Raw genomic sequence first — 45,084 nt, forward strand, 5'->3', positions numbered from 1 at the left:
GCTGGTGGTTGCAGCGCCACGGCCTGCTGCCCGGGGTCGGCCACGACCTGGCCACCGGCACCGCGCAGCGCCGACCGTTCCTGCTGCAGGACGGCAGCCGGGTGTTGCTCAATGCGCAAAGCCGGGTCGACCTGGCGTTCAGCCCACAGCAGCGCACGCTGATTCTGCGTGAAGGCGCGCTGAACATTCAGGTGGCACCGGACCCGAGCCGGCCACTGGTGATCCGCACCCCGTTCGGCGAGGCGCGTGCCCTGGGCACCCGTTTCAGCGTGATCCTGAGTGAGCGCGACGCACAGGTCTGGGTCCAGGAATCGCGGGTGCAACTCACGGTCCCCGGCCACCGCTCGCTGACCCTCGGCGCCGACCAGGGCGCGCTGCTCGAGCCACGGGGCATCCGCCCTCTGGACCCGCGCCAGGCCACGGCCAATGCCTGGGAAACCGGGCAACTGGTGGTCCACGATCAAGCCCTGGGCGAGGTGCTCGACGCCTTGCGCGCCTATCACCGCGGCTGGTTGCGCATCAGCCCGTCGGCCGCGGCGCTGCGGGTGACGGGGGTGTTCGCCCTGGACGACAGCGAGCAGGCCCTGCGCTCGTTGCAGGAGGTGCTGCCGATCAAGGTCGAGCAACACCTGGGCTGGTGGACTCAGGTCAGCCTGCGATAAATATTTTTCCCTGCCCCTTAATAATCCGGCTGCTCGCGTCACATAGCTGGCATCGACCATCCCACGGGAACGCTGCCATGCACCGTCCATATCGCTTGACCCTGACGCCCCTGGCGTTCGCCCTGTCCCTGACCGCCCTGCACAGCGTCGCCGACCCCGCCCCCACCAGCGATGTCCGCCAGCACCTAGTGGACTTCGACCTGCCGGCCGGCCCCCTGGACCAGACCCTGACCGCCATTGCCCGCCTGAGCGGACGCGGAATCGTCCTCAGCGCGCCCCTGAGCCGTGGCCTGAATGCCCCAGCCCTGAAGGGCCGCTACAGCGCCGAACAGGCCTTGCAGCAGGTGCTGCTGGGCTCGCCGCTGCAACCGGCGGTGACCGCCAGCGGCAGCCTCAGCGTCGAACCGCGCAGCGACGCCGCGCTGGAACTGTCGACCATCGACGTCACCGGCCTGGCCTACGCCCAGGATGCCTGGGGCCCGGCCCACAGCCGGGTGGCGCAACGCAGCGCGACCATGAGCAAGACCGACACCCCGATCAGTGAAATCCCCCAGGCGATCTCGGTGGTCACCCGTGAAGAGTTCACCGCCCGCCAGCACGACAGCCTCGCCGACGTCCTCAACTACACCGCCGGCGTGGTCAGCCAGCCCAATGGCTACAGCCGGGTGGCCGACGACTACCGGCTGCGTGGCTTCGATATCGGCCCGCGCACCGGCAGCGTGCTGCGCGACGGCATGAAAATGCAGAGCACCCAGTTTGAAGGCGGCCAGGAACCCTATGGCCTGGAACGGGTGGAAGTGCTCAAGGGCGCGTCTTCGGTGCTCTATGGGCAACTGGCCCCCGGCGGCCTGATCAACAGCGTCAGCAAGCGGCCGACCCTGGAGCCCCTGCACCAGTTGAACCTGGAGTACGGCAATCACCAGCGCCGGCAACTGGCCACCGACCACAGTGGTGCCCTCGATGACGAGGGCCGCTTCAGCTACCGGCTCACGGCGCTGTATCGCAACAGTGGCACCCAGTACTCGGGAATCGACGACGACAAGCAGTACATCGCCCCGGCCCTGGCCTGGCAGATCGACGAAGACACCCGCCTGACCCTGCTCGCCAGCCATCAGCGCACCCAGACCAGCCTGACCCCGCCGATCAACTACAACCTGACCACCTACAGCGCCACCCCCGGCTACAAGGTGCCCTACGATCTGTTCGCCGGCGAGCCGGGCTTCGACGACTACGATGGCACCCTGCAGACCTTCGGCTATCTGCTGGAGCGCCGCCTGGGCGAGCAACTGCAAGTGCGTCACGCCCTGCGTTACTTCGAGTCGCGCAGTGACTACGACTACATCACCCTCAACAGCAGCCGGGTCAGCGGGCCGAACCTGTCGAGCCTGTCGCGCAGCTACAACTCCCGGGAAGACATCGCCACCGGCTGGACCAGCGACAGCAGCCTGCAATGGGACTTCAGCAGCGGACGCTGGCAGCACACGCTATTGAGCGGGGTCGACTACTACCGCAAGACCTACGACAGCCACCGTTTCAGCGGCGCCGCCCCGGCCCTGGACCTGGCCAACCCGGTGTTCGGCAACCTGCCCCAGGTCAACCGCAGCATCGACCGTGGCTCGGACCTGCACAGCCAGCAGGTGGGCCTGTATGTGCAGGAACAGGCCAAGTTCGACGAGCGCTGGGTGGTGATGGCCGGCCTGCGCCATGACTGGGCCGAGAACGACACCCGGACCTTCCGCGACGGCGTCCACAGCCGCACCGACGACCGCAAGACCACCGGCCGCATCGGCCTGGTGTACTTGGCGGACAATGGCGTGGCGCCCTACATCAGCTACAGCCAGTCGTTCCTCCCGGCCGCCGGCACCGACAGCGCCGGCCAGGCGTTCGCGCCCACCGAGGGCGAACAGTACGAAATCGGCCTGCGCTACCAGCCTCCGGGCCAGGAACTGATGATCAGCGCCGCGCTGTACCAACTGACTCAGAAAAACGTCCTGAGCTCGATCCCCGGCAGTGACTTCGACGAGCAGACCGGCAAGGAACGCAGCACCGGTTTCGAACTGGAAGCCAAGGCCCAGTTGACTCCGCTGCTGGCCCTCAATGCCTCCTACGCCTACACCGACGCGCACATCATCGCCGACAACGATACGTTGCTCGAAGGCTCGCGCATCGAAGGCACGCCCTATCACTCCGCCGCGCTGTGGCTCGACTATCGCCTGACCGCCCTCGGCCTGCCGCGCATGACCCTGGGCAGCGGCGTGCGCTACAACGGCACCACTCACACCCAGCCCAGCATCAGCGACCGCAAGATCCCGGCCTACGCCCTGTTCGATGCGCGCCTGAGCTATGCCCTGGATGAGCACTGGGAACTGAGCGCCCGCGCGCAAAACCTCAGCAACCAACGCTACCTGTATTGCGCCAACGCCTGCCGTTACGGCGACGAGCGCAACCTGGTGGGGGCCATCAGTTACAACTGGTAGGGCCTTGGACCAAACGCCCTGGGTGATACCGACAGCACCGCGACGGGTGCAGTCGCGTTGCCGTCTGCGCAAAGGCTGCTTTACTCAGTCAACCCGACGCTGTGCCCGTCGTCCCTGGTGCGTGAAGGCAACCAGGGGCCGGCGGGCGATTCATGAGGAAACCCCGATGGAACGCCTGACTGCGCAAGACTTCAGCCCCGAACTGCTGGAACTCTACGACTACTACGCCCACGGCAAGATCAATCGCCGCCAGTTTCTCGACCGGGCAGCGGCCTTTACCCTGATGGGCATGACTGCCAGCGCAACCCTGGTCGCCTTGAGCCCCAACTATGCGCTGGCCGAGCAAGTGGCCTTTACCGACCCGGACATCGTTGCCCAATACATCACCTACCCCTCGCCCAAGGGCCATGGCCAGGTGCGGGCCTACCGGGTGCACCCGGCCAAGGCCAGCGGCAAGGTGCCGACGGTGGTGGTGGTGCACGAAAACCGTGGCCTCAACCCCTATATCGAGGATGTGGCGCGGCGGCTGGCCAAGGCCGGCTACATCGCCCTGGCCCCGGACGGCCTGAGTTCGGTAGGCGGTTACCCGGGCAATGACGACCAGGGCCGCGAACTGCAAGCCAAGATCGATCCGCAAAAGCTGATGAATGATTTTTTCGCCGCCGTCGAGTGGCTGATGAAGGACCCGGCCGGTACCGGCAAAGTCGGGATCACCGGCTTCTGCTATGGCGGCGGCGTGGCCAATGCCGCAGCGGTGGCCTACCCCGAGCTGGCGGCCGCCGTGCCGTTTTACGGACGCCAGCCCAAGACCGAAGACGTGGCGCGGATCAAGGCGCCGCTGCTGCTCCACTACGCCGAACTCGACAGCGGAATCAACGAAGGCTGGCCCGCCTACGAAAAAGCCCTGAAAGCCGGCGGCAAGACCTATGAGGCCTACGTTTACCCGGGGGTCAACCATGGCTTTCACAACGACTCCACGCCGCGCTACGACGAAGCCGCCGCCAACCTGGCCTGGGAGCGAACCCTGGCCTGGTTCAAACGTTATCTCGCCTAATCCCACCTGCAGCCGCTGCCGAGGCACGCGGCTGCGCTGACCATCACGGGCTGCGGCGGCGGTAGAAGCTGGCGGCCAATACCAGGAATATCAGGCTGCCGGTGGCGACCTGCTGCCAGTAGAAGTTCCAGCCGATCAGCAGCAAGCCATTGGCAATCACATTGATAAACAGCACCCCCAACAAGGTGCCCAGTACATTCGGCCGGCCCTGGCGGCTGAGGGTGGTGCCCATGAACACCGCGCCGATGGCGTTGATCAAAAAGGCATTACCCGACATCGGCACATAGGCATTGACCGTGGAGCTGAGCAGAATCCCCGCCACCGCGCAGGCCAGCGCGCTGCCGACAAATACCCGGGCCAGGATCCGCCGGGGCGACAGGCCCGAGTAATACGCCAGCTGCGGCTGCGCGCCCACCGCCTGGATCTCGCGACCCAGCCTGCCCCGTGCCAGCACCAACCCATAACCACCGGCCAGCGCCGCCACCAGGTACAGCGGCAGCGGGATGCCCAGCAGCAACAGGCTGCTGATGCCGGGCAACACGTCCTTGGCGATGTAGATCGGCTGGCCGCCATCCGACAGCAACTGCTGGACGCTGGTGCCGATAAACAGCGTGCCCAGGGTCGCCAGGAACGGCGTGATCCGCAGCCCGGCAATCAGCAGCGCATTGAACAGCCCGGCGCCGGCTCCTGCCGCCAGGGCCACCAGAATCGCCAGGCCCAGGCCAAGCCCGGCATTCAGGCTGACCACAAAACCCAGGCTGGCAAAGTCCAGCGCGGTGCCCACCGACAGGTCGATGCCACCGGCGGCCACGGCCCAGGTCATGCCGATGGCGACCACCGCCAGCAACACAAAGTTATTGAGCACCAGGCTCGACAGGTTGCCCACGCTGAGAAAGCCCGGGGCGCTCAACGCGAAAAACAGCACAATGCCCAGCACCAGCAACGGCAGGATCGCCGGCAGCAGGCGCTCGAGCAGGGCCACGGCACGCGGGCGCGGGTTCAGGGTCAGGCCGCTCATGGGTGGCCCTCCTGCTTGGCCACGGCGGCGGAAAACGCCACCACCAGCAAAATCAGCACGCCCTGCACGCCATTGACCCAGAAGCTGGAGATGTTCAGCAGTTGAAAGCCGTTGATCAAAAAGCCCAGGAGCAAGGTGGCGAGCAGGGTCCCGGGAATATTCGCCGTCAGGCGCCGGGAAAACACCACACCGAGGAAGGTGATGGCCACCACCGACAGCAGCATCTCGCCCGAACCGGTGGTGCTGCCGCTGAAAAACGCCGCCGAACACAGGGCCGCGACCGCCGCGCAGGCGCCGGCGATCAGGTAACTGGAAAACACATAGCGCTTGAGCCCCAGGCCCGCCGCCCGCGCCGCCTCGGGGTATTCGCCGACCGCGTACAGGCGCAGGCCGTAGGTGCTGTGCTGAATCAACAGGGTCAGCAGCGCCGCCACCGCCAACAGCACCCAGGCCAGGGCTGGCACCCCGAGCCAGTCACCAAAGGCCAGCGACTCCAGCAGCGCGGACTCGGTGGGCAGCACGCTGTTCTGGGTCAGCACCAGTTCCAGGCCGGCCACCAGGTTCATGCTGGCCAGGGTCGCGAGCAGCGGCGGCAGGCCCAGCAGCAATACCGCCAGGCCATTGAAAGCTCCCACCAGCACCCCGCAGGCCAAGGTCAGGGACAGCGCCTGCCAGGCCTCGCAGCCTTGATTGTTCAGGCTGCTGTAGACCGCCGCGCACAGCCCCAGGTTGGCGGCCAGCGACAGGTCGAGGCCGCCGGAGACCACGTGATTGCCACCGCCGATCACCACGCAGGTCAGGCCAAAGGCAAGAATCCCGAGGATCGCCGACTGGGCGAAGACATTGGCGATATTGCCGGCGCTGATAAAGTTTGGCGCGGTCAAGGCAAACACCAGCAGGATCAGGCCGAACACCAGCAACGAACCGCGCTGCGCCAGCCTGGGCAACAGGAGGTTCGCCGGTTCGGCAGCCGGTCGGGCAAGGGCTTCAAGACGGGACATCGGCAGTTTCCTTTTTCACTACAGGCAGGTGCGCCGGAGCCTGGGCCGGCCGCTCGCCAGAGCCGGTGGCACATCTGAGCAATTGCTCGCTGTCGGTGGCACGCGCGTCGAATTCGCCGGCGATGCGGCCACGGTGCATCACCAGGATCCGATGACTGATGCCAATCAACTCCGGCAAGTCCGAAGACAGCACCAGCACCGCCGCACCGCTCTCGGCCAGGCGCGCGATCAGGCGGTAGATTTCCACCTTGGCCCCGATATCGATGCCCACGCTCGGCTCGTCCAGCAGGTACAACGACGAGTGCCGGCTCAGCCACTTGGCCAGCGCCACCTTTTGTTGATTGCCACCGCTGAGCTGCTGCACCGGCGCATCGGGGCCAGTGGTCTTGATCGCCAACTCGTCGATCAGGCGCCGGCTTTCCCGGGCCTGCGCCCCTCGGTCCAGCAGCCCCCAGCGGCTGAAGGTGCCGAGGCTGGCCAGGGTGATGTTTTCCAGCACCGACAACAGCGGCGCCACCCCATGGCTGCGGCGCTCTTCGGGCACCAGGGCGATGCCGTGGCGCACCGCATCCGCTGGCGACTGCAAGCGCAGGGGCTGGCCGTGCAGGCGCATTTCGCCGCGCTCGGGGAGGCCCAGGCCGAACAGGCTTTTCAACAGTTCCTTGGCCCCGGAGCCCACCAGGCCGGTCAAGCCCAGCACTTCGCCGCGGTGCACCCGGAGGTCGATGGCGTCATAGGCGTGCCCTGCCCCGAGCTGGTTGAGCTGCAACACCGGAGCGCCCGGCACCGCACGGGTACGCGGGTACATGTCAGCGACGTCGCGGTTGACCATCAGCCGCGCGATCTGCGCGGTGCTGGTGCTGGCCGGGTCCACCACGGCCACGTCGCGGCCGTTGCGCAGCACCGTGACCTGATCGCACAGCGCTTCGATTTCCTGCAAGTAATGGGAGATGTAGAGGATCGACAGGCCCTGGCTGCGCAGGCGACGGATGATGCCCAGCAACTGATCCACCTCACGCTTGACCAGGGACACGCTGGGCTCGTCGAACACCAGTATTTTCGGCTTGGCGAGCAAGGCTCGGGTGATTTGCAGCACCTGGCGCTGGGCGCTGTCGAGGTCGCGGACCAGGGCCCCGGCCGGGAACTGCAGATCAAAATAATCGCGCAGCAAACGCGCCGCCTCGCGCTCCTGGGCGCGGCGATCGACAAAGGGCCCACGGCGGATTTCATGCCCGAAAAACAGCGCTTCGCCGACGCTGAAGCTGGCCGGCAGCAGCCGTTCCTGATGAATAAAGTGCACGCCCAGGGCCTCGACCTGACGCGGCGTCGGCGCCTGCAAGGCGTGGCCGTCGATGCTCAGGCTGCCGGCGTCCGCGCGGTGGATGCCGGCCAGGACCTTGATCAGGGTCGACTTGCCGGCCCCGTTTTCCCCTACCAGCCCATGCACCGTGCCGCGCTCCACGCGCAGGCTCGCACCGTCCAGGGCCTGGGTGGCCCCGAAGCGCTTGTACAGGTCCTTCAGGTGCAGGGCTGGGGTCACTGATCGCCCCTCAGTTGCAGCACCTCAGGCAGGTTGGCGGCAGTGGTGAGCAGGGTCGCGACCTGGGTTTCCTTCGGCAGGTCGCGCTGCCCGGCCAGGTAGCGGGCCACGTTTTGCACCGCTGTCTTGCCAATCAGCGTCGGCTGTTGCGCGACCACCGCGCCGATCGGCGAATGCTCGCGCTTGAGCAGGTCGAGCACCTCCGGCGTACCGTCCACACCGTAGGTCTTGATCTCGGTGCGGCCGGCATCCACCAGGGCCTTGCTCGCGCCCAGCTGCGGAATATCCCAGGCCGACCAGATCGCGGTCACGCTGCCCTTGGGGTACTTGTTGAGCAGCGCCGAGACTTGCGAATAGGCGTCCTGCACGGTGTTGGGGATCACGTCCCGCAGCTCGGGCTCGATGATTTTCAGGTTCGGCTGATCCTTGAGCGCCAGCTTCAACTGGTCGTAGCGGATGGCGCACACCGGCACCCCGTAGAAACCGTTGAACACCAGGATATTGCCCTGGCCCGAGGCGTCCTTGATCAACTGCTCGGCCAGGGCCTTGCCCGTGGCGACGTTGTCGGACGTGGTGTTGTTCAGGCTGTACTGCGACGGTGCGTCGATGGTGAACAGCGGGATACCGGCCTTGCTGATGCGCTTGAGCCAGGGGTCGATCACGCTCAGGGTGCCGAGGGTCTGGATCACCGCATCGGGCTTTTGCGTGACCACGGTCTGCAACTGATTGACCAGGTTCTTATCGTTGCGCCCGGCGTCCAGGGTGATCGGCGTGCCGCCCAGGCGCTTGACCTCGTCGACCTGGGCCTGGAAGGCCTTGATGTCGAAGTAGTGACTGGTGCCGGTCATGCTGATCGCGATGCGCTTGCCGGCCAGCGAAGGGACATCGCTGTCGTCGGCGTGGGCGGTCGTGGCCAGGCTGGCGGCCACCAGGGCACACGCCAGCAGGCGCCATGAGGCAGTCAGGCGCGACCGCGAAAAAACAGAAACGGCGTCAGGCATCCAGGTAGCTCCAATGATTGCGGGGGAATGATCCTCGGCAAGCCATTGCACAGGCCATGCCCAAACCCTGGCAGTCGTTGTTGCTGCGCCCCCAGGCCACGGCAGCGGCCGCTCTGCGCCGGGCTCGCGCTACCGATAATCAACACCCCGTGGCGGCAGGCACGGGGCGTGGACGGGCAAATTGCCGAATCGCTGTTGCCAGGCCAACAGTTGCCCCGGGGAGCTGCGCGCCCTACTCGATCAGCGGCACCTTGGCTGCACGCCGGTAAGGACCGTATTCCACCGGCACCCACTGGAACTGCTTGCCCTGGGCGGTGATGTGGCCGATGCCGGGGAACGGCAGGTGCGCCGCGCTGACCCAGGTCTTGCTCGCGGCGGCGGCACTGAAGACCTTGGCCCGGCTCTGGATCGCCTGCTGGCCGTCGACGTCGAAACCGATGGAGACCTCGGGATGCTCGAACTGCACCGCCAGGTTATGCACCAGGTCGCCCATGAACAGGATGCTCTGGCCCTGGGAAGTGAAGCGGTAAGTGGTGCTGCCCGGGGTGTGCCCGGGTTCCAGCACGGCGTCGACACCGGGCACCGGCGACTGGCCGGGGGCGAAGGTCTTGAAGCGGCCGGCGGCCACATAAGGCGCGGTGGAGTCCTGGGCGATCTTGAAGTAGGCCTTGGCGCCTTCGGGGGCTTTGGCCAGGGCCTGGGGATCGAGCCAGTAGGCGGCCTCGGCCTGGGCCGCGAACACCGTCGCCTTGGCGAAAACCGGCTGCTGCCCGGCGTCGACCAGGCCGCACACGTGATCCAGATGCAGGTGGGTCAGCAGGATGCTGTCGACCTGGGATGGGTCATAGCCGGCAGCCTTGATATTGGCCGAGAGCATGCCGGCGGTGGCGCCGATGCACTGGCCGGCGCCGGTGTCCACCAGGATCAACTGCTTGCCGGTGTTGATCAGGAACGCATTGAACGCGGTCTGCACCCCCGGGGTTTCTATGGAGCGCCGGGCCAATAGCGCGCGGATCTTGCTCTGGCTCAGGCCCTTGAGCAAGGTCGGCGACAGGTCGTTATAGCCGTCGAACAGCGCCGTCACCTCGTAATCCCCCACCGCCAGGCGGAAGTAACCCGGCACCTGGGTGCCGACCTGGGCCGGGGCCTCGGCCAGGGAGATACCGGACGCCAATGCCAGCGTCAGGCCGAGCGTGCCCACCAGAGATTTTTTCATGCCGTTACCCTTGATCGAGTGGAAACAGGCAGCCCGCCTTCGGACCGCCCCATGCCCTCGATCTTGCGCCCTGGGGCAATGAGTTAATTGCAGCGATGTGCTGACTTGTTGCCCCCTACCCGCCGGCCTCGCCAAACACCGCGACGATGTCTTCGATCACTGCCCGCACCCTTGCCGTGTGGCGCAAGTCGGCGTGGGTCACCAGCCATACGTCATAGGGCGTAGCGCGATTGCGCTCCGGCCATAGCCGCACCAGGCCGTCGCGCTGGCCCATGGGCACCGGGATCTCCCCCAGGCCGAGACCGGCACCAATCGAGCGCCGCACCAGCAGGCTGGAGCTGAGGCTGGCGACAATGCGCCCGCCGGTCATGGGCTCCGCGACCAGGGTCAGGTCCTTGTTGCCCTGCAGATAGGGTTGATACACCACCAGGTCATGCCCGGCGAACGCCGAACCCGGCTCGGGCACGCCGTGGGCCTCGACATACGCCCGGGAGGCAAACAGCCCCACCGGCCAGCGGGCGATGCGCCGGGCGATCAGGTCCGGGTTATCCGGCCGGGTGTTGCGCACCGCGATGTCGGCTTCGCGCTTGGCCAGGCTGAGGATCTGCGTCGAGGCGTCCAGTTGCACCCGCACCTCGGGGTGCCGCTGATGCAGGCGGGCCATCGCCGGGATCAGGAAATCAATGGCCAGAGAGTCGGTGGTGCTGACCCGCACACTGCCGGTCAGGCGATCGTCCAGGCCCTGGATCTGCCGCTCCAGCTCCAGGGCCGAATGCTCCATTTTCTCCACCGCCTGCAACGCCGCTTCCCCCACTGCGGTCAGGGCATAGCCGTCGGAGGTGCGCAGAAACAGGGTCGCGCTCAGGGATTTTTCCAGGGCCGTGACGCGCCGTCCGACCGTGGCCTGATCCACTCCCAGCACCCTTGCCGCACCGCGCAGCGTCGACTCGCGGCACACCGCCAGAAACACCCGAGCGTCATCCCAATTCATTGATTTGCTCCTAATGCGCTCTCAAGCGTGATGCATATACGCATCACAACCGCGCGAAATCGCAGCATTATTGCATCGTTCAGGGTGGTTATGCTGGGCGCCTGAATCAACCCACAGGACCTTTGTCATGCACAGCCCCTCTGCTGCCCCGGACGCCCGGCGCCAGGCCATCTGGCTGCCAATCTTCGCCGGCCTCTGCGCCAGCCTGGTCGGCATCGGCCTGGCACGGTTCGCCTACACCCCGTTGATCCCGGCATTGATCCAGGCCCAGTGGTTTTCCGCAGGCGATGTGGTGTATTTGGGCGCTGCCAACCTGGTGGGCTACCTGCTCGGTGCCTTGCTCGGCCGGCCCCTGGCCCGGCACACCTCCAACACCCACGCCCTGCGCCTGATGATGCTGGCGGTAACCCTGGCGTTTTTTGCCTGTGGTTTTCCGCTGTCGGTGGTCTGGTTCTTCGGCTGGCGCCTGCTGTCGGGGATTGCCGGTGGCGCGATCATGGTGCTGGTGGCCTCGACCGTGCTGCCCCATGTGCCGGCGGCGCGTCGGGGCCTGGCCAGCGGTGCGATCTTCCTCGGCATCGGTCTCGGCATTGCCGGCTCCGGGACCTTGGTGCCACCGCTGCTGAGCCTGGGCCTGCAACAAACCTGGTGGGGCCTGGGGCTGTTGTCGCTGCTGTTGAGCGCGGCCACCTGGTTCGCCTGGCCGACAGCGGACCAGCCCCCAGCAGCGCCTGTCGCAACCCCGGCGCCCGCGGCCAGCCACGACCCGAATGTCTACCTGCTGTTCGCTCAATACGCCTTTATGGCCGCCGGGCTGGTGCCGGCCATGGTGTTCCTGGTGGATTACGTGGCTCGCGGCCTGGGCGCCGGGCCGCACATTGGCGCGCTGATCTGGGTCCTGTACGGCCTGGGCGCGATCATCGGCCCGGTGAGTTACGGCTTTCTGGCCGACCAGTTGGGCGCCCGGCTGAGCATGCGCCTGGTGCTGGTGGTGCAGGCGATTGCCATGGGCCTGCTGGCGGTGTCCAGTTCCTTCAGCCTGCTGGCGGTGCTGGCGCTGATTCTCGGCTCGTTTCCGCCGGGCATCGTGCCGTTGGCCCTGGCCCGGGTGCATGAGCTGATCCCCCGGCATCACCTGCAACAGATCGCCTGGAGCCGCGCCACGGTGTCGTTCGCCACCTTCCAGGCCATCGCCGGTTTCGCCTACTCGAGCCTCTTCAACGCCAGCGGCGGCCAGCATGCCCTGCTGTTTCTCATCGCCGCCGGCGCCCTGCTCATCGCCCTGTTGCTGGAACCGGCGCTGCGCCTGGTGCAACGCCGCGAGCGACTGGAGCCGGCATTGAACTGAATCACCGGGCCCCGACTGCGGTCCCACCCCTGAACCCTTTGCCACAAGGACATCGACATGCACCTGCCCCAGACCATGACCCTGATTGAAATCACCGAACCCGGCGGCCCCGACGTGCTGCAACCGCGCGAGGTTCCGCTGCCGGCGCCGGGCCCGGGTGACGTGCTGATTCGCGTGCACGCCGCCGGCGTCAACCGCCCCGATGTGCTGCAGCGCAGTGGCCATTACCCGATGAAACCCGGAATGAACCCGAACCCCGGGCTCGAGGTGGCGGGTGAAGTGGTGGCCCTGGGCACCGGCGTCAGCCAGTTCGCCCTCGGCGATCGGGTCTGCGCCCTGACCAATGGTGGCGGTTACGCCCAGTACTGCGCGGTGCCGGCCGGGCAGACCTTGCCGATCCCCGGTGACCTGTCGTGGATCCAGGCCGCAGCGATTCCGGAGACCTTCTTTACCGTGTGGGCCAACCTGTTCAGCATCGGCGGCGCCGACAAGGGCCAGCGGGTACTGATTCACGGTGGCACCAGCGGCATCGGCACCACCGCGCTGATGCTGTGCCAGGAGCTGGGCATCGAGGCCTTCGCCACCGCCGGCAGCGCCGACAAATGCGCGGTGATCCGCCAGTTGGGCGCCGAGCCGATCAACTACCGCGAGCAGGATTTTGCCCAGGTCATCGCAGAAAAAACCGCGGGCCAGGGGGTGAATGTGATTCTCGACATCATGGGCGGCTCCTACCTCAACAGTAACGTCGCGGCCCTGGCCCTCGAAGGGCGCCTGGTGATGCTGGGCTTTCTCGGCGGCGCCCGGGCCAAGGACATCGACCTGATGGCGATCATGGGCAAGCGCGCGGTGGTCACCGGTTCGCTGCTGCGCCCGCGCACCGGCGCCGAAAAAGCCGCCATCGCCGCGCACCTGCAGCAGCACGTATGGCCGGCGCTGGCGGCCGGCCGCTGCCTGCCGATGATCGACAAGGTCTATCCCTACAGCGAGGCGGCCCGGGCCCACGAACGCATGGAAGGCGGCGAGCATATCGGCAAGATCGTGTTGCAGGTGGCTTGAAGGTCGCCGGTGCGGGTGCCGCTCAGCCGGCCACCAGCAGCCGATCCTCGAGGACCACACTGATCCCGCCCTGGCGCCACAACTCGAAGTAGCGGGAAAAATCGATGTCCAGGGCAATCAGCGGCGCGGCGATGTACCAGGCCAGGTAATAGTCGGCCGCGATGCCATACAGCGCTTCGAGCAAGGCGTGCACCTGGGCCTCGGCGTCCTTCAAGTCGTCGATCAGCGCATCGGCGATATGCTCGAACACCCAGGCATTGGGCACATCGTGCTGCAATAACGGGTACAGCTCATCACGACTGACGCACTGCACCTGTGGCTGCCAGTCGGGCTGCTCCGGCCAGGGGCCGCCCGTGGCCAGGCAGAAACGCGCCTGCTCGTGCCACCACGCCAGCGCCGCGTCCTTGAGCCGGGCCTGATCGGTGCCCGGGGTCGGCAACAGATACAGGCTGCGCTCCAGGGATCCGGCCGCCAGCACCTGGCGCACCCGCTCCTGGATGGCCAGGGCCTGGGGAAAGCCGGACAGAATTCGGCTCACCTGCGAATCCTCCGGGTGCGCCTTGAACAGCCCGAGAAAATGCGACTTGTCGAAGTCAGCCCGACCCTGACGGTAGGCGAGCCAGTCATCCAGCAATGAGCTCATGGACAGGCGCCCGTCCGGAGTCCTGTGGCGGTCACTCAATGCACCGCCCGCGTCACCAGAAAACTCACCAACTGCGGGTCGTCATCCAGCTCGATGGCTTGCACCGGACGCGGCAGGTCGTCGAGCACCGCGCGCCAGAACGCCTGGGAGGCTTCGTCCTGGTCATAGAAACGCACCAGCCAATTGCTCTCGCCACTGGTCAGCACCTGAGTCGCCAGGGCGCGGCCGATGCCCTTGCGCCGGTAGCGTTTGAGAATAAACAGGTCCGCCAACTCCAGGGCGTTCAACCCCGGTAATTCACTGCCCTCGATCAACAGGAAACCGGCGATATAGCCGTCGACCAGCAGCAAGTTGGCGCTCCACTGCGGCTCTTGCCAGTAGCGGGCCAAGTGCTCCTCGTGGATGTAAAAACGCCCGTCCGGCTCCACGTCTTCCTGCTCCCAGTCTGAAGACTCGTAGGCATAGAACTGATAGAGGTTGCGGATCAGCTCGGCGTGCTCGGGCCCGGTCTGGATCAACTCGACAGTGGTATCGCTCATGACGTGGCCTCGTGCGTGAATCGACGAGGCAAACAGGTATCGGCAATCGACGGCATGCATATCTCGGTAACTGGACAAATGACAGGGGCGCTGACGGGCGCCCCCTTGAATGGGCCGCCATTGTTTACAAAACCGGGCGCCAACGCCATCGCAAACAATGAGGAAAGCTGCTGCGCGCATTTCTTCTTGAGCCAGCGGCCATAACCCTGACCTATTCAGCATAAACCTGGCTGCGGGCCATATCTGGCTTGCAGGGTCACTCTTGGCCTGATTTTTATTCCTTTATTTTCAATAGGTTGTCGACATTCGAGCCAGAACAGACCCGAAAAGCCGGCGATAAAAACACCTGGCGCCATTTGGCGAGTTTAAAGACCGTCAAAAGCGGCCAAATAAAAATCATAAGCCGTTGTTTTTAAATGACAAATACAAGAAAAAAGAAAGGCTGGCACAGCGTTTGCGATAAGGCTCGGGTCATCAGCGATGGCATCACGGCCCATCAAGCCTTACTCGTCAGCCTACAAGGAAGCAGCCAATGTCTACTCCCGCCTACATCAGTATCCAGGGCAAGACCCAGGGCAATATCACCCAGGGCGCCTTCACCGCCGACTCCGTCGGCAACGTTTACCAGGAAGGCCATGAAGACCAGATCCTGGTCCAGGAAATCGAACACCTGATCGCCACCCCGACCGACCCACAAAGCGGCCAGCCCTCCGGCCAGCGTGTACACAAGCCGTTTATCTTCACCGCGCCGCTGAACAAGGCCACCCCGCTGCTGTACCAGGCCCTGGCCTCCGGCGAGATGCTCCCGGAAGTGGAAGTGAAGTGGTACCGCACCTCCACCGAGGGCAAGCAGGAGCACTTCTTCACCACCAAGCTGGAAGACGCCACCATCGTCAACATCAACGCCGCCCTGCCCCACGCCCAGGACCCGAGCAAGGCCGGTTACACCCAGTTGATCAGGGTCGCCATGGCCTACCGCAAGATCACCTGGACCCACGCCATCGCCGGCACCGAAGCCTCGGACGACTGGCGCAAACCGCAGGAATCCTGACCCCAGCTAAAGGCACGACCGACGCCCAGTGCGCCGGCCGTGCCGACGCGGTGCTGATCGATGATCCGGGCATTGGCCCCGGTTGCAACGGAGCCTGTCATGCCTACCCAATCCGACCTGCGTTTTACGTTCAGCATTGGTAACGAGTCTTTTGACGTTGTTGAGTTCACGTTGCATGAAGCGTTGTCCGAGACCTTTCATCTTTGCGTCGAGCTGACTAGCGCCAACCCGGCCATCGACTTCGGGCAGGTGCTGGATCGACCGGCGTTGCTGACGCTTTGGCATGGTGAGACGCCAGTGCGTTACGTACATGGAGCGGTGTCCTCCTTTGTCCAGCACGACAGCGGCTTCAGGCGCACACGCTATTCAGCCGTGGTCGAGCCGCGTCTGGCGCGGTTGAAGCTCAGTTCCGACTGGCGCATCTTCCAGACTCTTACCGTTCCGCAGATTACCGAGGCGGTGCTCAAGGCCCATGGTCTGACTCAGGACTACGAGCAACGGGTCACTAACGAGCATTTATCCCGCGAGTACTGCGTGCAGGCGGGCGATACGGACTACCACTTTGTCGAGCGCATCATGCGCGAGGAAGGGTTCTTTTATTCCTTTCGGCACAGTGCCGAAGGTCATCAACTGGTTCACAGCGATCGACTGTTTATCCACGGTCGGGTGGGCGATGAGCCCGTGCAATACAACCCCACCCCTGGCGGCGACCAGCCGCAACCCGCGTTACGCCGTTTTGCCTACAGCGAAAACGTGCGCACGGCACGCCAGACCCAGCGCGATTACACCTTCCTCCATCCCCGCTACAGCCACCAGCACAGCCGTGATGGCGTCGATCTTGATCACCAAGGCCGCCAGTACGAGCGTTACGATTATCCGGCTCGGGCCAAGTTCGACGAGGCCGGCAAGCCCTTCGCCGAGAACCGTCTGCGTGGTCATCGGCGTGATGCACGCATGGCCCTGGTCGAGGGCGATGATCCGCGTCTACAACCTGGAATTTCCTTCACTCTCACGGGCCACCCACGCGACGACATGAACCGTGGCTGGCGTCCGATCAGCATCGTTCACCATGGCAAACAGCACACCAGCCAGGCTGAAGAAAGCGCCGAGGCGCAACTCGGAACCCACTACAGTTACCAAGCCGAATTGGTGCCGGACGACGCCGAATGGCGCGCCGAACCGCTGCCTAAACCACTGATCGACGGGCCGCAAAATGCGCTGGTGGTCGGGCCACCAGGGGAAGAAATCTATACCGACGAATACGGTCGGGTGAAGGTGCAATTCCCCTGGGATCGCGAGGGCAAGCAGGACGAATACAGCTCCTGCTGGATCCGCGTCTCGCAAAATATCTCCGGCACTACCTGGGGCCATATGGCCATTCCGCGTATCGGTCAGGAAGTCATCGTGGACCATTTTGACGGCGACCCGGACCAGCCGATCATCACCGGCCGCACTTATAACCGCTTGCAACTGCCGCCCTACGAACTCCCCCGGCACAAAACCCGGATGACGATCAAGAGCAAAACCCACAAGGGCGAAGGCTTCAACGAACTGCGTTTCGAGGATGAAAAGGACCAGGAGGAAATCTACGTCCACGCGCAGAAAGACCAGAACATCCATATCAACCACGACGAGACGACTTTCGTGGGTCACGACCGCAGCGAACAGGTCGAGCACGATGAAAGCGTTTCTATCGGCCACGACCGCAAGGAAACAGTCGGCAACCACGAACAAGTGAACATCGGCCAGGACCGTCGCCACGACATCGGCCAGGACGACTCCCTGACCATCGGCCGCAACCACAGCATCCGCACCGGCAAAGACCGCACCGAAGAAGTCGGCAACCACCGCCGCGACAAGACCACCGCCAATCACTGGGTCAGCATCGGCGGCCATCAGCAACACAGCGTGGAAGGTCGGTCCGAACTACAAGCGGGTCAGGCGATTCGACATCGCTCGCAGGTGATCGACCTGCAGGCCGGGGAAATCGTCCGTCTGCGCGGCCCCGGCGGCACCATCACCTTGCACGATGGCGGCATCACCCTGGATGGCGTTGCCATCAACATCAAAGGCCCGATGACTCAACAGGGGGGTGGCAAGGGCAACTCGATGTCGTTGTTGAGCGACGTGGCAACAGGTGAAGAAGCGGACGCTTCTTTCCTCCCCTCTTTCTCCGGCGATGCCTAAGGAAACGCAGCAGCCATGGCCACATTCAAGTTTCCGTTCAAGGACCAGGCAGGCAAAGAGGTACGCAACGCCGACGTCTACTACGACGCCCTCACCATGGCCTCGAGCGGCTACTACCCGCTGGGCCCGTCGGGCGTGCATTGCGGCATTCACTACGAGTCCGCCATGGCCAACACCTTGGCCCTCGGCGACGGAATAGGCGCCATTGCCAAAGGCGAAGTAGTGGCTTACAGGGTCAACCGCCGTTACCTCGACGTGCGTGGCCGGGCGACACCGCCCATGGCGGACAAGGTGCGCTACAGTTCGGGCTTCGTGCTGACCCGACACTCACTCGAGTACCCCGCTGGCAACACGCTGACCTACTTCTGCCTGGCCATGCACCTGCGGTCCTTTGAGGAATATGAGCGCCTGGGCGCGCAGACCAAGCGCCTGCCTTACTGGACGGCCAAGGTCTACCGCGTCTCGGAACAGGCCGATGACAAGCAAGACGCAACCGCGGGTTCTGCAGCAACCAGAATGACCGGACTGCGGGTGCGCGCCAAACCGTCAGCCGGCACCACACCCATCCTCGGCATTCTCCCGCACGGGGCCAGAATCATTGGCAGAGAGATCCGTGACAAGAAGTGGCTGCAGATCCAGGCGCTGATCGAAGGAGACATGGCTCCAGCAAAAACAGGCGATGCCGCGCCGGAAACCAGCGCAGCCGTTAACGGCTGGGTGTTTCTCAACAATCTGACAGCGCACGGTCAGGTGCCGGATGCCTTTGACGAAGTCGTCTTCCCCAATCCCCCGCTTAAAGTCAAAGCGGGAGCGCTGCTTGGGCACCTCGGTGAGTATCAACGAATAGCTGACCCCGGCTCTTCCCGACCCATGCTGCACCACGAAATCATCGTCGGCCCTGACTTGCCGGCCTATCTGCAAAAGAGCAGAACCGCCGCGAAATCGGCCAAATCGGAGCAAAAAACCCTACTGCGGATGGCACCCAGCGCCCAGCTACACAACGCCATACTGGCACCCGCCCAATCTGGCCTGCTCAGTGCAGGCACGGTCATCGAACTGGAGAGCGTCCCGCCGGACGACGCGGTCTATGTCAACGTCAAGCCCGCAGCCACCCTGCAATGGATCGATCGCACGGCGAAGCTGCCCACCGGGGCACGGGAAGCCAAGCTGTACCGCCACACCAACACCGGCGCCTATACCGCTGCCGACCTCATTGCCGAGGCAAGGCGTGGAACCGCTGGCCAAGCCGGCGCCACACGCTATCGCGGCATCTTTGTCGATGCCAGCGACCAGACATCGATCTGGATCGCCAAGAACAGCTATCGCGGCCTGCATGCCCTGGGCAAGCAGAAACTGCTGCTGGCGGACGTGGCGCAGGGCTGGAACAGCTACCCCCTGACCTTTGCCGCAAACGGCCACAAAAACGGTGCCTTTGCCCAGCACTTCGCCATTTCCACCCTGGAACAGGCACGCCCCGCCACGCCAGACCCTGCCAGCGAGCCCATCGGCTGTGCCCTGGATGAAGCGGGAAAACGCTGGTGGCAGGTGCAATTGAAAGACGCCACAACCTCCGCCACCGGCTGGCTCGGAGAAGAAAACCACCCCGGCATCAGCTTGCATTCGCCTCACGAATGGGTGGACTTCACCGTCATCGAATCCGAGTCCCAGACGCCAGCCTACGGCAGCTACTTCCTGACCCTGGCAGAGATGACAGCCTTCCAACGTGGTGAAAAAGCGCTGCAGAAAAACCAGTTGGATACCCCCCTGCAGGAAGTTTTTGACACCCTCGACAGCCACCCCGATGGCGCCCTGACCTTGGGCGAACTGCAAGCCGCACAACGCAGCCGCAGCACGCTGCAACGGTTGTCCCGAATCATCCTGCGCTACCCCACCGAGTGGAAAGCCGCCCCTCAGGCTTGGGTGCACTATGATGCCGAGATTCTTCCGTCAAATAGGGATGCTTGGGAAAGTGAAAAGCAGCGCATGGGGGAGTTGGTTTGGTGGGATGAGGTGTCGGGGAAGATAGCCAGGTTTCCAAAAGAAGATTCTATTTTTCATATTCATCCAGTGTCATTCATCAGCAATTTCGCATGTGAGGCGCAATTAGTTGCTTGGGGAAAAAAGGTAACATTAGAATTCAAGAAAAAGGTAATAGAAATATCTGAGCAACTGAACCTAAACCCTGACTATTTAATGTCTTGCATGGCATTTGAAACCGGCGAAACTTTCAGGGCCGACATAAAAAATGCCGCGGGTAGCGGGGCCACAGGCTTAATACAATTTATGCCAAGCACAGCTGCAAGTCTTGGAACAACAACAGATAAGCTCTCCAGGCTATCACCAGTGGATCAACTGGACTATGTCTATTTGTTTTTTTTGCCAAGCAAAGTAAATATGAACAACATAGAAGACGTATACATGCATATTTTCTATCAGAGAGCGGTAGGAAAGCCAGACACCTATACTATTGCAGAAAAATATGCCAAGGATAACAACAACAAGGAAAAACTTGACAGCAAAGGAAACAAAATAATAACCAAGATATATTCACAAAACAGCGGACTAGATGAAGACAATGATGGATTTATCACCAAACGTGAAGCTGCGGTAAAAGTACGCGAAAAATATAACAAGGGAATGAGCCCGGGGTATTTCGGATGAAATTTTTAGTTAACCGCTTACTGCTTAAACACTTTGTTCGCTCGATATTCTCGCCAAGACCGCTCCTATTAGCCCTCTTAACGACATCGTCAGCTTTCGGAGACGGTGCCTCCCTATCTAACTGGAGAGGCGAATACCTCTACAAGGAGAGTTTTTACGATGGGAAGCAATCAGTTATAACTGAAATAAAGCTTTCCATTTCAAATGACGGCAACTGCAGAATCACCTGGAATGGTTTCCAAACAAACAAAGACATCATTTGTACAGCATCAATTGGCGAGAGAAAAAACGAAATAAATATAGATTTTTTTAGGTTTTCCAGTGGAACGGTTGAAAATGAATACGGCATAAATCAATATTCCGAAAATGAAAGGCTCGTTACCCTGAAAAATGAACACCATCAAATAAGAGCAGTATGGGGAGTAGGCTTCAACCCTTTTAGCACCGATAATAAAAAACCATACTTTATAAAATTACAAACCCGAACAACCGCCCCATTCAATAAAGCTGATTTTAGCCAATAACACGCCACATGGGACCTGAGCAACTACAAACCTAAAAAGACATTTTTATAAGATATTATATGACTAGTAAAAGCCACCTTCTACGAGTCCCTTTCCTAGATTTTAAGAGCATCATCAAGATATTCTATATATTGCTCTTACCTTTATTCTTTTCGTCCACTGCGGTGGCCGAACTCTTTGCAACAGACCTGCTTGGAACGTGGGAGGTTTCTCACGCGCATACAAATTTAGAGTCAGGTAGAAAGCCCTATTACCAATGGAACAGCCCACTACTTAGATGGAGGATATTCACATTCTCTGAAAAGAAATAACAAGCGCCGAATTGAACACAACCACAAAATGCAACAACCCTAGCACCACCCAAAAGCGTGTTCACCTAGATAACTACTTGAAAAGCAATCTTGGCGGATATGGAGAAAAATCTCGCAACTCGCCAATTGACGACTACAAATTAAACCTCCCGAAAAACCATCAAGCCGACATCATCATAGTAAAGTGCGAAAATCAAATATGGAATGAATTGCTTGGTGCCTCGTATCCCTCTTCAAAAAAAGAGAACTCCGATGGTTCGTGGCTGCTGATTATCAATAAAAAACATATGCTAATACGCTGGCATGACGAAACTCTTTTGCGACTTTCCAAAATCCCTCCATCATCCAAACCGTCGCCTTCTTTTCCATGTGAGCAATCGAAACACATCACTGAAATTACAATCTGCAAATCATTTGAACTGTCCGGTCTAGATAAAAGCATTGCCTCGGCTTTTGATTTGCTTTTGAACCAGGCACTACGTGAATCAAATGATGTATTGGAGGTACGACAACAACAAAAGGCCTGGCTACGGCAGCGTAACGCATGCGGCGAGAATCAATCATGTCTCGAAAAGGCAATGACAATGAGACTGGAACAACTTTTAGCATTCGACTAGAAGCAACAACCAGGAAAAATCGACGATTGAGAGTAATCCGCACAATATTCTTTGCTACCAATCGAAACTTACCCCCATTACTTTCCTTTTAAAAGCAAGAAGCGCAGAGATATTTTTTCGGACAAATTATACTTATTCAAAGCGAAGTCAGTTCACTTACAGGGGAAACTATGAGGCTCATGAAAAATCTACCGACCATCTTCAAACGCCTTATAAGCCGACCACTTACTAAAATAAAATCCCAACTACAAAAAACAACTCTCTACATTCTGCTACTTATTACAGGCGCCGCATCTGCGGCACCTTCAGCAATCCCTGAGGAGTTGCTAGGCCAATGGGAAGTCCGTGAAGTCCACCTCGACACAAGTTCAGGGCGCACCTTTCATTACGGCTGGAACTCCCCATTACTTCAGTGGAGAATAATCAGCTTTGAAAAATCACACATTTCAAACAACACACCAGAAAAATCGATACCTTGCAATGCCCCCAGAGCGGAAGTCGAATTCAAAAATGTCAGCAAGATGCTGAATGCCCTTTTGGGTTATGGCAAGCATGCCGACCAATCAGCAGCTGAACATTACAAGCTAGACATCCCTAAAAACCTAAATGCAAAATTTATTAAAATCAACTGTTCAGACGGTGCTTGGAACGGAGCAATTTCTGCCGCAAAAAACACTAGCGAACGCTTTTCGAATGGGGCTTGGTTATTTCTTCTTAAAGAAGATGAAATTGCTCTCCGCTGGTACGATCAAACAATATTGATTCTCAAAAAAATACATCCAAACACTAAACCAACGCCCTCATTTCCTTGTGAGAAAGCAAGGTTGAATGCCGAAATAGCAATATGCAAATCTCACGAGCTTGCAGGCCTTGATAAGAGTGTGGCAGCAGCCTACAACACGCTTCTGAATTTCATGAAGAACGAGATCCCCAATGATGTGAGTCGTGTACGACACGAACAAAATAAATGGTTGAAAACGAGAAACTCATGCGGCGCCGATACTTCATGCTTGTCGAAATCAATGGAGCAACGCGTTAACGAAATGGACATGCCGCTCGACTAGCAGCCCTGTTTAGGAAAGCTTTGCCCCTTCTAAGCCGTTCCGAACTTAGACCTAATTAATACTTCAGAGCGGACCACGAAGCACTCGCCATACAACCAAAAACATACGGCCAACCCAAGGATTCCTTCAGGAGAGAAAAATAAGGTTACCCGCTAGATATGACTGTTTGAAAAGTGAAAGTTAACGCACGAAAGAGCTGGCTCTACCGGATGAAATAAAAGTGAAATCTCCTACAGAAAAAACCACTTCCCATACCCACCCTTAGACCTTGCGACGCGCATCCGACAGCACGTGAAAAGTACCAAAACTCGTCATGGCAATAGCTTGGTTAAAGGTGATGGCGACCGGTGTAGTAACCGGACGCCATACTCGTGCTACCTGATTTGAATCTCTCGGCCCAGGTGCGCCTGATGGGTCGTACGCACCTGGTTATCTCTACCCTGCTGCCCTGGCGCTTTTTAGGCGGCGCCAGCTTCGCTGCCTTTACCCGAGAGTGGCTCTGGCTGTAACCCGCTCTCCGCGCTCTTGCGCAATCCATCCTGCAGCAGCGTTTGCGGCAAGGAGAAGCCCTTGAATAGCGGCTGGGAAAAGGGGTTGTTCGCCTTTTCCGTGCTGATGCGGTAGCGCACGCCGCCATCCGGTGCGGCGAAGCTGATGTCGACGCTGGTGCTGGTGGCGCCGTGCAGGCGGGCCTGGCTCAGCAGGCGATAGAGCGACCAGGGGCCACGGTACACCAGGCCACTGCTGCTGCCGCCGGCGTTGACCAGCGTCATGCGGCTCTCGTTGCTGGGGGCCAGGGTGTTTGGCCAGATCAGCGCCGTGCTGGTGGTGGGGCCGTGGTTGTAGGTGACCAACTGCCCTTCCACGCTGAAGGAGCTGCTGCGTTTGTTCGGCGCCATGCCCAGTGGTTCGACGTAGAACTGCACACCCAGCGTGCCACGGTTGTTGAAGAAGGCATCGCGGATTTTTTCGGCCGCTTCCAGTTGGGTCAGTACGTCGGTGCGCACCAGGTAGCCACCCAGGCGCTCGGAATACAGGGCTTCCAGATTGTCCTCGATAAACAGGTTGAGGTACTTCTCGCGAAATTGTTGCAGGCGTCCCTGCGGGCCGAAGAACGCGGTGAAGTCATCCAGCGCCACTTCCTCGCGGCTGGCCGGGCTGAAGGGATAACGGCTGGCCAGGCGCTCACGGTAGAAGCGATAGACGTCCGTCTCCCAACGTCGCTCCAGTTCCCGCAGTGCCTCCACCAGGATGACCCGCGATGATTCATCAGCCAGTTTGCCTACCTGGCGGTTCAGCGGTTCGGGCAGGCCGGCGGCGATCCGCTGCAGGTTGCTGATGGGGTCGGGGCCTTTCAGGCCGAAGCGTTCCAGCACCACCGCCAGTGCCGCCTTGCCGCGGTCCGGGCCGTCGTGGACGGTTCGCACCTTGTCTTGCACGCTGCCAATGGCTTGCATGGTCTCGTCGAGGTAGGACGGACGCTCGCCCTTGGCCTCCAGTAATTGGCTCATGGGCGCGAATGCCCGGGCAATGCCAATGATGGGCGTGGCTTCTGCCTGTGTTGTATCACCCGCGAGCTTGTCTGCCATCGCCATGGCTTGGCCGGAGACAGCCTCCTTGTCGGACGCCACTGCGCTCAAGGCGCGGGCACCCAGTTCGCTGTTGTCGCGCACGGTTTCCACCAGGCGGCGCAGGGGCGCGGCCGGGCTGGTGACACTGGCCAGCACGTTGACCGCCTCGGCAATGTCCTGAAAATCACGCACCTCCAGTTGATTCAGGTTCTGTTGCCAGGTGTCGATGTAGTCACGGCTGTAGATGGCCCGGATTCGATCGGCCAGCGCACGCTTGTCGGCGTCGGAATAATCGATATTGCGGCGCTCGCCCAGGGCCCATTGATCGATCATTGCCAGCTCGGTGAGGTCTTCGCTGTGGGGGGCGAAGTAACTGCGGTAGCCCTTGGCCGTGAGCAACGCGTCGATACGACCATCGGCGGTGGCTTGCCCTTTCTTGCCCCTGCCGACTGTATCGGGCTTGTAGACCACATCGAACGCCGGACCGATTTCGTTGCGCAAATCCAGCGGCGCCCGCAGGGTTTCCCCGGCCTGACGGCGCATGGTCATGTACACCCGCTGCGGCAGCGGGATCTGCCGCAACTCGCGCTGCACCACGGAGACCCGTTCCTGATACTGGGGCAGCCGGGTATCGGCGTATTTCATCGCATAGTCCAGGTGCCGCATCAGTGCGCGCTGCACCTGGTCCTCACCGGGAAAGGCCCGCACCCACTGCTCGCCCATCCAGCGCTCGACCACAGGCGAGCGCCGATTTGCCCGATCCTCGATCATCCGGTAAACCCGCAGGGCAGCCAATTGCCCATCGCCGTCCACGGCCGGGCCGTCGAGTTGCTCCATCACACCACTGGCCAATGCGGGCAGGAAACGTTGCGACAGCAACGTAAGGTAGGCCTGGTCCACCTTGGGGCCGATTTTCCGACCCTGGTACAGGCCCAGGTCTGCGAGCACCGGCCAGGCATCTCGGTAGTCGCCATAAACGGCCACCGCATTGCTGATCTGGTCCAACGGTTGCAACAGGTTGCGTCCAGTGGGGTCCAGTTTGCCGTCGATGGTATGGGTGCTGTAGGCACGGCTGCGCTCAAGCACATTCATCGCCTTGTCGCGGTTCACCGAATAGTAGTGGTACCAGGCGCCAATCAGGACACTGCAGCCCAGGGAGGCGACACCGAAGCGCAAGGCCAGGGCTCGCTTTTTGTCGGCCAGGACCCGCGGGTTGTCTCCCGCCAGGCCTGATTCGGGGTAGATGACCCGCTGGAACAACTGCTGGGCGAAGTAGACCATGGCTCGCCCGCTGGGGTGCATGTTCGGCACCGGCTCGCGGATGTCGTAGTTCTGCGAGGCAGACGCGACAAAGGCGTTGGTCAGCACGCCCTGCTGATAGACCGAGGACAGGAAGACCCCGCGCGGCAACGCCGGGGTCATGTAGCGATCGCTGCCCAGGATGTCGCTCAAGAACTCCAGCAACAAGGGGCGCATGCCCGTCAGTTGCCGGACCAGGGAATAGAGCGCCTCCCGTTGCGCGAGTTCGCTGACATCGGCCAGGGCATCGAAGACCTGCTCGTTCAGGCGCTTGAGGAACTCGTCGTAGCGCGCGCCGAGCTCATCGAGCCAGGCGTCATAGCTATGCAGCGAATCGAGGGTGAATGTGAAACCGAAGATGTCTTCGCGCACGGATTTCGGCAGCCGCGCGAAGAGCGGCTCGAAACCCTCGAGCAAGTCGAACTTGCTCAGCACTACATACAACGGCGGACGAGTCCCCAGTTGCCGACTGAGTTCCACCAGCCGTGCACGCAGCAACGAGGCCAGCGCCTTGCGGTCGCTGGGCTGCTGGTTGAGCAAGGTCACCAGACTGACGATCAGGACCACGCCGTTGAGCGGGCGCCGGCTGCGGTTGCGCCCCAGCCAGGCCACGAAGCCGTCCCACAACCGCGGATGGATATCTTCCGGCAGCACCGAGCCAGCGGCTGGTTGCGCAGCGGCTTGCTGATCGCCCTCCTCGCAGGGTTGATCCGAATCCGCTGGCGCCGCCATACGCGGCTGGCTGATCAGCTCGCCGGGCGGATCGATAAGTACGCCCTGGTCACCGATCCACCAATCAATGCGGTAGAGCCTGTCGGGGTCTTCCTGCATCCGCCGACTGCTCGCCTTGACCTCTCCCGTCAGTGAAAAGCTCTGGCTGGAGCGGTTGACGAAACTGGTCTTGCCGGCGTTTTCCTGGCCCAGCACCAGATACCAGGGCAGTTGGTAGAGAGCGTTGCGGCCCTTGAGATTGGCCTGGAGGATACTCAAGCTGTTGTCCAGATCCCGTTCCTGGGCTTGCACATAGCGTAGACAGGGGTCCAGTTGCAGCGCCTGCTCCTGGTGGCTGTCGGCCTCCAGCGTGCGGTTGCGTTGGCGCAGGCGGCTGACCCAGACCAACAAGGGAAGGACCAGCAGCACCAGGGTCGCGAGGACACGCGCGGCGAGACCGGCCAGGGGCTGATGCTCGCCCCAGCTCCATTGCGGCCCCAGCCACCAGATGCCCGTCAGGGCCAGTACCAGAATCAGCAGCAATGCCAGCGGCATGCCCTGCTTGGCCATGCCCAGGAGAGGCCGGCCATAGCGCTTCAGGTTCGACCAGATATTAAACATGAGATTGCTCCTAATTCTTGCGTTCCGTTGCTAAGTGCAGATGCTGTTGAAGCTGCTCAAAAAGATCCGGCTCCCACTCCGATGCCGACACGCCCAGCATCAGTTGATGCGCACGCGCATACAGGCCGTCCGCGAGCCAGGCCAGCCCGCGCTCGCCCAGCAGTTCAGCGGTAATGGTCATGACATGGCAGCCATGACGAGGGTCTGTCGACGCGTGCTGGATGGCCTCAAGGCGCTGAAGCATGGATTCCACTCCAGCGGTCTCCAGCGCCTGGCGCAGCTCCTCGCGCAGAGCGGGGTATTGCTGCCCGGCGCCCGGTTTCGCGGCCGAGGCGTCGGCCCCACTGACCCAGGCCTGCGTCTCGCCATCCACGAACGGGCGACCGTCGGCAAACTGCAATTTGGCCAGGGCCGGTAACTTCGCCAAAAAACGCTCGGTGGCCTGCCTGATGGCTTCGGCCACGTTCTGCATCTCGAGGCGACGAGCCATACCGGCCGCCAGGTAGCTGCCGCGCAACCAGTAGGGAGAAGAGGTGACGCTTTTTTCGAGGCGCAGCAGCAACACGGGGTCAACCATATTGGCCTTGAGCGCTTCCCAGTAGCCGTCGGCAGTCTCGGCAGGCACGGCCATCAGCTCCGTACGCAGGGTGTCCTTGCGAGTCGTTGGCGCGGCGCTCAGGTGCGCCCACAGGGCAAACCGGCGCAGCAGATAGCCCGTCGGATCGTAGGCATCCTGTTGGTTGATGAGATCGGCCAGGCTGAGCAGCGAACGCCGCGTTTCACGTTCGTTGCCCGGGTCCGGGGCAAAGGGCGTGAAAAAGGCCTCGGTGACCGCCGTCGTGCGTGGCGACAATTCCAGTTGCGCCTGCGCCAACTCGGGCGCCCGCGTGGTCTCCGCCCTCTGCCGGAGCTGGCCTTCCAGCCGGGTCAGGACAGACGGATCGAGCCGGGTTTGGCCGACGCTGGCTTGCAGTGTGTCCAGCGCCTGCTGGCCCGCCTTGTAGTACTCCTCGGCAAAGCCCTTTTCATCAAGTTTTGCCAAGGCTTCGCCCAGGCGCTCCAACTGTTGCGCCATCAGGCGTCGCTTGGCGGTCAGGCCCGAGGCACCAGGCTTGGGGTAGCTGCTGTCCCAGTACTGGCTCAGCATGCCGGCCAGCAGAGCCGCGGCCTCCGCCCAACCGCGCCAGCCACCGATGCGCATGCGCGCCGTCGCCAGGTGCGCAGCGATACGCAGATGCTTGCAATGGGCCTGGAGATACTGGCGTGAAGCGTCATCCACATAGCGCCAGCTGATGCTCGCTTCCTGCAACCCGCCGAGCTTCATCATTTCGGTATCGATGCCCTGGTAGGCGTTGTCTTCTTCATCGAAGTCGCCGGCCGGCTGCAGGGCGGTTATCGGGGCCAGAACGGTGTCGAGGTCCAGCGCAGGCTGAATGTTCACCAACGGCAGGCCTCGCGTTGTTTCCCGATCATCTCGTGCAGCGCCGAGACGTCGAACACCAACCCGTCGAAGGGCCCATGGTCACTTTCCAGGCGTAGCTCCTGGGCGGGACGGGTCAAATGGCGGAGCTGTTCGATGGCTACCAGGCCGCGGCCGGCGTCCGTGACCGTGCCATCCTCCACCACCTGCCACGGGCGACTCGCAGAAATCGGCCGCCCGTCCAGCAGCATTCGGATGCTGACCCGGTTGACGTCGAGCGGTTGCGCGCTGAGCAGTTGCAGGCGGGAAATGTTCTGCAGGCAGCTTATCGCCAGCTTCAGCCGAGGCTCGGTGCCGCCCAGCGCGGGGGCTGAAATCACGACCTTGGTTTGCCCCGGCAGCGCATCTTCGACGCGCAGCAGCAACAACCCGGTTTGCTCGGCCTTGCGTCGAGACTCGTTGCGTTGCACCAGAGAAACGACGTCCGGCACAGCCACCGATGCAGGTTGCTCGACGGTCGGGATCGGGCTCGTTTCAGCCGCTACAGAAGTCGGCGGTGTTCCCGCTGCGGCATCGAAACAACCGAGACGCTCGAGCGCCGAAACGATGGTGGTGCAATCGCGGGCTGCAGCCACCACCTCCTTTCCCGCGCCGCATCCCACCAAGGCTGTGGCGACCAGGAGCAATGCCCCACACGTTTTCATCGTGACTCTTCTCCATTCAGATTCAGATCCAGGCACTTGCGCGCCAGGGTGCGTTTGGGGATGCCCAGGCTGATCGCTGCCAGCCGGCGCGACCCGGCAGCCTGGCGCAGGCGGTCGTCCAGCAGCAGACGTTCGAACGTCGCCAGGGCGGCGGGCAGGTTGTCGGTCTGCCATAAATGCTCCAGCGCCGCGTGTGCATTGCGCTGCGTCGCGGGCTGTGGCCCGTTGCTCTCAAGCTCGACCAATTGGTTGGTCTGGATGCGCTTGCCTCGGGGCGTGCGCTCTGCAGCAGCGAGCACCAGGCTGCGCAACTCCCGAACGTTCCCCGGGAAGCCGTAGCGCTGCAGGCTCGCGAGGGCATTGTCGGAGATACCCGCCACCCGGCCGGGCTGCTCTCGGTTGTGCTCCAGCAGGATGTGCGACACCAGCATCGGCACGTCTTCAAGGCGCTCGCGCAACGGCGGGATGTGCAACACCAACTGGCGGATGCGGAAATACAGGTCTTCACGAAACAGGCCACCGCGCACCAGTTCCGGCAAGGGCCGGTGGGTGGCGCAGATCAGGCGGAAGTCCGAGGACTGTTCACGGGTGGCGCCCACGGGGCGAAATTTCTTTTCATTGAGCAGACGTAGCAGCGTGCCCTGTAGCGCCAGCGGCATGTCGCCAATTTCGTCGAGGAACAGCGTGCCCTTATCGGCTTCCGCGACCAGGCCCGTGCGGGCCTGGGTTGCACCGGTGTAGGCACCGCGGGTGGCGCCAAACAGCTCAGCCTCGATGAGTTCCCTGGGGATCGCCGCACAGTTCACCGGCACAAACTTGCCCTTGCGTGAGGACGCCTGATGAATAAGCCAGGCCGCATGGTCCTTGCCGGCACCGGTTTCGCCAGTGACCAGCAGCGACAGCGAAGAGCCCGCCTGGCGCAGCATTTCTTCGCGCACTCGCCGCGCTGCCGCCCCTGCGCCGATAAAGCCGGCGGACAGCAGCCGCCGGCGCCCGCGCTCTTGATCCTGCTGCTGCAGAACGGCCTGCTGGGTCAACGCCAACTCGTCCGCGCCACTCCTGTTCAGGAGCCCACTCAGCACAACGTCGTAGAGTTTCCACAACTCCTGCCAGGCCGGGTCATCCAACCACGCCTGGAGGGCCTCCCCTGTCCCCGCCAGCAGCACCACCGCAGCAGGTTTGCGCTGCGCGTCGAACAGCGGCAACACCTGCCAGGCGTCGCTGCCCGCCAGCCGCTCGCCGAGTGCCTCGTACCCTCGCCCCACACCGATCAGCGTGTCGAGTTGGCTGATGTGACGCGCCTTGCCGCTCCTCAGGCAGTAGACCAGCGGGTTGTCCAACTCTTGCAGCGACAGCAGCGGAAGCTGTTCCAGAGCGGTAGCCTGGCTCGCGATGGGGCGCATGCCGTCATCAGCCGCTTCTCGCCAATAGCAGACCCCATAGCGTATTCCGGCCATGGTGCAGGCTGCTTTCAGGAAACGCGCCGCGAGGGGCGCAATGCCCTCGGCCTGAACCAGCATGCGTGCGAGCGCCGCAGCGTCCCTGGAGCTCAAGGGCATTGCGATCACTCCAGGTGAGCGGCGAAAGCGGTGCCGCTCCAGCTGACCCGAGAACGCTGGAAAGGTTGGGCGCTGGCGAGATGCTTCAGCACCGCCAGCGACAACGGCGGCAACATTTCCCCGTCAATGCTGGCATCCAGCAGGCGTGCACCGTTCTGATGACGCGCGCAGCGCGTGCGCAGCTCGGTCCTGGCGCAAGGTTCGAAGGTCAACTGCGCGGCATAACGTTGCTCGAACTGCCGCTGGAGGCGCTGCAATCGGCTGTCGACAATCTGCGCCAGCGTCGCCTCATCCAGGTAGCGGAACGGCACGATCTGCATCCGTGCCAGCAGGGCCGGCTTGAAGAACTGTGTGAGACGACCACGCAACGCCTCGCTGCCGAGGTCTGACAACGGCCCGTCATCCTGATCGAAGCCCAGGTTTGAGGTGAGGAAAAACAGAATGTTCTGGCAGTCGATCCGCCGCCCTTCGCCATCAGCGAGCTCGCCCTTGTCGAAGGCCTGGTAGAAAATATTCAGGACTTCCGGGTGGGCCTTCTCGACTTCATCCAGCAACACTACTGAATAAGGCTTTTTGCGGATGGCTTCGGTGAGCACGCCGCCCTCGCCATAGCCGACGTAGCCCGGTGGCGCACCGAGCAGGCGCGAGACTGTGTGTTTTTCCTGGTATTCCGACATGTTGATGACGGTCAGGAATTGCTCGCCGCCGAACAGTGCATCCGCCACCGCCAGCGCTGTTTCGGTCTTGCCCACTCCGCTCGGCCCTACCAGCAAAAAGGCCCCCATGGGCGTACCCGGGCGGCGCAGATCGGCCATGGCTGTCAATAGACGCCGGTGAACAGCCTCGATCGCGGCGTCCTGCCCCTTGACCCGCTCGCGCAGGGTAACGGGCAATTGATCAAGACGCTGAAACTGGTCGCTGTTGATGGTGGCTGCGGGAATCCCGGTCCAATCGGCAATGACCTGGGCGATCTCCTCGGCCCCCACATCCGCATGGAGCAAGGCACCATTGCGTTGCAGCTCGGCCAACAGTGCGACCTTGTCCTCCAGGAGCCGTGCCGTGTCGTCCTGATGTTCGCTGGCGCGCAGGGCAACGATTTCGTCGATCAATACCTTCTGTTGTTTCCAGGCAAGCTGCAGCTGCTCGATGTCGAGCTGTACCTGCTGCCGGGCGGCATCCAGTGCTTCCAGCCTGCCCAGTTCGGGCTTGCGTCCGGCGCGGGCATCACGCCACAACTGCTCTGACTCGGCATCGACCTGCCGCCGTTCATTTTCCAGTGCGCTGAGGCGTCGTGGTGGCTCAGCCAAGGCCGTGGCGACTCGCGCACACGCGGTGTCCAGCACATCGATGGCCTTGTCCGGCAGCTGGCGTCCCGAGAGATAGCGCGCAGAAAGAGCGGCGGCGGTTTTCAGGGCATCGTCGCCAATGTAGACCTGATGCGCCTGCTCATAGACCGCCCGCAGACCACGCAGAATATGCACCGCCTGCTCGACACTCGGCTCATCCAACTGCACCAATTGGAATCGCCGTGTCAGCGCCGCGTCCTTCTCGAAGTATTTTTTGTACTCGGACCAGGTGGTGGCCGCGATCGTCCGCAATTCTCCGCGAGCCAGCGCCGGTTTCAGCAGGTTGGCCGCATCACTGCCCCCAGCGGCATTGCCGGCCCCGATCAGCGTATGCGCCTCGTCGATAAAGAGAATGATGGGGTGTGGGGAGTGTTTGACCTCGTCGATGACCGCCTTCAGGCGCTTTTCAAACTCGCCCTTGACCGACGCCCCAGCCTGCAGCGCCCCGAGGTCCAGGCCCCAAAGGTGTACCGCCTGCAGCGGCTCGGGCACCCGTTTGTCGACGATGCGCTGTGCAAGCCCTTCAACGACAGCGCTTTTGCCGACACCGGCGTCGCCGACCACGATGGGGTTGTTCTTACGGCGACGCGAGAGAATGTCGATCATCAGATCGATTTCAGCATCCCGACACAGGACAGGATCGACGCCGCCGGCGCGTGCCTGTGCCGTAAAGTCATGTCCGTATTTCTGCAGGGTACTGTCGCCGGTATGGGGTGCCGCAGCCACGGCCTCAGCCGACGTCGAGACGGGCGCCTCGGATGATCGGGCGAGCAGTTCGGAGAAGCGCTTGCGCAAGGTTTCGCGATTGACGCATTCGAGACGCTTAATCACCGCCAGAGGCAGGTAGCGCGCCGGGTTCAGCAAGGTCGCCAGCAACAGGGCTCCACTTCGAATCTCGACCTGAGCCAACTCTACGCTGCTCAGCAGCCACGCATCCTGCAACGACTCCACCAACAACGGGGAAAATGATGGATACGCATGGCCATACCCGCCATCGCGCTCGGTGAACGCCGTGGCGAATGAATGGCGTATCTCGTCGAGATCCAGGCCGGCATCAGCCAGCACCAGGCGAACATCACACAGCGGTTGCTCAAGCAGTTTGTAGAGCAGATGCCCTACCGTCACTTCCGCACCACGCTGGCTGATGCAGAGGCTGCCCGCCTCCTCCAATGCGTGTCGGCAAACGGGGTGTAAACGCTCTAGAAGCGCCGCCAGATCAATCGTGATCATACTTGGACTCTCTCATCATCGATGAAACTTACATAGTGTTTGGCTGACGAAGCCAAATCGAAGCGTATTACTTAGTTAGTGGCGAGTTGTTTTAAAGGTAACGAAACGAGAATCAAAGACATCTGAGCGATGATATAAACACTGGACGATTGACTGCCAAACAAAACAAGCCGTTGAAAAGAACACAGGCAACAAGACTATATCCATAAGATATTTCCTGTATCGCCAAGGAATTTTCCTTATTTGCAATAATCACCTTTAACCGTGAATTGGATTATTCGCCATCATCTTTAAGAAACTTCCTATATACGGAACTAAAGTATTGACCGTAGCCTCACCCTCCAATGTCCAGCCTTTCGAGTTTCGCCGCTCTTCAAAAGTGAAAATCTCAGGCGCCAACCCCCAGCGACAGTGAACCTTGCCAGCCTCTGCAAGGGTTCTGTTGCGGACTCTCGGCCATGATCGGCATTAGCGGGCATCAACTAGCAAGTTAATTACAAGGAGTAGCCCATGGCTTCAAAGACTGGCTCAGTCGCCCCCAAGGAACGCATCAATATTCGCTACGTCCCGGCGACAGGCAATGAGCAAGAAGAAATAGAAATCCCTCTGAAGATGTTGGTACTTGGTGATTTCAAAGGGCATAGCGATGACACTCCGCTGGAAGATCGCCCAGCCGTTCAAATCAACAAGGATACTTTCAACGACGTCATGGCCGAAGCCGGCCTTAGTTTGAAAATTGAGGTGCCGGCAGTCCTGGAAGACGGCAACGACAGTGACACCCTCAACGTCAACCTGAAGTTCAAGAACATCAAGGATTTCTCTCCCGACTCCATCGCCCGACAGGTCCCTGAATTAAGCCGGTTGCTGGAACTGCGCGAAGCCTTGGTGGCACTCAAGGGGCCGATGGGCAACATCCCAGCGTTCCGCAAGCAGATCCAGGCGCTGCTGGGTGATGACAGCACACGCGGCAAATTGGCCCAGGAACTTGATCAGTTACTGGCGGCCTCCGAGGCCTGAAGCCTCGCCTCCAGCCCATCCTCATTTCTTCAGGTTTCAATAGGGACGCAAAGATGACGCAAGCTCAAAACGCCGAAGCCCGGAAACACGCTGACGGCCAGCCAGAGGGCGGTCTGCTGGCCCAGATCATGGCCCAGACCCGTCTTGAACCCAGCCAGGAAGGCTATGCAATCGCCGAACGCGGAGTCGCCGCGTTCATTTCAGAAATGCTCAAGTCCGATGCGCGCGAACAGCCGATCAATAAGCAACTGGTCGACCAGATGCTCACTGAAATCGATCGCAAGCTCAGTAAGCAGATGGATGCCGTCCTCCACCAGCCGGAGTTTCAGGAACTCGAATCGATCTGGCGCTCCCTATACGACTTCGTGCAGCGAACCGATTTCAGAGAAAACATCCAGGTTGTCTTCATCCCCGTCACCAAAGACGAGTTGCTGGAAGATCTGGAAAGCGCCGCCGACATCACCCGAAGCGGGCTCTACAAACATGTCTACACCGCGGGCTACGGCCAGTTTGGCGGCCAGCCGATTGGCTGCATGATCGGCAACTACACCTTTGGCCCCTCCGCCCCGGACATCAAGTTACTGGGTTATCTCGCCTCCATCGGAGCGATGTCCCATGCACCGTTTCTCGGTGCTGCCGGGCCGGAAATGCTCAACCTGGAGTCCTTCGAGGAGCTGCCCAACCTCAAGGAGGTCAAGGACATTTTCGAAGGCCCGCGCTTTGCGAAATGGCGCAGCCTGCGTGAGTCCGAAGACGCGCGCTACCTCGGGCTGACCATGCCCCGCTACCTCCTGCGCCAGCCTTACGATCCACTGGAGAACCCGGTTCGCAGCTTCACCTACGAGGAGACCATCGACGGCAACCACCACAACTACCTGTGGGGCAACACCGCCTTCCTGATGGGCAGTCGCGTTACCGACAGCTTCGCCAAATTCCGCTGGTGCCCGAACATCATCGGCCCGCAGTCCGGTGGTGCGGTAGAAGACCTGCCGATGCACCTTTATGAATCCCTCGGCCAGTTGCAGGCCAAGATCCCTACGGAAGTGCTGGTCTCCGACCGCAAGGAATTCGAACTCTCCAGCGAGGGCTTCATTCCGCTGACGATGCGCAAGGACAGCGACAACGCGGCGTTCTTCTCCGCCAACTCGGTGCAAAAGCCCAAGCTGTTCCAGAAAACACCTGAGGGCCAGGCGGCACAGACCAACTACATGCTGGGTACGCAGTTGCCTTACATGTTCATCATCAACCGCCTCGCGCACTACATCAAAGTGCTTCAGCGTGAGCAGATTGGCAGTTGGAAGGAACGCCAGGATCTGGAGCGCGAGCTCAACAACTGGCTTCGCCAGTACGTCGCGGACCAGGAAAGCCCGTCCAGCGATGTCCGCAGCCGCCGCCCCCTGAGGGCCGCCCAGGTCGTCGTGCAGGATGTCGCCGGCAATCCCGGCTGGTACCAGGTCGCGCTGTCGGTGCGTCCGCACTTCAAATACATGGGGGCCAACTTCGAGCTGTCGCTGGTCGGCCGCTTGGACAAGGACTGACAGGGAGCCTGAACCATGCCTCGGTCGCCGGGACAGGGAAGCCTGTTCGAACGTCTGGACCCGGACCTGCCGCTACGACGCAACCGCACGCGTCAAGACGTGGCGACCGAGCGTATCCGCGCCATCAAGCGCCAGTTGGAATGGATCCTCAACTCTCGCCACGGCAGCTCCCTGAGCAGCCCCGGACTGGGGCTCAGGGACTTGAATGACGCCGCAATCGGCACAGTGGATCTGCGCCAGCAGGTGTGCCTGGATATTCGTCACGCCGTTGCCCAATACGAACCTCGGGTTCGCATCATCGAGGTCAAGCCCCTGGGTAGCACGGCCTCATCACTCGATCTCGGCTTTCGGCTGGTCTGCCTGGTTCCTCTGAACCACAGCGAGCAGAAAGTGGAGATCGACCTGTTTCTTCACCATCAGGGCCGACAGGTCAACATCACGTAGCAAATAGCCCAGGAGGCTAGCTGGATGCCATTGAAGGGAAAATTCCGCGAGGAACTGGATTATCTGCGTCGCTTGCGCCGCGTGTTTGCTCGTAATAACCCGCAATTGGCCCCGTTTCTGGGTGAGGAAGCCACCGACCCTGATGTCGAGCGGCTACTGGAAGGCTTCGCCTTTCTGACCGCCAAACTGCGCCTGAAGATCGAAGACGATTTTCCGGAGCTGACCCACTCGTTACTGCAAATGCTCTGGCCGAACTACCTGCGCCCCTTGCCCAGCGCCACCATCATCCAGTTCGAGCCGGCGGACCACTCCATCACCGAGCGGCAAACCGTCCCCAAAGGCACCTATATCCAATCGCGACCCGTGGCTGGCATCCACTGCCAGTTCCGAACCTGCCAGGACGTGTGCGTGTACCCGTTCAATATCGCTGACATCAGCGATGGCCATTCCCTGGAAAAATCGATCGTACGCGTCGACTTGTCCACCTTGAGCCAGAGCCCGCCCAACACCTACGACTGCGACCGACTCGACTTCTACCTCAGCGGCAGCGACTACAACGCCCAGACGCTGTACCTCTGGCTGGCCAAGTATCTGAGTGAGATCCGCATGGAGGTGGACGGTGTGGTTCGGCATATTCCGCTCAACCAGATCGACTTCCCTGGCTTTGAGGCCGACGCCGCATTGCTGCCCTATCCGAAGAACGCCATGGACGGCTATCGCATCCTCCAGGAGTACTTCCTCTTTGCCCGGCGCTTCTACTTTTTCGGGCTGAACAATCTGCGCGCCTTCTGGCCGGATCAGCCGACCACAGGCATTCGCATCGAGTTCCACTTCACCCGCCCGATGCCGGTGGATGTCCGAGTGCGCAAGGACGACCTGGCCCTGTATTGCACGCCGGCGGTCAATCTGTTCGAGCATGATGCCGAACCCGTCCGCCTGACCGGCAAGGCCGCGGAGCATCGCCTGCAACCCGGTGGGCAGCGTCCGGATGCCTACGAGGTCTTCAGCATCGACAAGGTCGACGGCTGGAAGAATGAGGACAGCGGCCAGCCCGGAGAATGGCTGCGCACCTACCAGCCATTCGAGTCGCTGCGCCATCAGATTGAACACGAGCATGGCCGGACCACCCTGTACTATCGCGCGCGGCTGTCCCCTTCCCTGGTCGAGTCGGGAGTTGAGCATCGCATCGCCTTCGTCAGGGGTGATGACCACCATTACATCGGGCGGGAAGAAACGGTTTCACTCTCGCTGACCTGCACCAATCGCGACCTTCCCCTGGCCCTGGGCATTGGCGATATCTGCGAGGGCACCCGCAATACACCGGCCTTTGTTCGCTATCGGAACCTCACCGCGCCAACCCCTTCCTACCGTCCGATCCTCGACGGCGACCTGCATTGGAGCCTGATTTCCAACCTGTCACCGACCTACCTCTCACTGCTGTCGGTCGAGCCACTGAAAGCCATCATCGGCAACTATGACTTCTCGGCGCACCACGACATCCAGCGCGCCCGGGCGACGCAAAAGCGCCTGGACAGCCTTCAGGAAGTGGTCAGTACCCCGCTGGAGCAGATGTACAAGGGGCTGCCGATTCGCGGCACCCGGACCGTGATGAAGCTGGATCAGGAGGGGTTCTCCTGCGAGGGCGATCTCTATCTGTTTGGCACCGTGCTCAGTCGTTTCCTTGCGCTGTACGCCAGCATTTCGTCGTTCCATGTCCTGGAAGCGATCAACACCTCCAATCAGGAGCACTACGCATGGCCGATGCGCAGCGGTACGCAACCCCTGATCTGAGCGAAAAACTGTTAAGCGAAGCCAAAGGGCATGACTTCTTCCGCCTGTTGGAACGCCTGCACGCGCTGCATGAGGACGATCTCGAATCACCCGACAGCTATGAAGCCGAGCACCAGCGAATCCATCTGAGCAACCATGCCGGCCTGGGTTTCCCGGCCTCGGATGTCGCGTTTGCGGAACACCTCGAAGACGCAATTCCGCATCAGTATCGCGTGCAGGCGACCTTCTTCGGCATGCACGGCACCGACTCGCCCTTGCCCGGTTATTACCTGGACCGCCTGGCCTACGAGGCCGGACAGGGTGTCGGGATCCGTCCCGCTTTTTTCGATTTCTTCAACCACCGACTGCTGACACTGCTGCACCAGGCCTGGCGCAAATACCGCTACTACATTCGGTTTCGTCCTGGGGCCGACGACCAGTTTTCCCGGCGAATTTTCGCACTCATTGGCCTGAAACATGACGCCACCCGTGGCGACACACCGATCGCCTGGAGCCGCCTGCTGAGTTTTGCCGGCGCCGTCGTGTTGCGCAGTCGCTCACCCGGGATGCTGATCGGCCTTATCGCCCATTGCTTCGACCTGGAGGACGTGCAGATCCGCGACTTCGAGTTGCGCTACACGATGATCACCGAAAACGACCGGATTCGCCTTGGCCAAAACAACGGCCAACTGAGCGAGAGTTTCCAGATCGGCGACAGCGTCCGCACCCGGCACTGCAAATTCACCCTCGTCATTGCGAACCTGAGCCAGAAGCGCTTTCGCGAGTTTCTGCCACACGGCGAGAACTTCGAACGGTTGCAGCAACTGATGGTGTTCCTGTTGCGCGACCCGGTGCCTTGCGACCTCGAACTGGGCTTGCGCCTAGATGAAGTACCTCCCTTCAACCTGCGGCAGGCCGAGGGCACCCAACTGGGATGGACCAGCTTCCTGGAACAGCCAGCCTTGAGCAGACCGCCACCTGTCAGAGTTTCCTTGCGTACATGAACAGCACACTCTCCGCCCAACACCTGGCCCTGGTGGTCGACAACCCCCAGGCTCTGCATAAAGGCAGCCAGCCAAGGCACGTCTTCGATAAAGCCGGGGGCACCATCGGTGCCCGTGGTGCCGACTGGATCCTGCATGATCGCTCGGGCCGGGTTCGGTCCATCCATTGCGAAATCCGCCACGAGGACGGGCACTTCTTCGTCATCGACCGCAGTGGCCAAACCCGCGTCAATGACCAGGCAGATCCGCTCGGCGTACTGATGAGCGTCCAGCTGCGCAGCGCTGACAAGCTGCATGTCGGCCCCTATCGCCTCACCGTCAATGTGGATGAGGAGGCTCACACGCTACCCGACCCTTCCCGACATCTTGCGGAACATGAGGTCGGTGAACTGCTGGGCTCATCGATCGACTCTCTGGACAGCCTGCCCGCCGTCGGCGACGACTCGCCAGCGACAGGCTTCCAGCCTCGGCAAGAGCCTGGTTGGTCCGACTTCGAGTCACTGTCCGAGCCGACAGCGCCCCATGGCCAGCTCGATCCGCTGCAGGCCCTGGAAGCCGCTGCGGGTCAGCGCAGTACCGCAGGCTACGCCCTGGACACCCAGCACTATGGATCCTCGGTCCTGGCGGCCCAGGTCGATCTTTCCACCACCCGCTTCGAAGCCGTTTCCGGCGCCCCCAAGCACGCCTCTGGAGATTTCCCCATGTCGGGACAAAGCAGCTCTTCTACCTCGGCCAACCCATGGCTGGATGACCACTACACTCAGGGCGGGGACTCGGCCGGGCTCGTGGCCCCTTTTGTCGAGGGCCTGGGCGCACCCGTGGGCGCACTGGACCCGCATGCGGTGCATGAGCTGCTGTTCGAAGCCGGCAACACCCTCGCAGCGCTCATCCGTGGCTTGGGCAACTTGAGTCAGGCGCCATCAGGTCAACGGCTGGGGCTGGCGAACCGGACCTTGCAGCCCATCGAAGACAACCCCCTGCGCCTTGGCCAAAGCTACCCGGAGACGGTGCGCGCACTCTTTTCCAGTGAGCGCAGCCTGGTTCACCTGTCGCCTGCCGCAGCGGTCGAGGAATCCCTGGAACAGATTCTTCGGCAGCAGGGCGCGATGCTCAAGGCGGTTGCCGCCGGTTTGAGTGCGCTGCTCAAGGCGTTCGCCCCCGAACAACTGGAGCGCAGATTCGCCCGCTATCGATCCGGCCAGGACGGCCAGGCACTCCCTGGCGATCGGGCCTGGCAAATGTACCGGCACTATTACGACGAGTTGAGCTCCAGCCGCCAGCAAGGCTTCGACAAACTGTTCTGGGAAGTATTCGACCAGGCCTACGACCAGGCATTGCGCGCGGAGGCGCCATGAGACAAGCCATTGCACTGCTGTTGGGCGGCGCGTTGCTGTCCGGTTGTAGCACGGTGGGCAACGTGTTCAGCAAGACCGGCCAGGTACTGATGGATCCCGAGATCCAGGTGGGGGCGATAGAGGATCAGCCCACGCAGATCGCCTTGAGCCTGTATGCCAGCAGTGGCGTCAACCCGAATCCGATTGCCGAGCCGGATATCGACCTCGAGATCAGCGAGCCACTCGATGAAGGTCCCTTCGCCGTCAACCTGCACAGCAAGACCCGGGAGGAGCTGGTGCTGAGCCTGCGCGCCTTGCTCACCTACCTGCAGGAGGAGTTGCGCGCCGCGCCGACCACCATAGCGGGCGTCAAGCAGCCCCCCACCTTCGAACTTAACGTGGACGCTACGCAGCCTTCGTTCGTTTTCGCCCCCTGGGTCGACGTCAGCTCGGCAATGAGCTCGGTGCCCTCCCCGGCGCATTGGGGATTGCGTCAAGGCACTGCCCCAGAGGACGCCGACGACGTGCAGGCCCTTGGCGCAGAACCCGAGGACGTCGCCTTGGGCCAATACCGCAGGCAGCTGACTCTCGCGCCCGCGCCTGCTCCCGAGGTGCAGGCGTCCGCCAGCGCCACGCCCGTGTCCTTTCGCGTGATCCAGCTCAAGGACGATTCGCTGCTGGAAAACGCCGACCCCAACCTGATTCACAGCAAACCCAAGAAAGCCCTGGGCAGCACCTACATCACTGCGGACGATTACCTGCTGGTGCCCGGCCAGTTCAAGTTCGTCAATTTCAGTGCCCTGGACGAAAAGACCCGCTACATCGCCGTGGTGGCCGCCTTCCACGCGCCTGATGCCCAGCGCTGGTACGACGTGTTCCGTGTGGAGCCTCGCGGGCGCAAATACGCCTTGCTGGTAACCCTGCAAGACACCCGTGTTGCCATCACCGACGAAAGCTACCGTCCCGAGCACGCTGCCCCGCACGCCCCCACACAAGCGAGAAAGTACCCATGACCACCCGCAACCCCATCGTCTGGAGCGAGGGGCAATTCGTAAAGCCGCAGCACTTCCAGCAGTCCGATCGCTACCTCGAGCACTACGTCAACGTTCGCCTGGGCAGCAAGTACGCCTATGGTTTTGCCGACCTGGAGCTCAACCAGGAGTTTCTGTCGTTCGGCAAGATCGCGATCGTACGCGCCCGGGGGATCATGCCGGACGGCACCGCCTTCAACATTCCCCATGACCAGCCGCCACCGGAACCGCTGGCGATTTCCAACGCGGGCGCCGCCAACCAGACGATCTACCTGACCCTGCCGCTGCGCTCGGACGGGGTATCCGAGGTGCGCTGGCCGGATACCTTTGGCAATACCCGCTACGTTCACCGAGCGGAAGATATCCGTGATACCCATAGCCACCAGGGTAACCACACACCCATCGCCCTGGCCGTGCCTAACCTCCAGCTGGCACTGGAGCGCGACGACCGCAGCGCCTTCACCAGCCTCGCCCTCGGGCGCATCCTGGATCGGCGCCCCGATGGCAGCCTGCTGCTGGACAGCGATTTCCACCTGACCGGCATGTACCTGCAGGCGATCCGGCCACTGGCGCACTTCATGGAAGAAATTGCCGCGCTGATTCACGAGCGCGCCAAGAGCATCGCGCAACGTATCGGCTCTCCAGGCCAGTCAGGCGTGGCCGACGTGACTGACTTCAACCTGCTGCAGGCCCTCAACCGCTGGCAGCACCTGTTCCGACACCTGGCACGCGATGCCGATGTGCGACCAGTGGACGCCTACCTGGCGTGCGGGCAAGCCTGTGGCGAACTGACAACCTTCACCGATGAAGGGCGCACGCCCCAGGACTACCCCGCCTACCAGCACGACAACCCCCACGCTTCGTTTCGCATGCTTGAAGAAACCCTGCGCCGGGTGCTCAGCACCGTGCTGCAACCACGGGCCGTATCCCTGCCGCTGGAAAAACAGGGCCACGGCGAACTCACCGCGCATGTCGGCGACCCGAGCCTGCTGCAGAGTGCCGACTTCATTCTGGCCGTTCGCGCGCGCATGCCGCTGGAGCAAATGCGCCAGCTGTTCGTCCGCCAGGCCAAGGTCGCCTCGCAGCAATCGCTGCATGAGCTGATACGCCTGCAACTGCCGGGCATCCCCCTGATGACCCTGCCGGTAGCGCCCAGGCATCTGCCGTTCCATGCCGGTTTTACCTACTTCCAACTCGACCGCTCGCACCCCAACTGGCAACGGCTGATGCAGCGCGGGGCCACCGGCTTTGGTTTCCACATCACCGGCGACTTCCCGGAACTGGAGTTGCAGTTCTGGGCCATTCGGAGTCAATAAGATGAACACAACCGTGGTAGTCGGTAACGATCGTAACGACAGCAACCGTCCGCAATCCGCTGCACTCGATGTGCCGGACGATTTTATGCGAGCCCCCAGGGAAACCGGCATCCAGGACCGCGAAAGTGTCCTGTACCAAGGGGTCCACGGCATCAACGCCGACGAGGACCTGCAATTCCAGCTGCGCGGGCACAGCATCAACCCGCTGGTGGATATCGCCCAGCCGATGTTCGGCCTGGTGATGCGCCTGCGGCGCATGAATGAACTGGCGGAGACCGACGTCAATCGGCTCTACGAGAGTGTCCGCGACCACATCACCGCGCTGTCGGAAGAGGTCAGGCAACTTGGCTACGACGGTGCGACCCAGCTGTCATTCCGCTATGCGCTGTGCGCCTTTATCGACGAAGCCGTGATGGGCACGCCCTGGGGCGTGGGTTCACGCTGGAAAGGACGCTCCCTGCTGAGCTACCACCACAACGAAACCTGGGGCGGCGAGAAGTTCTTCACCGTGCTGTCGCGCATGCAAATGGACGTTGCCAAGTACCACGACGTGCTGGAGTTCAAGTACCTCTGCCTGTGCCTGGGCTACCAGGGCAAATATGGCCAACAGCACAACAACAAAGACACCCTCAACGCCACCATCAGCAAGTTGCACCAGCAACTGCGCCATCTGCGCGGCGACTCACCCGAGCGACTGATGGATGTGCTGAGCAACGTCGCCACGCTGCGTTACCGCCTGGGGCGCCAATGGCCGCTGTGGACGCCCTGGGCCATCGCCGCCGTCGTCGTCGCGGGTGCCTACCTGTATTTCTCCATGAGGCTCGGGTCCGCCACCCAGATGGTGCTGGATTCACTCGAGAGCATCCTCAAGCTATGACAGCCCCCGCCACGGCTCAATGGAGGTAAGGAACAACCCTATGGCCATCCAATCCGACCTGCGCTTCACCTTCAGCATTGGTAACGAGTCCTTGGACCTCGTTGAGTTCACCTTGCACGAAGGTTTGTCCGAGACCTTTCATCTTTGCGTCGAACTGAGCAGCGCCAACCCGGCCATCGACTTCGGGCAGGTGCTGGATCGACCGGCGCTGCTGACGCTCTGGCATGGCGAAACTCCCGTGCGTTATGTGCATGGCGCCGTGTCCTCCTTTGTTCAGCACGACAGTGGCTTCAGGCGTACACGCTATTCGGCGGTGGTCGAGCCGCGCTTGGCACGGTTGAAGCTCAGCTCCGACTGGCGCATTTTTCAGACCCTTACCGTGCCGCAGATTACCGAGGCGGTGCTCAAGGCCCATGGTCTGACTCAGGATTACGAACAACGGGTCACTAACGAGCATTTATCCCGCGAGTACTGCGTGCAGGCGGGCGATACGGACTACCACTTTGTCGAACGCATCATGCGTGAGGAAGGGTTCTTTTATTCCTTTCGCCACAGTGCCGAAGGTCACCAACTGGTCCACAGCGATCGACTGTTTATCCACGGGCGGGTGGGCGATGAGCCGGTGCAATACAACCCAACGCCTGGCGGTGATCAGCCGCAACCGTCTCTGCGCCGATTCGCCTACAGCGAAAACGTGCGTACGGCACGCCAGACTCAGCGCGACTACACCTTCCACCATCCGCGATACAGCCATCAGCACAGTCGTGACGGCGTCGATCTTGATCACCAAGGCCGCCAATACGAACGCTACGATTACCCGGCCCGCGCCAAGTTCGACGAGGCCGGCAAACCCTTCGCCGAGAACCGCCTGCGTGGTCATCGGCGAGATGCGCGCATGGCGCTGGTGGAGGGTGATGATCCGCGTCTACAACCCGGAATTTCCTTCACTCTCGCGGGCCACCCACGCGACGACATGAACCGTGGCTGGCGTCCGGTGAGCATTGCTCACCACGGCAAACAGCACACCAGCCAGGCTGAAGAAAGCGCCGAGGCGCAACTCGGAACCCACTACAGCTACCAAGCCGAATTGGTGCCCGATGACACCGAATGGCGCGCCGAACCGCTGCGCAAACCATTGATCGACGGCCCGCAGAACGCCACGGTGGTCGGCCCAAAAAATGAGGAAATATTTACCGACGAATACGGCCGAGTGAAGGTGCAATTCCCCTGGGATCGCGAAGGGAAAGAGGACGAGTACAGCTCCTGCTGGATCCGCGTCTCGCAAAACATCTCGGGCGCCACCTGGGGCCATATGGCCATTCCGCGAATCG

34 protein-coding genes are annotated in these 45,084 nt (G+C 61.6%); 21 read left to right on the forward strand and 13 right to left on the reverse strand.

Annotation, left to right across the window (positions count from 1 at the left end; translation table 11 throughout):
- The 3 genes from CF161_RS21315 to yghX form a co-directional block, all read left to right on the forward strand.
- The coding region (locus tag CF161_RS21315; protein ID WP_020298680.1) for a FecR family protein at positions 1-662 on the forward strand (662 nt) is incomplete at its 5' end.
- A gap of 77 nt (positions 663-739) precedes the next feature.
- A complete protein-coding gene (locus CF161_RS21320) occupies positions 740-3,139 on the forward strand; it encodes a TonB-dependent siderophore receptor (RefSeq protein WP_020298681.1) in 2,400 nt (799 codons plus the stop codon).
- Positions 3,140-3,305: 166 nt separating this feature from the next.
- Complete coding sequence (gene yghX / locus CF161_RS21325; RefSeq protein ID WP_020298682.1) at positions 3,306-4,193, forward strand: YghX family hydrolase; 888 nt, start codon at positions 3,306-3,308, stop codon at positions 4,191-4,193.
- Positions 4,194-4,236: 43 nt separating this feature from the next.
- Here the strand turns inward: yghX and CF161_RS21330 are convergent, their stop codons facing one another.
- The 6 genes from CF161_RS21330 to CF161_RS21355 form a co-directional block, all read right to left on the reverse strand.
- Entirely contained in the window at positions 4,237-5,211 is a 975-nt protein-coding gene (locus CF161_RS21330; protein ID WP_020298683.1) for an ABC transporter permease, read from the reverse strand.
- The gene (locus CF161_RS21335) at positions 5,208-6,212 is read right to left on the reverse strand and encodes an ABC transporter permease (RefSeq protein WP_020298684.1); all 1,005 of its coding nucleotides are present in this window, start codon (positions 6,210-6,212) and stop codon (positions 5,208-5,210) included. The genes CF161_RS21330 and CF161_RS21335 overlap by 4 nt, the downstream gene beginning before the upstream one ends.
- Positions 6,199-7,752: a sugar ABC transporter ATP-binding protein gene (locus CF161_RS21340; RefSeq protein ID WP_020298685.1), complete on the reverse strand. Its 1,554-nt coding sequence runs from the start codon at positions 7,750-7,752 to the stop codon at positions 6,199-6,201. Before CF161_RS21340 ends, CF161_RS21335 begins: the two co-directional genes overlap by 14 nt.
- Entirely contained in the window at positions 7,749-8,753 is a 1,005-nt protein-coding gene (locus CF161_RS21345) for a sugar ABC transporter substrate-binding protein (RefSeq protein ID WP_020298686.1), read from the reverse strand. The genes CF161_RS21340 and CF161_RS21345 overlap by 4 nt, the downstream gene beginning before the upstream one ends.
- Before the next feature lie 232 nt (positions 8,754-8,985).
- Positions 8,986-9,969: an MBL fold metallo-hydrolase gene (locus CF161_RS21350; RefSeq protein WP_020298687.1), complete on the reverse strand. Its 984-nt coding sequence runs from the start codon at positions 9,967-9,969 to the stop codon at positions 8,986-8,988.
- Positions 9,970-10,084: 115 nt separating this feature from the next.
- The gene (locus CF161_RS21355) at positions 10,085-10,960 is read right to left on the reverse strand and encodes a LysR family transcriptional regulator (protein WP_020298688.1); all 876 of its coding nucleotides are present in this window, start codon (positions 10,958-10,960) and stop codon (positions 10,085-10,087) included.
- Between the two features lie 127 nt (positions 10,961-11,087).
- Here CF161_RS21355 and CF161_RS21360 point away from each other — a divergent pair, with 127 nt between their 5' ends.
- Together CF161_RS21360 and CF161_RS21365 are read left to right on the forward strand one after the other, a co-directional pair.
- On the forward strand, positions 11,088-12,308 hold the full coding sequence (locus CF161_RS21360; RefSeq protein WP_020298689.1) for a YbfB/YjiJ family MFS transporter: 1,221 nt from the start codon (positions 11,088-11,090) through the stop codon (positions 12,306-12,308).
- Positions 12,309-12,365: 57 nt separating this feature from the next.
- Complete coding sequence (locus CF161_RS21365; protein WP_020298690.1) at positions 12,366-13,364, forward strand: NAD(P)H-quinone oxidoreductase; 999 nt, start codon at positions 12,366-12,368, stop codon at positions 13,362-13,364.
- Positions 13,365-13,386: 22 nt separating this feature from the next.
- Here the strand turns inward: CF161_RS21365 and CF161_RS21370 are convergent, their stop codons facing one another.
- Complete coding sequence (locus CF161_RS21370) at positions 13,387-14,007, reverse strand: hypothetical protein (protein WP_020298691.1); 621 nt, start codon at positions 14,005-14,007, stop codon at positions 13,387-13,389.
- Between the two features lie 35 nt (positions 14,008-14,042).
- Entirely contained in the window at positions 14,043-14,546 is a 504-nt protein-coding gene (locus CF161_RS21375) for a GNAT family N-acetyltransferase (protein ID WP_020298692.1), read from the reverse strand.
- 532 nt (positions 14,547-15,078) lie between these two features.
- Here CF161_RS21375 and CF161_RS21380 point away from each other — a divergent pair.
- The 6 genes from CF161_RS21380 (at position 15,079) to CF161_RS32885 (ending at position 22,961) form a co-directional block, all read left to right on the forward strand.
- Complete coding sequence (locus CF161_RS21380) at positions 15,079-15,597, forward strand: Hcp family type VI secretion system effector (protein ID WP_020298693.1); 519 nt, start codon at positions 15,079-15,081, stop codon at positions 15,595-15,597.
- Positions 15,598-15,696: 99 nt separating this feature from the next.
- The gene (locus CF161_RS21385; RefSeq protein WP_020298694.1) at positions 15,697-17,784 is read left to right on the forward strand and encodes a type VI secretion system Vgr family protein; all 2,088 of its coding nucleotides are present in this window, start codon (positions 15,697-15,699) and stop codon (positions 17,782-17,784) included.
- Between the two features lie 15 nt (positions 17,785-17,799).
- Entirely contained in the window at positions 17,800-20,445 is a 2,646-nt protein-coding gene (locus CF161_RS31820; protein ID WP_020298695.1) for a hypothetical protein, read from the forward strand.
- Positions 20,442-20,969 carry a DUF5991 domain-containing protein gene (locus CF161_RS32875; protein ID WP_156882710.1) on the forward strand — a complete coding sequence of 176 codons (528 nt, stop codon included), beginning with the start codon at positions 20,442-20,444 and terminating at the stop codon, positions 20,967-20,969. The genes CF161_RS31820 and CF161_RS32875 overlap by 4 nt, the downstream gene beginning before the upstream one ends.
- Before the next feature lie 388 nt (positions 20,970-21,357).
- Positions 21,358-21,897: a lysozyme inhibitor LprI family protein gene (locus CF161_RS32880; protein WP_156882711.1), complete on the forward strand. Its 540-nt coding sequence runs from the start codon at positions 21,358-21,360 to the stop codon at positions 21,895-21,897.
- A gap of 179 nt (positions 21,898-22,076) precedes the next feature.
- Positions 22,077-22,961, forward strand: coding sequence for a lysozyme inhibitor LprI family protein (locus CF161_RS32885; protein WP_156882712.1), 885 nt, complete (start codon positions 22,077-22,079; stop codon positions 22,959-22,961).
- A gap of 458 nt (positions 22,962-23,419) precedes the next feature.
- Here CF161_RS32885 and tssM read toward each other — a convergent pair whose 3' ends face one another.
- Genes tssM through tssH form a run of 5 tightly spaced genes read right to left on the reverse strand, consistent with a single transcriptional unit; the run spans position 23,420 to position 33,422 of the window.
- A complete protein-coding gene (tssM, locus tag CF161_RS21395) occupies positions 23,420-27,163 on the reverse strand; it encodes a type VI secretion system membrane subunit TssM (RefSeq protein WP_020298696.1) in 3,744 nt (1,247 codons plus the stop codon).
- A 10-nt stretch (positions 27,164-27,173) separates the two neighbouring features.
- A complete protein-coding gene (gene tssA, locus CF161_RS21400) occupies positions 27,174-28,604 on the reverse strand; it encodes a type VI secretion system protein TssA (protein ID WP_020298697.1) in 1,431 nt (476 codons plus the stop codon).
- A complete protein-coding gene (gene vasI / locus CF161_RS21405; RefSeq protein ID WP_256206467.1) occupies positions 28,601-29,269 on the reverse strand; it encodes a type VI secretion system-associated protein VasI in 669 nt (222 codons plus the stop codon). The genes tssA and vasI overlap by 4 nt, the downstream gene beginning before the upstream one ends.
- Before the next feature lie 14 nt (positions 29,270-29,283).
- Positions 29,284-30,846, reverse strand: a complete 1,563-nt coding sequence (locus tag CF161_RS21410) for a sigma 54-interacting transcriptional regulator (protein WP_020298699.1) — start codon at positions 30,844-30,846, stop codon at positions 29,284-29,286.
- 5 nt (positions 30,847-30,851) lie between these two features.
- Positions 30,852-33,422: a type VI secretion system ATPase TssH gene (gene tssH, locus CF161_RS21415; RefSeq protein WP_043230050.1), complete on the reverse strand. Its 2,571-nt coding sequence runs from the start codon at positions 33,420-33,422 to the stop codon at positions 30,852-30,854.
- Positions 33,423-33,932: 510 nt separating this feature from the next.
- On the opposite strand from tssH, the gene tssB reads away from it, so the two are divergent.
- From tssB to tssI, 10 genes are all read left to right on the forward strand, one after another.
- A complete protein-coding gene (gene tssB, locus CF161_RS21420; RefSeq protein ID WP_020298701.1) occupies positions 33,933-34,439 on the forward strand; it encodes a type VI secretion system contractile sheath small subunit in 507 nt (168 codons plus the stop codon).
- Positions 34,440-34,492: 53 nt separating this feature from the next.
- Positions 34,493-35,977, forward strand: a complete 1,485-nt coding sequence (gene tssC / locus CF161_RS21425; RefSeq protein WP_020298702.1) for a type VI secretion system contractile sheath large subunit — start codon at positions 34,493-34,495, stop codon at positions 35,975-35,977.
- A 15-nt stretch (positions 35,978-35,992) separates the two neighbouring features.
- Positions 35,993-36,421: a type VI secretion system baseplate subunit TssE gene (gene tssE, locus CF161_RS21430; protein WP_020298703.1), complete on the forward strand. Its 429-nt coding sequence runs from the start codon at positions 35,993-35,995 to the stop codon at positions 36,419-36,421.
- A gap of 24 nt (positions 36,422-36,445) precedes the next feature.
- A complete protein-coding gene (gene tssF / locus CF161_RS21435; protein ID WP_020298704.1) occupies positions 36,446-38,212 on the forward strand; it encodes a type VI secretion system baseplate subunit TssF in 1,767 nt (588 codons plus the stop codon).
- The gene (tssG, locus tag CF161_RS21440; RefSeq protein ID WP_043230060.1) at positions 38,176-39,195 is read left to right on the forward strand and encodes a type VI secretion system baseplate subunit TssG; all 1,020 of its coding nucleotides are present in this window, start codon (positions 38,176-38,178) and stop codon (positions 39,193-39,195) included. Before tssF ends, tssG begins: the two co-directional genes overlap by 37 nt.
- Positions 39,192-40,550, forward strand: coding sequence for a type VI secretion system-associated FHA domain protein TagH (gene tagH, locus CF161_RS21445; protein ID WP_020298706.1), 1,359 nt, complete (start codon positions 39,192-39,194; stop codon positions 40,548-40,550). Before tssG ends, tagH begins: the two co-directional genes overlap by 4 nt.
- Entirely contained in the window at positions 40,547-41,542 is a 996-nt protein-coding gene (gene tssJ, locus CF161_RS31825; RefSeq protein WP_020298707.1) for a type VI secretion system lipoprotein TssJ, read from the forward strand. The genes tagH and tssJ overlap by 4 nt, the downstream gene beginning before the upstream one ends.
- Positions 41,539-42,876: a type VI secretion system baseplate subunit TssK gene (tssK, locus tag CF161_RS21455; RefSeq protein WP_020298708.1), complete on the forward strand. Its 1,338-nt coding sequence runs from the start codon at positions 41,539-41,541 to the stop codon at positions 42,874-42,876. The genes tssJ and tssK overlap by 4 nt, the downstream gene beginning before the upstream one ends.
- A 1-nt stretch (position 42,877) precedes the next feature.
- Positions 42,878-43,753, forward strand: a complete 876-nt coding sequence (gene icmH / locus CF161_RS21460) for a type IVB secretion system protein IcmH/DotU (protein ID WP_020298709.1) — start codon at positions 42,878-42,880, stop codon at positions 43,751-43,753.
- A 40-nt stretch (positions 43,754-43,793) separates the two neighbouring features.
- On the forward strand, positions 43,794-45,084 hold a 1,291-nt coding region (tssI, locus tag CF161_RS21465), incomplete at its 3' end, for a type VI secretion system tip protein TssI/VgrG (RefSeq protein WP_020298710.1).

Origin of the sequence: Pseudomonas sp. CF161, from assembly GCF_000416215.1 — a bacterium.
GTDB lineage: Bacteria > Pseudomonadota > Gammaproteobacteria > Pseudomonadales > Pseudomonadaceae > Aquipseudomonas.

Excerpts from the sequence above, each read along its gene's own strand:
- CF161_RS21320 (WP_020298681.1), top strand. The coding sequence starts at position 740 with ATGCACCGTCCATATCGCTTGACCCTGACGCCCCTGGCGTTCGCCCTG.
- yghX (WP_020298682.1), top strand. The coding sequence starts at position 3,306 with ATGGAACGCCTGACTGCGCAAGACTTCAGCCCCGAACTGCTGGAACTC.
- CF161_RS21330 (WP_020298683.1), bottom strand. The coding sequence starts at position 5,211 with ATGAGCGGCCTGACCCTGAACCCGCGCCCGCGTGCCGTGGCCCTGCTC.
- CF161_RS21335 (WP_020298684.1), bottom strand. The coding sequence starts at position 6,212 with ATGTCCCGTCTTGAAGCCCTTGCCCGACCGGCTGCCGAACCGGCGAAC.
- CF161_RS21345 (WP_020298686.1), bottom strand. The coding sequence starts at position 8,753 with ATGCCTGACGCCGTTTCTGTTTTTTCGCGGTCGCGCCTGACTGCCTCA.
- CF161_RS21350 (WP_020298687.1), bottom strand. The coding sequence starts at position 9,969 with ATGAAAAAATCTCTGGTGGGCACGCTCGGCCTGACGCTGGCATTGGCG.
- CF161_RS21355 (WP_020298688.1), bottom strand. The coding sequence starts at position 10,960 with ATGAATTGGGATGACGCTCGGGTGTTTCTGGCGGTGTGCCGCGAGTCG.
- CF161_RS21360 (WP_020298689.1), top strand. The coding sequence starts at position 11,088 with ATGCACAGCCCCTCTGCTGCCCCGGACGCCCGGCGCCAGGCCATCTGG.
- CF161_RS21365 (WP_020298690.1), top strand. The coding sequence starts at position 12,366 with ATGCACCTGCCCCAGACCATGACCCTGATTGAAATCACCGAACCCGGC.
- CF161_RS21370 (WP_020298691.1), bottom strand. The coding sequence starts at position 14,007 with ATGAGCTCATTGCTGGATGACTGGCTCGCCTACCGTCAGGGTCGGGCT.
- CF161_RS21375 (WP_020298692.1), bottom strand. The coding sequence starts at position 14,546 with ATGAGCGATACCACTGTCGAGTTGATCCAGACCGGGCCCGAGCACGCC.
- CF161_RS21380 (WP_020298693.1), top strand. The coding sequence starts at position 15,079 with ATGTCTACTCCCGCCTACATCAGTATCCAGGGCAAGACCCAGGGCAAT.
- CF161_RS21385 (WP_020298694.1), top strand. The coding sequence starts at position 15,697 with ATGCCTACCCAATCCGACCTGCGTTTTACGTTCAGCATTGGTAACGAG.
- CF161_RS31820 (WP_020298695.1), top strand. The coding sequence starts at position 17,800 with ATGGCCACATTCAAGTTTCCGTTCAAGGACCAGGCAGGCAAAGAGGTA.
- CF161_RS32875 (WP_156882710.1), top strand. The coding sequence starts at position 20,442 with ATGAAATTTTTAGTTAACCGCTTACTGCTTAAACACTTTGTTCGCTCG.
- CF161_RS32885 (WP_156882712.1), top strand. The coding sequence starts at position 22,077 with ATGAAAAATCTACCGACCATCTTCAAACGCCTTATAAGCCGACCACTT.
- tssM (WP_020298696.1), bottom strand. The coding sequence starts at position 27,163 with ATGTTTAATATCTGGTCGAACCTGAAGCGCTATGGCCGGCCTCTCCTG.
- CF161_RS21410 (WP_020298699.1), bottom strand. The coding sequence starts at position 30,846 with ATGCCCTTGAGCTCCAGGGACGCTGCGGCGCTCGCACGCATGCTGGTT.
- tssH (WP_043230050.1), bottom strand. The coding sequence starts at position 33,422 with ATGATCACGATTGATCTGGCGGCGCTTCTAGAGCGTTTACACCCCGTT.
- tssB (WP_020298701.1), top strand. The coding sequence starts at position 33,933 with ATGGCTTCAAAGACTGGCTCAGTCGCCCCCAAGGAACGCATCAATATT.
- tssC (WP_020298702.1), top strand. The coding sequence starts at position 34,493 with ATGACGCAAGCTCAAAACGCCGAAGCCCGGAAACACGCTGACGGCCAG.
- tssE (WP_020298703.1), top strand. The coding sequence starts at position 35,993 with ATGCCTCGGTCGCCGGGACAGGGAAGCCTGTTCGAACGTCTGGACCCG.
- tssF (WP_020298704.1), top strand. The coding sequence starts at position 36,446 with ATGCCATTGAAGGGAAAATTCCGCGAGGAACTGGATTATCTGCGTCGC.
- tssG (WP_043230060.1), top strand. The coding sequence starts at position 38,176 with ATGGCCGATGCGCAGCGGTACGCAACCCCTGATCTGAGCGAAAAACTG.
- tagH (WP_020298706.1), top strand. The coding sequence starts at position 39,192 with ATGAACAGCACACTCTCCGCCCAACACCTGGCCCTGGTGGTCGACAAC.
- tssJ (WP_020298707.1), top strand. The coding sequence starts at position 40,547 with ATGAGACAAGCCATTGCACTGCTGTTGGGCGGCGCGTTGCTGTCCGGT.
- tssK (WP_020298708.1), top strand. The coding sequence starts at position 41,539 with ATGACCACCCGCAACCCCATCGTCTGGAGCGAGGGGCAATTCGTAAAG.
- icmH (WP_020298709.1), top strand. The coding sequence starts at position 42,878 with ATGAACACAACCGTGGTAGTCGGTAACGATCGTAACGACAGCAACCGT.